Annotated in this window: 50 protein-coding genes (1 of these 50 cut by a window edge); 23 read left to right on the top strand and 27 right to left on the bottom strand. The window is 65.3% G+C overall.

Going from position 1 to position 55,908, the window contains the following annotated elements; translation table 11 throughout:
• Nucleotides 1–1,235, top strand: the 3' portion of a protein-coding gene (locus OC450_RS09755; protein ID WP_262047766.1) for a Y-family DNA polymerase. It extends 418 nt beyond the left edge of the window; the window shows 1,235 of its 1,653 coding nt (coding positions 419–1,653); its start codon lies beyond the left edge, outside the window; its stop codon occupies nt 1,233–1,235.
• Nucleotides 1,232–4,675 (top strand): error-prone DNA polymerase, encoded by a 3,444-nt coding sequence (locus OC450_RS09750; RefSeq protein ID WP_262047765.1) that lies wholly within the window; start codon nt 1,232–1,234, stop codon nt 4,673–4,675. The genes OC450_RS09755 and OC450_RS09750 overlap by 4 nt, the downstream gene beginning before the upstream one ends.
• A gap of 137 nt (nt 4,676–4,812) precedes the next feature.
• Here the strand turns inward: OC450_RS09750 and OC450_RS09745 are convergent, their stop codons facing one another.
• A complete protein-coding gene (locus tag OC450_RS09745) occupies nt 4,813–5,583 on the bottom strand; it encodes an SDR family NAD(P)-dependent oxidoreductase (RefSeq protein WP_211382871.1) in 771 nt (256 codons plus the stop codon).
• Nucleotides 5,584–5,678: 95 nt separating this feature from the next.
• Nucleotides 5,679–5,966, bottom strand: coding sequence for a hypothetical protein (locus OC450_RS09740; RefSeq protein ID WP_008136644.1), 288 nt, complete (start codon nt 5,964–5,966; stop codon nt 5,679–5,681).
• Between the two features lie 119 nt (nt 5,967–6,085).
• Between OC450_RS09740 and OC450_RS09735 the strand changes: the two genes are divergently transcribed.
• The 3 genes from OC450_RS09735 (at nt 6,086) to OC450_RS09725 (ending at nt 12,052) form a co-directional block, all read left to right on the top strand.
• Nucleotides 6,086–7,486, top strand: coding sequence for a CoA transferase (locus OC450_RS09735; protein WP_211382872.1), 1,401 nt, complete (start codon nt 6,086–6,088; stop codon nt 7,484–7,486).
• 167 nt (nt 7,487–7,653) lie between these two features.
• Entirely contained in the window at nt 7,654–8,898 is a 1,245-nt protein-coding gene (locus OC450_RS09730; RefSeq protein ID WP_211382873.1) for an efflux RND transporter periplasmic adaptor subunit, read from the top strand.
• 37 nt (nt 8,899–8,935) lie between these two features.
• On the top strand, nt 8,936–12,052 hold the full coding sequence (locus OC450_RS09725) for an efflux RND transporter permease subunit (protein ID WP_262047764.1): 3,117 nt from the start codon (nt 8,936–8,938) through the stop codon (nt 12,050–12,052).
• Nucleotides 12,053–12,061: 9 nt separating this feature from the next.
• Here the strand turns inward: OC450_RS09725 and OC450_RS09720 are convergent, their stop codons facing one another.
• The 4 genes from OC450_RS09720 to OC450_RS09705 form a co-directional block, all read right to left on the bottom strand.
• Nucleotides 12,062–12,685 carry a LysE family translocator gene (locus OC450_RS09720; RefSeq protein WP_211382875.1) on the bottom strand — a complete coding sequence of 208 codons (624 nt, stop codon included), beginning with the start codon at nt 12,683–12,685 and terminating at the stop codon, nt 12,062–12,064.
• 201 nt (nt 12,686–12,886) lie between these two features.
• Nucleotides 12,887–13,798: an amidohydrolase family protein gene (locus OC450_RS09715; protein WP_262047763.1), complete on the bottom strand. Its 912-nt coding sequence runs from the start codon at nt 13,796–13,798 to the stop codon at nt 12,887–12,889.
• A gap of 39 nt (nt 13,799–13,837) precedes the next feature.
• Nucleotides 13,838–14,395, bottom strand: a complete 558-nt coding sequence (locus tag OC450_RS09710; RefSeq protein ID WP_262047762.1) for a hypothetical protein — start codon at nt 14,393–14,395, stop codon at nt 13,838–13,840.
• Nucleotides 14,396–14,420: 25 nt separating this feature from the next.
• A complete protein-coding gene (locus OC450_RS09705; protein WP_211382878.1) occupies nt 14,421–15,818 on the bottom strand; it encodes a TolC family outer membrane protein in 1,398 nt (465 codons plus the stop codon).
• 239 nt (nt 15,819–16,057) lie between these two features.
• Here OC450_RS09705 and OC450_RS09700 point away from each other — a divergent pair, with 239 nt between their 5' ends.
• Entirely contained in the window at nt 16,058–17,917 is a 1,860-nt protein-coding gene (locus tag OC450_RS09700) for an acetyl-CoA hydrolase/transferase C-terminal domain-containing protein (RefSeq protein WP_262047829.1), read from the top strand.
• A 101-nt stretch (nt 17,918–18,018) separates the two neighbouring features.
• Here OC450_RS09700 and OC450_RS09695 read toward each other — a convergent pair whose 3' ends face one another.
• Entirely contained in the window at nt 18,019–18,798 is a 780-nt protein-coding gene (locus OC450_RS09695) for an enoyl-CoA hydratase (RefSeq protein ID WP_262047761.1), read from the bottom strand.
• Between the two features lie 122 nt (nt 18,799–18,920).
• On the bottom strand, nt 18,921–19,586 hold the full coding sequence (locus OC450_RS09690) for a hypothetical protein (protein WP_262047760.1): 666 nt from the start codon (nt 19,584–19,586) through the stop codon (nt 18,921–18,923).
• A gap of 290 nt (nt 19,587–19,876) precedes the next feature.
• Here OC450_RS09690 and OC450_RS09685 point away from each other — a divergent pair, with 290 nt between their 5' ends.
• A complete protein-coding gene (locus OC450_RS09685) occupies nt 19,877–20,422 on the top strand; it encodes a sigma-70 family RNA polymerase sigma factor (protein WP_211382881.1) in 546 nt (181 codons plus the stop codon).
• Between the two features lie 2 nt (nt 20,423–20,424).
• Nucleotides 20,425–21,063 carry a DUF1109 domain-containing protein gene (locus OC450_RS09680; protein ID WP_262047759.1) on the top strand — a complete coding sequence of 213 codons (639 nt, stop codon included), beginning with the start codon at nt 20,425–20,427 and terminating at the stop codon, nt 21,061–21,063.
• Between the two features lie 118 nt (nt 21,064–21,181).
• Here the strand turns inward: OC450_RS09680 and OC450_RS09675 are convergent, their stop codons facing one another.
• Both OC450_RS09675 and OC450_RS09670 read right to left on the bottom strand, forming a co-directional pair.
• Nucleotides 21,182–22,285: a DUF2336 domain-containing protein gene (locus OC450_RS09675; RefSeq protein WP_211382883.1), complete on the bottom strand. Its 1,104-nt coding sequence runs from the start codon at nt 22,283–22,285 to the stop codon at nt 21,182–21,184.
• 63 nt (nt 22,286–22,348) lie between these two features.
• Nucleotides 22,349–23,506 carry a GGDEF domain-containing protein gene (locus tag OC450_RS09670; RefSeq protein ID WP_211382884.1) on the bottom strand — a complete coding sequence of 386 codons (1,158 nt, stop codon included), beginning with the start codon at nt 23,504–23,506 and terminating at the stop codon, nt 22,349–22,351.
• Nucleotides 23,507–23,942: 436 nt separating this feature from the next.
• Between OC450_RS09670 and OC450_RS09665 the strand changes: the two genes are divergently transcribed.
• From OC450_RS09665 to OC450_RS09650, 4 genes are all read left to right on the top strand, one after another.
• Nucleotides 23,943–24,512, top strand: a complete 570-nt coding sequence (locus OC450_RS09665; RefSeq protein ID WP_256806361.1) for a sigma-70 family RNA polymerase sigma factor — start codon at nt 23,943–23,945, stop codon at nt 24,510–24,512.
• Nucleotides 24,509–25,201, top strand: coding sequence for a hypothetical protein (locus OC450_RS09660; protein WP_262047758.1), 693 nt, complete (start codon nt 24,509–24,511; stop codon nt 25,199–25,201). Before OC450_RS09665 ends, OC450_RS09660 begins: the two co-directional genes overlap by 4 nt.
• A gap of 15 nt (nt 25,202–25,216) precedes the next feature.
• A complete protein-coding gene (locus OC450_RS09655; protein ID WP_262047757.1) occupies nt 25,217–26,905 on the top strand; it encodes a S8 family serine peptidase in 1,689 nt (562 codons plus the stop codon).
• A 510-nt stretch (nt 26,906–27,415) separates the two neighbouring features.
• A complete protein-coding gene (locus OC450_RS09650) occupies nt 27,416–28,003 on the top strand; it encodes a TIGR03809 family protein (protein WP_410050508.1) in 588 nt (195 codons plus the stop codon).
• 25 nt (nt 28,004–28,028) lie between these two features.
• Here the strand turns inward: OC450_RS09650 and OC450_RS09645 are convergent, their stop codons facing one another.
• The 11 genes from OC450_RS09645 to OC450_RS09595 form a co-directional block, all read right to left on the bottom strand.
• Entirely contained in the window at nt 28,029–29,399 is a 1,371-nt protein-coding gene (locus OC450_RS09645) for a TIGR03808 family TAT-translocated repetitive protein (protein ID WP_262047755.1), read from the bottom strand.
• A gap of 93 nt (nt 29,400–29,492) precedes the next feature.
• Nucleotides 29,493–30,146: a pyroglutamyl-peptidase I gene (locus OC450_RS09640; RefSeq protein WP_211382890.1), complete on the bottom strand. Its 654-nt coding sequence runs from the start codon at nt 30,144–30,146 to the stop codon at nt 29,493–29,495.
• Nucleotides 30,143–31,132, bottom strand: coding sequence for a methylmalonyl Co-A mutase-associated GTPase MeaB (gene meaB, locus OC450_RS09635; RefSeq protein WP_211382891.1), 990 nt, complete (start codon nt 31,130–31,132; stop codon nt 30,143–30,145). The genes OC450_RS09640 and meaB overlap by 4 nt, the downstream gene beginning before the upstream one ends.
• Before the next feature lie 85 nt (nt 31,133–31,217).
• Nucleotides 31,218–33,374, bottom strand: a complete 2,157-nt coding sequence (gene scpA, locus OC450_RS09630; protein WP_256806575.1) for a methylmalonyl-CoA mutase — start codon at nt 33,372–33,374, stop codon at nt 31,218–31,220.
• Nucleotides 33,375–33,397: 23 nt separating this feature from the next.
• Nucleotides 33,398–33,862 carry a GFA family protein gene (locus OC450_RS09625; RefSeq protein ID WP_262047754.1) on the bottom strand — a complete coding sequence of 155 codons (465 nt, stop codon included), beginning with the start codon at nt 33,860–33,862 and terminating at the stop codon, nt 33,398–33,400.
• Nucleotides 33,859–35,730, bottom strand: coding sequence for a methylmalonyl-CoA mutase subunit beta (locus OC450_RS09620; RefSeq protein ID WP_262047753.1), 1,872 nt, complete (start codon nt 35,728–35,730; stop codon nt 33,859–33,861). Before OC450_RS09620 ends, OC450_RS09625 begins: the two co-directional genes overlap by 4 nt.
• Before the next feature lie 81 nt (nt 35,731–35,811).
• Nucleotides 35,812–36,303 (bottom strand): 2-amino-4-hydroxy-6-hydroxymethyldihydropteridine diphosphokinase, encoded by a 492-nt coding sequence (gene folK, locus OC450_RS09615; protein WP_211382894.1) that lies wholly within the window; start codon nt 36,301–36,303, stop codon nt 35,812–35,814.
• A gap of 1 nt (nt 36,304) precedes the next feature.
• Entirely contained in the window at nt 36,305–36,673 is a 369-nt protein-coding gene (gene folB / locus OC450_RS09610; protein ID WP_262047752.1) for a dihydroneopterin aldolase, read from the bottom strand.
• Nucleotides 36,670–37,530, bottom strand: a complete 861-nt coding sequence (gene folP, locus OC450_RS09605; RefSeq protein WP_211382896.1) for a dihydropteroate synthase — start codon at nt 37,528–37,530, stop codon at nt 36,670–36,672. Before folP ends, folB begins: the two co-directional genes overlap by 4 nt.
• Before the next feature lie 231 nt (nt 37,531–37,761).
• Nucleotides 37,762–38,169, bottom strand: coding sequence for a DUF4332 domain-containing protein (locus tag OC450_RS09600; protein WP_211382897.1), 408 nt, complete (start codon nt 38,167–38,169; stop codon nt 37,762–37,764).
• A 26-nt stretch (nt 38,170–38,195) separates the two neighbouring features.
• Entirely contained in the window at nt 38,196–38,561 is a 366-nt protein-coding gene (locus tag OC450_RS09595; RefSeq protein ID WP_211382898.1) for a DUF2267 domain-containing protein, read from the bottom strand.
• Nucleotides 38,562–38,909: 348 nt separating this feature from the next.
• Between OC450_RS09595 and OC450_RS09590 the strand changes: the two genes are divergently transcribed.
• From OC450_RS09590 to OC450_RS09580, 3 genes are all read left to right on the top strand, one after another.
• On the top strand, nt 38,910–40,532 hold the full coding sequence (locus OC450_RS09590; protein WP_262047751.1) for a DUF853 domain-containing protein: 1,623 nt from the start codon (nt 38,910–38,912) through the stop codon (nt 40,530–40,532).
• Between the two features lie 133 nt (nt 40,533–40,665).
• The gene (locus OC450_RS09585; protein ID WP_211382900.1) at nt 40,666–42,024 is read left to right on the top strand and encodes a glycosyltransferase family 87 protein; all 1,359 of its coding nucleotides are present in this window, start codon (nt 40,666–40,668) and stop codon (nt 42,022–42,024) included.
• A gap of 38 nt (nt 42,025–42,062) precedes the next feature.
• Nucleotides 42,063–43,457, top strand: coding sequence for a M20/M25/M40 family metallo-hydrolase (locus tag OC450_RS09580; protein ID WP_262047750.1), 1,395 nt, complete (start codon nt 42,063–42,065; stop codon nt 43,455–43,457).
• A gap of 183 nt (nt 43,458–43,640) precedes the next feature.
• On the opposite strand, the gene OC450_RS09575 is transcribed toward OC450_RS09580, so the two are convergent.
• Both OC450_RS09575 and OC450_RS09570 read right to left on the bottom strand, forming a co-directional pair.
• Entirely contained in the window at nt 43,641–44,420 is a 780-nt protein-coding gene (locus OC450_RS09575; protein WP_211382902.1) for a class II aldolase/adducin family protein, read from the bottom strand.
• Between the two features lie 127 nt (nt 44,421–44,547).
• The gene (locus OC450_RS09570; RefSeq protein ID WP_211382903.1) at nt 44,548–46,197 is read right to left on the bottom strand and encodes a glycosyltransferase family 39 protein; all 1,650 of its coding nucleotides are present in this window, start codon (nt 46,195–46,197) and stop codon (nt 44,548–44,550) included.
• A 313-nt stretch (nt 46,198–46,510) separates the two neighbouring features.
• Here OC450_RS09570 and OC450_RS09565 point away from each other — a divergent pair, with 313 nt between their 5' ends.
• Both OC450_RS09565 and OC450_RS09560 read left to right on the top strand, forming a co-directional pair.
• Nucleotides 46,511–47,377, top strand: a complete 867-nt coding sequence (locus OC450_RS09565; RefSeq protein ID WP_262047749.1) for a DUF308 domain-containing protein — start codon at nt 46,511–46,513, stop codon at nt 47,375–47,377.
• Between the two features lie 163 nt (nt 47,378–47,540).
• On the top strand, nt 47,541–47,957 hold the full coding sequence (locus OC450_RS09560) for a MucR family transcriptional regulator (protein ID WP_262047748.1): 417 nt from the start codon (nt 47,541–47,543) through the stop codon (nt 47,955–47,957).
• Nucleotides 47,958–47,961: 4 nt separating this feature from the next.
• Here the strand turns inward: OC450_RS09560 and OC450_RS09555 are convergent, their stop codons facing one another.
• Together OC450_RS09555 and OC450_RS09550 are read right to left on the bottom strand one after the other, a co-directional pair.
• The gene (locus OC450_RS09555) at nt 47,962–48,390 is read right to left on the bottom strand and encodes a SufE family protein (RefSeq protein WP_211382906.1); all 429 of its coding nucleotides are present in this window, start codon (nt 48,388–48,390) and stop codon (nt 47,962–47,964) included.
• Between the two features lie 69 nt (nt 48,391–48,459).
• Nucleotides 48,460–48,885, bottom strand: a complete 426-nt coding sequence (locus tag OC450_RS09550) for a DUF5330 domain-containing protein (RefSeq protein WP_211382907.1) — start codon at nt 48,883–48,885, stop codon at nt 48,460–48,462.
• 406 nt (nt 48,886–49,291) lie between these two features.
• Between OC450_RS09550 and OC450_RS09545 the strand changes: the two genes are divergently transcribed.
• The 4 genes from OC450_RS09545 (at nt 49,292) to OC450_RS09530 (ending at nt 52,620) form a co-directional block, all read left to right on the top strand.
• The gene (locus tag OC450_RS09545; RefSeq protein ID WP_262047747.1) at nt 49,292–51,160 is read left to right on the top strand and encodes a PAS domain-containing sensor histidine kinase; all 1,869 of its coding nucleotides are present in this window, start codon (nt 49,292–49,294) and stop codon (nt 51,158–51,160) included.
• Entirely contained in the window at nt 51,153–51,851 is a 699-nt protein-coding gene (locus tag OC450_RS09540; RefSeq protein ID WP_262047746.1) for a peptidoglycan-binding domain-containing protein, read from the top strand. The genes OC450_RS09545 and OC450_RS09540 overlap by 8 nt, the downstream gene beginning before the upstream one ends.
• Before the next feature lie 158 nt (nt 51,852–52,009).
• Nucleotides 52,010–52,222: a hypothetical protein gene (locus OC450_RS09535; protein WP_211382910.1), complete on the top strand. Its 213-nt coding sequence runs from the start codon at nt 52,010–52,012 to the stop codon at nt 52,220–52,222.
• 53 nt (nt 52,223–52,275) lie between these two features.
• On the top strand, nt 52,276–52,620 hold the full coding sequence (locus tag OC450_RS09530) for a DUF1491 family protein (protein ID WP_211382911.1): 345 nt from the start codon (nt 52,276–52,278) through the stop codon (nt 52,618–52,620).
• Here OC450_RS09530 and OC450_RS09525 read toward each other — a convergent pair whose 3' ends face one another.
• Nucleotides 52,621–53,598 carry a DUF2336 domain-containing protein gene (locus tag OC450_RS09525; protein WP_211382912.1) on the bottom strand — a complete coding sequence of 326 codons (978 nt, stop codon included), beginning with the start codon at nt 53,596–53,598 and terminating at the stop codon, nt 52,621–52,623.
• Between the two features lie 253 nt (nt 53,599–53,851).
• Between OC450_RS09525 and OC450_RS09520 the strand changes: the two genes are divergently transcribed.
• Complete coding sequence (locus OC450_RS09520; protein WP_211382913.1) at nt 53,852–54,040, top strand: hypothetical protein; 189 nt, start codon at nt 53,852–53,854, stop codon at nt 54,038–54,040.
• Between the two features lie 14 nt (nt 54,041–54,054).
• Complete coding sequence (locus OC450_RS09515; protein WP_211382914.1) at nt 54,055–54,816, top strand: hypothetical protein; 762 nt, start codon at nt 54,055–54,057, stop codon at nt 54,814–54,816.
• 35 nt (nt 54,817–54,851) lie between these two features.
• On the opposite strand, the gene OC450_RS09510 is transcribed toward OC450_RS09515, so the two are convergent.
• Nucleotides 54,852–55,880 carry a dienelactone hydrolase family protein gene (locus OC450_RS09510; RefSeq protein ID WP_262047745.1) on the bottom strand — a complete coding sequence of 343 codons (1,029 nt, stop codon included), beginning with the start codon at nt 55,878–55,880 and terminating at the stop codon, nt 54,852–54,854.
• Nucleotides 55,881–55,908: the final 28 nt, after the last annotated feature.

Raw genomic sequence — 55,908 nt, 5'->3', positions numbered from 1 at the left:
TTACCGGCTGCGCGCATCTGTTCGGCGGAGAAGCGGCACTGCTGCAGACGCTGGTCCGCGCGCTCGGCCGACAAGGCTTTGCCGTCAGTGCGGCAATTGCAGGCACCTCGGTCTGCGCGCGTACGCTGACGCGCCAGACCACGGGCACCATCGTTGCCGATGGCGGGGAGGCGGCGGCGATCAGCCGGTTTCCGGTGTCGGCGCTCGGCGCGGGCGAGGCCATCACCACGGGCTTGCGCCGCGCCGGCCTGAAGACCATCGGCGATGTCGCTTCCCGCGAACCACATGAAATCACGGCGCGGTTCGGCGCACGGTTCTCCACGCTGCTCGCGCATGCGCTGGGGCAGGGCGATGCGCCGATCAACCCGCGAAAACCGCTGCCCGACTACATCGTGGAAAAACGCTTCGCCGAGCCGATCGCAACCGACACCATGATCGCGATGACGCTGTCGCGGCTCGCCGACACGCTGATCGCGTCGATGGAGAAGCAGGGCAAGGGCGCGCGCCGGCTGGAAGCCGCCTTCTTCCGCACCGACGGCGCGGTGCGTGCGATCATGGTCGAGACCGGGAGGCCGGTGACGCAAGGCAAAGTCATCGATCGTCTGTTCCGCGAGCGCCTCGATGCGCTCGCCGATCCCCTGGATCCCGGCTTCGGCTTCGACATGGTGCGGCTGTCGGCGAGCCGGACCGAGATCGTGGTGCAGGAGCAGCGCGATCTCGACGCCCACGTCCACGACAATGACGAGCTCTCCGCATTGATCGACCGCATTGCCGCGCGCATCGGCGGAAAGCGCGTCGTCGTGCATCTGCCGCAGGACACCCATATTCCCGAATGTGCGGTGCTGGCCGCGCCGGCGCAGCATCATCTCGCTGCCGCCATGCAGGCCGAATGGCCCGCGCGCACCGAGAGTGAGCCGCCATTGCGTCCCTTGCGGTTGTTCGACAGGCCCGAACCGGTCGCGGTGCCGTTCGCGACCGTGCCCGACGGGCCGCCGCATCAATTCACCTGGCGGCGCGTGCAGCATGCCGTGGTACGGGTGGAAGGGCCCGAGCGCATCGCGATGGAATGGTGGCGGCAGGACGGCAGGCAGCTGACGCGGGATTATTTCCGCATCGAGGATACCGAGGGCCTGCGCTTCTGGATCTTTCGCGATGGTCTCTACGAGGGGGAGTGTTTTGACGACGACGGCAAGCCTGTTCCTCCCGGCTGGTATGTGCACGGTCTCTTCGCATGAATGCGCCCGCTTATGCCGAGATCGGCATCACCACCAATTTCTCCTTCCTGCGCGGCGGCTCGGATCCGCGCGCCTATGTGCATCAGGCAAGCAAGCTCGGCATTCCCGTGATCGGCATCGCCGATCACAACACGCTGGCCGGCGTGGTGCGGGCCTACAAGGAGCTCGACAATGACAAGGTGCGACACAAGCCCAAGCTGCTGATCGGCACGCGCATCGTCTTCATCGACGGCACGCCCGACATTTTTGTCTATCCGCGCGACCGCGCCGCCTATGGCCGGCTGTGCCAGCTTCTCACCAGAGGCAAGCGCGGCGATGACATCACGCGGATCGAAAAGGGCGAATGCCATCTCAGGTTTGCTGACCTTCTCGAGTTCTCGGAAGGCCAGCTCCTGATCCTGACGCTGCCGCACCGTTTCGATGCGGCGCAGGCGCAGGACATTCTCGCCAAGCTGAAGACAAGTCGCGCCGGGGGCGTGTGGCTGGCGGTGAGCCTGATCTACCGCGGCGACGACCGGCGCCGCCTGGTGCGGCTCGATGATCTCGCCGCAAAAGCAAAAGTGCCGCTGCTCGCGACCAACGAGGTGCTTTATCACGATCCCGGCCGCCGTCCGCTTCAGGACGTGCTGACCTGCATCCGGGAAAAGACCACGATCGGGGCGGTCGGACGCCAGCTTGAGGCCAATGCCGAGCGCTTTCTGAAGACGCCCAGGGAGATGTCCCGGCTGTTCCGCGACTTCCCCGAAGCGGTCGCGGAGACCATGCGCTTTGCGGACAGGATCGAGTTCACACTCGACCAGCTCAAGTACCAGTATCCGGACGAGCCGGTGCCGCCGGGCAAGACCGCGCAAGGGCATCTGGAGGATTTGACCTGGGCGGGCGTGCAGACATATTTCGGCGGAAAGATCGATGAGAAGCTTCGCGCGACGCTGAAGAAAGAGCTCGCGCTGATCGCCGAGCTGAAATACGCGCATTATTTCCTCACCGTGCACGACATCGTGCACTATGCGCGCAGCCAGAATATTTTGTGCCAGGGGCGGGGATCGGCGGCGAACTCGGCCGTGTGCTACGTGCTCGGCATCACCTCGGTCGATCCGACCAAGGTCGATCTGCTGTTCGAGCGCTTCATCTCCAAGGAGCGGCTGGAGCCGCCGGACATCGACGTCGATTTCGAGCATTCACGGCGCGAGGAGGTGATGCAATATGTCTATCGCCGCTACGGCCGCCACCGCGCCGCGATCATCGCGACCGTCATTCATTATCGCCCGCGCAGCGCCATCCGCGACGTCGGCAAGGCGCTGGGCTTGACCGAGGACGTCACCGCCGCACTCGCCGACACCGTGTGGGGAAGCTGGGGCAAGGGCCTCAACGACATGCAGGTCAGGCAGGCCGGGCTCGATCCGAAAAATCCGATGATCAACCTCGCAGTCGAGCTTGCGACCGAACTGATCGAATTCCCGCGTCATCTGTCCCAGCATGTCGGCGGCTATGTGCTCACGCAAGACCGGCTCGACACCTATGTGCCGATCGGCAACGCCGCGATGGACGAGCGTACCTTCATCGAATGGGACAAGGACGACGTCGACGCGCTCAGCATGATGAAGGTCGACGTGCTGGCGCTCGGAATGCTGACCTGCATCAGGAAATGCTTTGATCTGATCGACCGGCACAAGGGTGAGCGCTGGGTGCTGGCGAGCGTCCCGCAGGACGATCCAAAAGTCTACGACATGCTGTGCCTCGGGGAATCGCTCGGCGTGTTCCAGGTCGAAAGCCGCGCACAGATGAACATGCTGCCGCGGCTGAAGCCGCGGACCTTCTACGATCTCGTCATCGAAGTCGCGATCGTGCGTCCCGGTCCGATCCAGGGCGACATGGTGCATCCGTACTTGCGGCGGCGGAACGGTCAGGAGGAGGTTCGTTATCCCTCGCCATCGCCCGAGCATGGTCCAGCGGACGAGCTCTACAAGGTGCTACACAAGACCAAGGGCGTGCCTCTGTTCCAGGAGCAGGCGATGCGTATCGCGATCGAGGCGGCAAAATTCACCTCCGAGGAAGCCAACGGCCTGCGTCGCTCGATGGCGACATTCCGCAATGTCGGCACCATCGGCCAATACGAAGAGAAGCTGATCGGCAACATGGTCGCGCGCGGTTACGATCCCAACTTCGCCAGAAGCTGTTTCGACCAGATCAAGGGTTTCGGCTCCTACGGTTTTCCCGAGAGCCATGCCGCGAGCTTCGCACAGCTCGTTTACATCTCCTCATGGCTGAAGCATCATCATCCCGACGCCTTCTGCTGCGGCCTGCTGAACTCGCAGCCGATGGGCTTCTACGCCCCGGCGCAGATCGTCGGCGATGCGCGCAAGAACGGCGTCGAGGTGCGCGACATCGACGTGTCCTACAGTTTCGCGCAGAACACGCTGGAGGAGGGACGCGGCAAATATTGCGCCGTGCGCCTCGGTTTCCGCCAGATCGACGGGTTTCACTGGCTCGATGAGGATGAGGAGAGGCTGAAACGCTCTCAACTGTCATTCCGGAGTGCGCAACTTGTCCGCCGAAGCTCGGAGAGCGAAGGCGGAAGCGCGAGCCATGACGGGATTGTGCTCCCTCTCCCGGGGGAGGTGAAGGAAGACTGGGCCGCCCGCATCGTCGCCGCCCGCAATCGCCGGCCGTTCACCTCGCTGGAAGACTTCGCCCGCGACACCGGCCTGCCCAAGCGTGCGCTGATTCTGCTCGCCGATGCCGATGCCTTCCGCTCGCTCGGGCTCGATCGCCGCGAGGCGCTGTGGCAGGTGCGGCGGTTGCCCGACGACGTACCGCTGCCGCTGTTCGAGGCCGCCACCGCGCGCGAGCAGCCGGACGAGCACGCCAAACCCTTGCCGGTGATGCCGCGGGCCGAGCAGGTGGTCGCGGACTACCAGACCATCCGGCTATCGCTGAAGGGGCATCCGATGGAATTTTTGCGCGGGATGCTTTCGCGCGAGCGGGTGGTGGCCTGCAAGGAGATCAGGCACGAGAACGAGCGGCGACGCGTCCGCTGCGCCGGCGTCGTGCTGGTGCGGCAGCGGCCGGGCAGCGCCAGCGGCGTCGTGTTCATGACGCTGGAGGACGAAACCGGCATCGCCAATGTCGTGGTGTGGCCCAAGATCATGGAGCAGTACCGCAAGGAAGTGATGGGCGCGCGCCTCATCCTGGTCGAGGGCTATATCCAGAGCAGCCCCGAAAAGGTGACGCACCTGATCGCGCAGCGCATGGTCGACCGCTCGCACGATCTGGTCAGCCTCGCCAACGATGCACTCAGCCGCAGGCATCCAGTGCCGGCAGGCGCCGATCTCATCGAACCGCTCAACGACGACCGCCGCGACCACGCGGATACCCCCGCGCAAAAAATCCGCCACCCCCGCAACGTCCGCATCCTGCCGCCGTCGCGCGATTTTCATTGAGGTGCTTCCCTCTAACGAAGCTGCCGTAGGGTGGGCAAAGGCGCGTAAGCGCCGTGCCCACGTTCTAGGTTCTTTCGCGAAAGCGGTGGGCACGCTTCGCCACCCTACAAGTTCTTCGGTGATGATGCTCCGCTTCCCTAAAAATTCACCCGGTTCGAGATCGCCCCATCCACGACGAGATTCGATCCCGTCGTGAACCCCGACACCGGGCTTGCCAGAAACACCGCTGCGCTCGCGATCTCCTGAGGCGTCGCCATGCGGCCTGTCGGATTGCGCTTCATCGCATCATTGTAACGCTCGGGCATGTTCTGCTCGATCATGTTCCAGACGCCGCCCTTGAAATAGACCGTGCCGGGCGACACCACGTTGACGCGGATCTTCTTCTTGGCATATTGCCGCGCCAGCCCCTTGGCCATGTGGATCAGTGCCGCCTTGATCGGGCCGTAGGAGCTGGCGAGATCGGCCTGCGCCGCCGAAATCGATGAAATGATGACGAAGGCGGCATCGCCGCTCGTCTCGCCGCCGGCCTCGAGGAACGGCCGCGCGGCGTCGAACGCGTGCACGGCACCGAGCACGTCGAGCCGAAAATTCTGCTCCCACGATGCGGCATCATGGCCTTGTGCCATCGCGCCCGCGTTGGAGAACAGCATGTCGATGCCGCCGAGTTCGCGTGCAGCGCCCTCGATCCAGGATTTCAGCGCCGCGCCGTCGGTGACATCGACCGGGCCGCCGGTCGCGCGGATGCCGCTGGACTTCAGTTCAGCGACGGTAGCCGCGACCTGGTCGGCGTTGCGCGCACACACCGCGACATTGGCGCCTTCACCGGCCAGCGTTGCCGCAATCGCCCGCCCGATGCCGCGCGTGCCGCCGAGTACGACGGCATTCTTGCCTTTGAGACCGAGATCCATTGTTTGGTTTTCCTTGTTGATCGTGCGGAACTTAGTTGTTTGAGCGAGGATGTCGAATTCATTCTCGGTGTCATACCCCGCGAAAGCGGCCCACCTCACTCCGGCGCCGCGCCCACCGGCGGGCCGCCGGGCGGGCGGTGCAGGAAGGTCAGCGAGGCGTAGGCGCCGGCCCAGGAGCCGATCGCCGCGAAAGCGACATAGAACGCGTTTTCGGTGTAGCTGATCACCGCGTAGGAAGAGAGCAGGTACCAGACCGCGCTCCAGTTCGCCGCCGGCACCCGCTTGCGCGCGATCACGGCCGAGGTGAACATGACATAGACCGCGTCGGTGGCCGCCGTTGCGATGAACACGGCGCCTGCGGTGAGGGGATCGATGGCGGCCATTGCATTCCTTTGTGTGCTGATGGAAGGTCTCGAAAAAACTACAGCATGATCCCGAAAGCGCGCAGCGGTTTTCCGGAAGATCATGCTCAAACAATAACCTGAAAGAGAGAGAAGCGGTCATGCAAAGCCCCGCCGGCATTCTCAGCGACATCTGGACCTCCGCTGGCGGCGATGCGGCCGCGCTCGAACGCGTGAAGCTGACGGGCGAAGAGCCGCAAATCCCGTCCTCGTTTCGCGTCGCCGTCGCCGGACAAACCACGATCGCCGCCTCGGGCCTCGCTGCCGCCGAGATCTGGAGGCTGCGCAGCGGCGAGGCGCAGGATGTCTCGGTCGACATGCGCCACGCCGTCGTCGAATGCCGCTCCGAGCGCTATTTGCGTGTCGACGACAAGCCGCCGCCGCCGGCCTGGGACGCCATCGCCGGCGTCTACAGGACCGGCGACAACCGCTTCGTCCGCTGTCATACCAATTTCCCGCATCACCGCGACGCCGTCTGCAACGTGCTCGGTTGCGAGCCCGAGCGCGAGAAAGTGCAGGCTGCGCTGATGCAATGGAAGGGTGAGGATTTCGAGACTGCGGCCTATGCCGCGGGCGGAGTCGTCGCCCTGATGCGGTCCTACGACGAATGGTCCGAGCTGCCGCAGGCCCGCGTGCTCGCCGAATTGCCGCTCATCTCGATCGAGAAGATCGGCGAGGCTGCGCCAAAGCGGTGGTCCAAAGGCGATCGTCCGCTCTCAGGCCTGCGCGTGCTCGATCTCTCCCGCGTCATCGCAGGGCCGGTCGCCGGCCGCACGCTCGCCGCGCACGGCGCCGATGTGCTGCTGATTTCAGGGCCGGAGCTGCCCGCTATACCCTGGCTCACCATTGACACCGGCCGCGGCAAGCTCACCACCTTCATCGCGTTGAAGAGTGAGGCCGGCCGGGCGCAGATGCGCGAGTTGTTGAAGGACGCCGACATCTTATCGCAAGGCTATCGCCCGCGCGCGCTGGCCGCTCTCGGCTTCGCGCCGGAGGACGCAGCGAAGATCAATCCCGGCATCGTCTATGTGACGCTGTCGGCCTATGGCCATGCCGGCCCCTGGGCGGAGCGGCGCGGCTTCGACTCGCTGGTGCAGACCACGACCGGCTTCAACCGTGCCGAAGGGCAGGCCGCCGGGATCGACGGGCCGAAGGAATTGCCGGCGCAGATGCTCGACCATGCCACCGGTTATCTGATGGCGTTCGGCGCGATGATGGCCAAGGCGCGCCAGGCCCGCGAAGGCGGCAGCTGGCACGTTCGCGTGTCGCTGGCGCAGACCGGACGCTGGCTGTGGAATCTCGGACGACTCGAAGGTGGCCTGAACACCCCGGATATTACGGGTGAGGCTGTACATGCTGCATTCATCGAGAGCATGCCATCTGGCTTCGGCACGTTGAAGGCAGTGCGCCATTCAGCGCTGCTGTCGAAGACGCCGGCGCAATGGAGTCGTCCGGCAATGCCGCTCGGCAGTCATCCGGCGCAGTGGCCGGCGAGAAGCTGACGTGAAGCTAACGCGAAGCTGACATGAAGCTGACGTGTCGCAAAATTTTAACGCAAACCGAAAGGCGCCCGGCGTTTTTTAGGTTGTTTGAAATCGCAATTCGGCACTATTAGCGCGACCGATGAGGCAGGCAGCCGCCGGTATCATCGCAGATTAGACCGGGCCCCATGGTAGTTGAAAATACCAAACGATTGCAGGTGCTTACAAAACAGCGGGTGATCACGTCCGTAGTTTTACTAGCGCTTGCGGGTGCCGGGGCCTACGGCTTCCTCTATGCGGGAGCCAAGGACAAGAGCCACTCCGAGATATCCAGCCAGTCGCGCAGGAGTGCGCAGAACTTCACGCCGACGCCGTCGGAATGGGCGACGCTGACGATCGAGCCGGTCAAGGCCAAGACCTTCCGGGCCGAATATGTCACCGAAGGCAAGGTCGCGGTCGATGAGGACCGCTCGACGCCGGTGTTCTCGCCCTATGCAGGCCGGGTGACCAGGCTGCTCGCCAAGCCGGGCGAGACGCTGAAGCAAGGTCAACCGCTGTTCACGATCGAGGCCGCCGACACCGTGCAGGCCCAGAACGATTTCATCGCGGCGATGACCTCGCAGAACAAGGCGAAGTCCGCGATCGATCTTGCCGACATCCAGTTCAAACGCGCCAAGGACCTCTATGAGGGCCACGCCATTCCGCTGAAGGACTACCAGCAGGCGGAAGCGACCCAGGTTCAGGCGCAGAACGACATGCGCTCCTCGGCGACGTCGCTGGAAGCCGCGCGCAACAAGCTGCGCATCCTCGGTTTCACCGACGAGACCATCAAGGCCTTCCAGGACAAGGGCGCCATCAATCCGGAAGTCACGATCTATTCGCCGATCGCGGGTACGGTCGTGCAGCGCAAGATCGGCCCGGGCCAGTACGTCAACTCCGGCGCCAGCGATCCGGTCTTCGTGATCGGCGATCTCTCCACCGTCTGGCTCACCGCCTTCGTGCGCGAGAGCGATGCGGCCGCGGTCTGTCTCGGACAGGACATCACCGTCAACGTGATGGCGCTTCCGGGCCGCCCGCTGACGGCTAAAATCAACTACGTGGCCACGGCGATCGATCCCGCCACTCGCCGCCTCCTGGTGCGCGCCACCATCGACAACAAGGACGGCCTGCTCAAGCCCGAGATGTTTGCCAACGTCACGATCTATTCGGCTGGCGACCGCGCCGCGCCGGCCGTGCCGAAGCAGGCGTTGATCTATGAAGCCGACAAGGTCCGACTCTGGGTTGCGCGCGAGGACAAGTCGGTCGAACTGCGCGAGATCAAGATCGGCCTCATCAACGGCAACCTCGTCGAGGTCACCAGCAATCTGAAGCCCGGCGAGCAGATCGTCACCAAAGGCAGCCTGTTCATCGACCGCGCGGCGTCCGGCAGCTGATCGACGACCCAAGAAACAAGACAAGCTGAAGCCCCGCATGGATCGTCTCGTCGCCCTTGCCGTCAACCGGCGCTTCCTGATGGTTGGCATGTTCGTCGTCGTGCTGATCGGCGGCCTGATCGCTTTCAACCAGCTCAACATCGAGGCCTACCCGGATCCGACCCCGCCGATGGTCGACATCGTGACGCAGAGTCCGGGCCTGTCGGCGGAAGAGATCGAGCGCTACATCACGATTCCGATCGAGACCCAGGTTGCAGGTCTGAAGAACCTGACGACAATTCGCACCATCTCCCTCTACGGCCTCTCCGACGTCAAACTGCAATTCTCCTTCGCCTATACCTATGACGAGGCATTGCAGCAGGTCTTGAACCGTCTGGCGCAGCTCGCGCCGCTGCCCGGCAACGTGCAGCCGCAGATTTCGCCGCTCAGCCCGATCGGCGAAATCTTCCGCTATCGCCTCGTCGGCCCGCCGAACTACAGCGTGCTCGACCTCAAGACCATCCAGGACTGGATCCTCCAGCGTCGCTTCCGCGCGGTGCCGGGCGTGATCGACGTCACCGGATGGGGCGGCAAGAGCAAGACCTACGAACTCCAGGTCGACAACAACAAGCTGGTCGCCAACGGCCTGACGTTGCCGCAATTGCTCCAGGCGGTCGGCAATGCGAACGTCAATGTCGGCGGCAACACCGTCAATATAGGCCAGCAATCGGCCGTGGTGCGCGGCGTCGGCCTGATACGTTCGATCGACGACCTCGCCAACACCATGGTCTCGCAGACCAACGGCAATCCGGTGCTGGTCAAGGACGTCGCCACCGTCACCGTCGGCCAGAAGCCGCGACTCGGCATCGCCGGCCTCGACGAGTCCGACGACATGGTGCAGGGCATCGTCCTGATGCGCCGTGGCGAGAAGAGCTCGCCGACCATCAAGCGCGTCCACCAACTCGTTCAGACCATCAACAATTCCAGCATCCTGCCGCCCGGCGTGCGCATCGAGCGCATCTACGACCGCGGAGACCTGATTGAGCTCACCACCCACACCGTGTTGCACAACATGGTGGTGGGCATTCTCTTGATCGTGCTGTTGCAGTGGATTTTCCTCGGTGACCTCCGCAGCGCGCTGATCGTCGGCGCGACGATTCCGTTCGCGCTGTTCTTCGCGGTGATCATCCTGGTGCTGCGCGGGGAATCGGCGAACCTGCTGTCGGTCGGCGCCATCGATTTCGGCCTGATCGTGGACGCCACCGTCATCATGGTGGAGGCGATCTTCCGGCGCCTGACGCAGACCACGCCGATGTCGGAATCCGAGCAGATGTCGTCCGAGACGCTGTTCGGCATGAAGAGCCATGCCATCCTCAGCGCGGCGGCCGACGTCTCGCGCTCGATCTTCTTCGCCGCGGCGATCATCATCGCGGCCTTCCTGCCGCTGTTCACGCTCTCCGGCGTCGAGGGCAACATCTTCGGACCGATGGCGCGGACCTATGCCTACGCGCTCGCCGGCGGGCTGCTAGCGACCTTCACCGTCACCCCGGCGCTGTCCGCGATCATCCTGCCGGCGCATGTCGAGGAGACCGAGACCAGGGTGATGCTGATCCTGCACCGGCTCTACATGCCGCTGTTGAATTGGGCCGTCGCCAACCGCGGCATCGTGCTCGGCGGCGCGGTCGGCCTCGTGCTGATGACGGTTGCGCTCAGCCGGCTGCTCGGCCTCGAATTCCTGCCGAAGCTGGAGGAAGGCAATCTCTGGATACGTGCCACGCTGCCGCCGACCATCTCGCTCCAGGAAGGCAATTCCTACGTCAACGAGATGCGCAAGGTGATTCGCGCGCGGCCCGAAGTTGAATCCGTGGTGTCGCAGCACGGCCGACCCGATGACGGTACCGACGCCGCCGGCTTCTTCAACGCCGAGTTCTTCGCGCCGCTCAAGCCCGTCAGCCAATGGCCCGGCACCCGCGACAAGGAGGAGCTGACCGCGCAGCTGCTCAAGCAACTCGACGATCGTTTCCCCGGCGTCGAGTTCAACTTCTCGCAATATCTCCAGGACAACGTCTCCGAAGCCGTCTCCGGCGTGAAGGGCGAGAACTCGATCAAGCTGTTCGGCAGCGATCTCCAGGCGCTGACCGAAACTGCCAACAAGATCAAGTCGGTGCTGGCCACCGTGCAGGGGGTCACCGATCTTGCGGTGTTCACCTCGCTCGGGCAGCCGACCATCCAGATCGACATCGACCGTGCCAAGGCCGCCCGCTATGGCCTCGCGCCGGGCGACATCAACGCCACCATCAAGGTCGCGATCGGCGGCGACACCGCCGGCGACATCTACGAGGCGGGAAGCGATCGCCATTTCCCGATCATCGTTCGCCTCGCGCCAGAATTCCGCAGGAGTGCCGAGGCGATCCAGAATCTGCGAATCGGCGCGCCCGGACCCAACGGCACCGTCACGCAGATCCCTCTCAGCGAGGTCGCCTCCATCAGCCTGGTCTCGGGTGCGGCCTACATCTATCGCGAGCAGCAGGAACGCTATCTGCCGATCAAGTTCTCGGTGCGTGAGCGCGACCTCGGCAGCGCGATCCGTGAGGCGCAGGAGAAGATCGCCGATCAGGTGCAGCTGCCGCCCGGCGCGCACATGGACTGGGTCGGCGAATTCGGCAATCTCCAGGACGCGATCCGGCGGCTGTCGATCGTGGTGCCGATCTCGCTCGCGCTGATCGGCGTCCTGCTCTGGTTCAATTTCGGCTCGATGACCGATACGCTGCTCGCCATGAGCGTGATCCCGATGGCGATCTTCGGCGGCGTGCTCGGTCTCCTGATCACCGGCACCGCTTTCAGCGTTTCCGCGGCGATCGGCTTCATCGCGCTGTTCGGCATCGCCGTGATGGACGGCATCATCATCCTGTCGCAGTTCAACCAGCTGATCGAAGAGGGCATGGACCGCGTGAACGCGGTGATACGCACCGGCGAACTGCAGCTTCGGCCGGTGCTGATGACCTGCGTCGTCGCCGGCATCGGGCTCTTGCCGGCGGCGTTGTCGGAGGGCATCGGCTCGCAGGTGCAGAAGCCGCTCGCGGTGGTCGTGGTGACCGGCATGATGCTGGCCCCGATCGTGATTCTGGTGACGTTGCCGGTGCTGATCTCCTTTTTCTCGCGCCGCGCGCGCTGAACGCGCCTGTCACAACATCCGCTGCGCGATCCGTACCAGCATCGTGGCGCCGAGTCCGAGCAGCATCAGGCTCGCGAACCGGCTGCTCAACGACAGCATCCGCGGCGTCAGCCGTGACCGCGCGGTTGCGACCATCGTGCTGAGCATCATCCACCAGATCGCCGAGCCGACGAAGACGCCCGCGACCAGCGGCGGGGCAACAGATGGTGTCGAGAACGCATGCAGCGCCGCCAGGAACAGGATGACGGTCAGCGGATTGGTCAGCCCGAGAGCGACGGCGCTGAAATAGGCGCGCGTCAGGCGTACGTTGGCGATCCGGCCTTCCTGAAGCACGAAGGAGCTGCGATGGGTCCGGATCGCGAACCACAGCAGCGTAAGCGCCGAGACGATGCCGAAGCCGGCGGCATTGGCCTCGACCCAGGGCTGCGCAAGCGCGCCGAGTCCCAAGACCGCAAGGACGCTGTAGGTGAGATGCACGGTCGCCGCACCGAAGCCGGTTGCGAGGCCAGTGGCCATGCCCGATGCCAGTGTGCGCTGAATGCAGAGCATCCCCATGGGTCCGATGGGAGCGGCGACGGTGAAACCAATTCCAATGCCGGAGAAAAGCGCGGCAAGATAATGCGATAAGGGCATGCATCCGCACGAATAAATGAAATCTGTGCGTGTGCGTACCGGCGAATGAGAATCCTTGCCTCAACCGAAAGGGTGAAAAGCGAAAGGAAACACGAACACGTTCGTGTGAGTCCGGCACCGTCGTGCTTTCGCGACAACAGTTCGACGACTCGGCATAGAATTGCGTCGCACTTCGTTGAACCTAATCGCGCCTGTCGCGACTCAGAACCCGTAGAGACGTGCCGGATTGTCGACCAGGATCTTCTTGCGTACATCAGCATCCGGCGCCCACACCGGAAGCTGATTGAGCAGGCGGCCGTCGTCGATCTGGTAGAGCGGCGCGATGTCGGTTGCCTTGCGTCCCTCGACACGGCTCGAATCCGGATGCGGCCAGTCCGTGCCCCAGACGATGCGGTCCGCATTCGCCGCGATCAGTGCGCGCGCATAGGGCACCATGTCCTGATAATCGGGTGCGAGCTTCGACGAGCGGTAGGCGCCGGAGATCTTCACATAGGCCTTGCCGGATTTGACGAGTTCGACCAGGTCCGCAAATCCCGGCTGCTCCAGCCCATGCGGAGCCTCAAGGCCGCCGAAATGGTCGAACACGATGGGCACCGGTGCGGCCAGCACAAGCTCCTTGATCGCCGAGATCATCGGCAGCGTGGTATAGAGTTGCACGTGCCAGCCGCGCGCCTTCATGCGCTCGGAAGCCGCCGTGAAGCGGGCGCGGCCGGCATTGGGATCGCTGACGCCGCCGGTCGCGAGATTGATGCGGATGCCGCGGAAGCCATCCGCCTGCATCGCATCGAGCTGCGCCTCCGTGGTGTTGTCGTCGATCACGGCCACCCCGCGCGCGTTCGCGCCGCGCGCCTTCATGCCGAACAGCGACGAGGAATTGTCGGTGCCGTAGACGCTCGGCGTCACGATCACCACGCGCTCGACATGCAGCGCCTTGTGAAGCGCCGCCATTTCTTCAGGGCTCGCCGGCTCCGGCGTGTAGACGCGCCCGGCGAAGAAGGGAAATTTTTCGACGTCGCCATGGATGTGGGTGTGACAGTCGCAGGCATGCGCCGGAACGTCGAAATTGACCGGCGTCGCGGGCTGCGCCGCGCGGGGGTGGGCTTTGCTGGACATGGCTACTCCGGCGGCAAGGGAGGCCGGCACGGTATCACATCAGCCCGGCAGCCGCCCCACTTCGCTGCATAGCTGCTCGACGAGGTCCGCAAGCGGGCGTGAGCCGTCAACGCGCACCATCGGGCAGGGCAGGCTCGCGAGCCACGCTTCATCCTTTGCAAGACTGCGGCCTTCGCGATCCCCGGCTTCGTAGTGCGATGCCCATTCGACAAAACAGTCAGTCTCGTCGTGGCGCCATCCGCCCGGTGCGACGGCGTCAGCGCCGAAATGGGCGGCCTCGCGGGCGCGCAATCGCGTCAACCGGATTTCGCGCGGCGTGCTCACGAAGACGACCAGATCGAAAAGCGGAACGAGCTCCTCGCCCCAGCCGGTGACGGTTCCGCTCAGCACCCAATCGAGACGCGGCAGAAACATCTCGCGCATCAGGCGCAGGCGCTCGGCGGCGGGGCGCGTCGTCTGGTAAGGGGGCGCGGTCGGCAGCCAGAAATAATCATCGCTGTCGTGATGCGGCAGCGCAAGCCGGCCGGCGATCGCGCGACCGACCGTCGTCACGCCGGAGCCTGAAGCTCCCATCAGATGGATTCGGCGGCTCTTCATCGGCACCAAGCCAGACGATGTGATACTACTGCCCAGACGGCGTGCGCAGGCCGTGCCAGGCGTCGCGGACCTGCTGGTAGTGCACTTCGGGCAGGTAGTCCGGCGTGTTCAGGCTCAAGGTCTTGACGTCGAGATGGCCGACGGCGCTGAGCAGCGTGTAGGAGGCGATGATGCGGTCGCGCAGCGCGCCGATCAGGCGGGCCTTTGCCTGGATCAAATCGGCCTGCGAGTTCAGCACGTCGACCGTCGTGCGCTGTCCGCCGGCGGCTTCGCGCTGCACGCCCTGGAGCGCGACGGTTGCCGCCTTGACCTCGGACTCCGAGGCCGAGACCGCGATCTTGGCGCCTTCATTGGCGACCCAGGCGCTGACCGCGGCCGTGCGCGCCTGGTTGCGCACCTGGTCGAGCACGAGCCGGCTCTGCGCCGTGATCTCCTTGGCCTGCCGGGTCTGCGCGGCAGCCTGTCCGCCATCGTAGATCGGCGCGGTGACGTTGGCGACGATCGAGGCCTGGTCTTCGGCGAAGGTGCCGAGCGTCGGGTCGTTGTTGCGGCTCTTGCTGGCGCTGCCCTGGATGCTGGCGCTCGGCAGCAGCGCGCCTTCGGCGACGCGGATGTTGGTGGAGGCGACGTCGACGTCGAAGCCCGCCGCCATCACCGCCGGATGCTGGCGGATCGCCATCGTCAGCGCGTCTTCACGGCTTTTCGGCAGATAGCGATCGACGACTTCGGCGGCCCGAAGCTGCGACGGCGCATTGCCGATCACCTGCGCGTACATCGCCTGGCTCACCGCCAGCGCGACTTCCGCGGCGTTGAGATCGGCAAGCCCACGGTTGAGCCGCGCCTCGGCCTGCGCGCTGTCGGTCGGCGTGACATCGCCGGCGTTGAGGCGGCGCTGAGTGACCGAGAGCGTTTCGCGCAGGAAGGCGACGTTGGAGCGCTGCGCCTCGACGAGCGACTGGTTGGCGAGCACGTTGGTGTAGGCGGTCACCGCATCGAGCAGCACGCCCTGGCCGACATTGCGCAGCGCCTCGCGGCCCGACTGCACCTGGAGTTCGGCGGCGCGCACGTTGTTGGCGGTGCGGAACCCATTGAACAGCGTCTGCGTCACCGTGACGCCGATGATCCACGGCTTCAAATTGGCGGTCTGGATGGTGTTGTCGGGCAGCAGATTGCGCACCGATTGCAGGCCGGCGCTGAGGCTCGCCACGATCTGCGGCCGATAGCCGGCGAGCGCCTGCGGCACGTTCTCGTCGGTGGCACGCTGCCGCGCACGCTCGGCATTGAGCTGTGGATTGGTCTGGTAGGCCTTGGCCAGCGCCTCCGGCAGGGCCTCCGCCCATGCGGCGGAGGGCAAGGCGCAACAGAGCGCCAGCGTGGTCCATGTTGCCAGCACAGGAGCCACGCCCGATCGATGCCGCGTCATCACGCGACCAGCTCTGGTGGCACGCCCAATCATATGATCCCGCAAAACCCCGGCTGTCCGCCCCCGCCGACGGTGGCCTCTTAACTGTTTATCCAGCGCGGGTCCCGCAGGCAAACTGCCGCGGGGAAAACCCCCATGTATTCCGTGCTTGTTGCAGGTGCGTCACACACCAATTTCCTCCCGGATGCGCTATAGGGATTCCGTCAGGTGCCCGTAATGTGGTCCGGATCCCACGGATGATGCCGAAACTCTTCTCCGACCCCGATGCGCTCGCGGAGGAGATCGTTCGCGATGTCGGAACCGATCTGGTGGTCGGCCTGCCGCTCGGCCTCGGCAAGGCCTGTCATGTGGTCAACGCCCTCTATGCGCGGGCCTGCGCGGATCCTGACATCAAGCTGACACTGCTCTCGGCGCTGACCTTGGAAAAGCCGAGACCGAAGGGACTGATCGAGCACCGCTTCATCGCGCCCGTGATCGACCGGCTCCTCGGCGGCTATCCCGATCTGGCCTATGCCGACGCGCTGCGCGAGGGGCGGCTGCCGCCCAACATCAAGGTCGCCGAATTTTTCTTTCTCGCAGGGCGCTGGCTGCACGTGCCGGCCGCGCAGCAGAACTACATCTCCGCCAATTACACGCACGCGGCGAGCTATTTGCTGGCGCGCGGACTCAACGTGGTAACGCAACTGGTGGCCAAGCGCGTCGTTGATGGCGTTCCGCGCTACAGCCTGTCCTGCAACACCGATACGACGCTGGATGTGCTGCGTGAGCGCCGCGCCGGGCGTGCGTCGTTCAAGCTGGTTGCGCAGGTGAACTCCGAACTGCCGTTCATGCCGGGTGCGGGTGATCTGGCGGCCGATGAATTCAGTGCGGTGCTGGATAGCGCCGCGACGGACTTTCCGCTCTTTGCGCCGCCGTCGGAGCCGATCTCCAACACCAAATTCGCGATCGGGCTGAATGCGGCATCACTGGTGCGCGACGGCGGCACGCTCCAAATCGGCATCGGGCAGATCGGCGACGCGCTGGCGCAGGGCCTGATCCTGCGCCATCGCGACAGCGGCGCGTTTCGTAGCGTCATGGCCCGGCTGTCACCCGCGCGACCGGCCGTCGCGCAGGAATCCGGCGCCTTCGCCGCGGGCCTCTACGGTGTCAGCGAAATGTTGACCGAGGCCTTCATCGGCCTGATCGAGGCCGACATTCTCAAGCGCTCCGTCGATGGTGTGGTGCTGCACGGCGCTTTTTTCCTCGGTCCAAAATCGTTCTATCGCGCGCTGCGCGAGATGCCGCCGGACCGGATCGCTTGCATTCAGATGATGCCGGTGTCGTTCACCAACGAGCTCTACGGCGAAGAGGAGCGGAAGCGCCGCGCCCGCGTCGATGCGCGCTTCATCAACAACGCCATGATGGCGACGCTTCTCGGCGCGGCCGTCTCCGACGGCCTGGACGACGGGCAGGTGGTGAGCGGCGTCGGCGGGCAGTACAATTTCGTGGCGCAGGCCTTTGCGCTCGAGGGCGCGCGGTCGGTCCTGACGCTCGAGGCGACGCGACATGCCGGCCGCGGGCTCAAATCCAACATTCTCTGGCGCTACGGGCACGAGACCATTCCGCGCCATCTGCGCGACGTCTTCGTCACGGAATATGGCGTCGCCGATCTCAGAGGAAAGTCCGATGCCGATGTGATTGCCGGCATGCTGGCGATCGCGGATTCGCGCTTCCAGGACGAACTGATGCGGGTCGCGAAGGAAGCCGGCAAACTGCCGCGGGACTACGAGATCCCGGCGGCTCATCGCGACAACCATCCCGAGCGGATCGCGGCTGCGCTCAAGCCCGCGCGCGACGCCGGCCTGCTGCCGCCATTTCCGTTCGGCTGCGATTTCACCGAGGTGGAACAGCGCCTCATTCCGGCACTGGAGATCCTGCAAGGCGCGCAACGTTCACCGCGGGCGCTCGCAGGCTTGCTCTGGCAGGGGCTGATCCGAAAAACGGATGCGGCCGACGAGGCATGTCTCGCACGCTTCGGTCTCGATCGCCCCAAAACCTGGCCGGAGCGCGGCTACCGCGCGCTGGTCAGCGCGGCCCTCGCGCAGAGCCGCAACGCCTAAAGCGCGATGAGATTGGGATAAATCGTCATCGCGCTTTAGGTTCTTGTTTGAGCATGATCCGGAAAACCGCTTCGCACTTTTCCGGATCATGCTCCAGCCGCTTATCGGTTCTTGTTCACCGGCTTGCGCTTCTCGATGAACGCCGCCATGCCCTCTGAACGATCTTCCAGCGCGAAGGTCGAGTGGAACAGGTTGCGCTCGACGCTCATGCCCTCGGCGAGCGTGGTCTCGAAGGCACGGTTGACCGCTTCCTTGGCCATCGCAGCCGCGGGGCGCGACATCGCGGCGATCTTGTCGGCTGCCGCCATCACCTCGTCCATCAGCTTGTCAGCGGGCACGATGCGGCTGACGAGGCCTGAGCGCTCGGCTTCCGCCGCGTCCATCATGCGGCCGGTGAGGCAGAGGTCCATCGCCTTGGACTTGCCGATCGCGCGGGTCAGGCGCTGGGTGCCGCCGATGCCGGGAATGGTGCCGAGCGTGATCTCGGGCTGCCCGAACTTGGCGGTGTCGGCGGCGATGATGAAATCGCACATCATGGCGAGCTCGCAGCCGCCGCCGAGCGCATAGCCGGCGACCGCGGCGATCGTCGGCTTGCGGCAGCGCGCGAGGCGGTCGCCGCCGATCGCGGCAAAGTCCTCGGTGAACATGTCGATGAAGCCCTTCGGCTGCATCTCCTTGATGTCGGCGCCGGCGGCGAAAGCCTTCTCGCTGCCGGTCACGACGATGCAACCGATGGCGTTATCGGCTTCGAGATCGTCGACCGCCGCGGCAATCTCGCGGAAGACGCCGAAAGAGAGAGCATTGAGCAGCTTCGGCCGGTTCAGCTTGATGATGCCGACCGCCCCTTTGCTTTCGACGATGATGTGTTCGAACGTGCTCATGCTCCACCCGCGCTTCTGATTGGGCCGGCAATGTGCCCTTTGGCGCGGTGGGCTTCAAGAGGGCCGGAACGCCCGCGAGGTGCGCGTTCCGGAACTCCCTTGGGCCAGGATCAGGTCGCAGATCAGGCCATGAACATGCGCGCGGCGGAGGCCAGCGTCAGCAGCGTGCCGACGCCGATGAAGATCTTGCCGATCAGTGAGCTCTGGTCCCAGGCCGAGCTCTGCTGGCTGCTCGCCATCACCGGAGCCGGCCGCGGTTGCGCGTCGGTTGCGGCAATCACCGCCTTCTGGGCCGCGGGAGTGTCCTGTTGCACGGCGCGGTCGATGTCGTTGAGCTGATCGGGTGCGACGACCTGACTCTCGGCATTCGGCTCGGCGGTATTATCGGCCGCTGCCTGGACGTTGTCGTTGGCGCGGCCCGTCATCGCGGAGGCGGCAGTCGCAGTCGGCGTATCCGTAGCGGCGAGCTGCGCATTGGCGTTGGCGATTTCCGGCGGCATCTGGCCTGAGGGCGGCACGTCGCGATCGTCGGGCTTCGCCTCGTCGGCCTTTGCCGCGGCCTCCTTCTTGTCGGCCTTGTCATCGGATTTCTGCGCCGTCTTGGTGCTGTCGCGGTGGCGCGACGTGTGGCGCCCCTGCTTGCCCGGCCTGACCGCGTCGGCCTGTTTGCCCGCGCTGTCCGCTTTGTTGCTTGCGGCTGAACCCGGTGCCGCCTGTACGACGCCCCCGAACAGCAAGAAAAGCCCGGCAAGAAGGGTCAATACCGCGCGCCCGCTGGCTTTCATCATGTTGACGATCTCCCCAATTCCGCCCGTCCCGGCAGCGAACAGAGACCCTGAGGCGTGACGACAGCGGGGCAAAAAATGGGAATCTTCTGGCTGGACCGGGCAAAAACGCGGCAAGCGGCTCCCTTTCCGGCCGGCCGCCGGGTGCGGACGGAACCGATCGGTGTTATGAGCCGTCCGAGATCCTGACGGCCGTCTCGGTCCTGAGGCACAGCAGAGATCACGACTTCGTGATCGAGCGGTGCCTGCGTAACAAATTGAAAGAGCGGCCGAATTGCATGGTGAGGGCGCGCGTGCGCGGACGTGAGGACGAATGGACCGGCCTGATGCGGTCGGCCATGGCTGGCGATGACGCGGCCTATCATCGCCTGTTGAGGGCGGTCACGCCGGTGCTGCGCGCAGCCGCAAGACGCGGCCTGGCGCGGGCAGGCCAGCCGCCCGACCAGGCTGAGGATATCGTGCAGGAGATTCTGTTGGCGGTGCATCTGAAGCGGCACACCTGGGACAGCGAAGCCCCGTTCGCGCCCTGGCTGTTTGCGATCGGCCGCAACAAGCTGATCGACGCGCTGCGGCGCCGGGGCAGGCGGATCTTCGTCAACATCGACGATTTCGCCGAGACCCTGCCGGGCGAGGCGCCGGAGCAGACCGCTTCAGCCGGCGAGGTCGCGGCGCAGCTGAGCGCGCTGCCGCAGCGCCAGCGTGACGTGTTGCAGTCGATCGCGGTCGAGGCCGCCTCGATCAAGGATACGGCGGCGAAATATTCGATGAGCGAAGGTGCGGTGCGGGTCGCGCTGCATCGCGGACTTGCGGCGCTGACAGCCAAACTGCGAGACCAATAGTCATGGATACCGATCAACTCATTCGCTCGCTCTCGGCCGACAACGCCCATCGCGCACCGCGCGTCGGCGCGGTGCTGACCATGGCCCTGCTGGTCGCCGCGCCCCTGTCGATCCTGATCTTCGCGACGTTCCTCGGCGTTCGGCCGGACGTGATGAGCGCGATGCACAATCCGTTCTTCGACATGAAGTTCGCCGTGACGCTGTCGCTCGCCATCCCAGCGATCATCGTCAGCCTGCATATGTCGCGGCCCGAAGCGCTGCTGCGTGGCTGGGGCTGGCTGCTGCTGCTGCCGGTCGGGCTGCTCGCGGTTGCGATCGGCAGTGAGGCGATGATGGCGCCGGCCATGCCGATGACGATGCGCTTGATGGGCAAGAACTCCAGGGTGTGCCTGTCAGCGATCCCAGCGATGTCGCTACCGCTGCTTGCGGGGGCGCTGTTCGGCCTGCGCCACGGCGCGCCATCGCGTCCCGCGCTTGCCGGCGCGCTCGCCGGTCTGGTGTCGGCCGGTCTGGCCGCGACGCTGTACGCCTCTCACTGCACCGACGATTCGCCGCTGTTCGTCGCGACCTGGTACATGATCGCGACCGCATTGGTGACGGCAGTGGGAGCGCTCGTGGGCTCGAAAGTCCTGCGGTACTGAAGGCGTTCCGCGCAAATAGTCGTCGCGTCGCATCGCCGCGACTCCCGGGTTTCGCTTAGCCCCATCGCGCTCCGGCCGTTGCCGCCTGACGTCTGCGTCCGCGGCAGCCCTCTGGTCTTCAGGCCGCCGGCGTTGCGCCCTGCTGCATGCGGTGGAAGCGCAGCACCTGTTGTGCGGTCGATGAGCGCAGCGCCTCGTAGGTATCGCGCATCGTCAGCATGTCGGTCTGCGAGCCGCCTGAAAGCTTCTCGCGCATGGCAATGATTGCGCGCACGCTCGGCCACGACATGCCCGCGACCTTGGCGAGGATCATCACGCCCTCGGTGCGGCTCTCGATCATCATGTTCTCGGCGGTATCGACCGTGACACCCGCGAGCGCCGCGAGCCCCGCATTGGCCTCGTCGAACTTGCCCTGCTCTGCGAAGGCGGCGACCTGGAGCTCGTTGAGGCGGCCGTCGTCGTGGAGCGATTTCACCAGCGCGCGCGCCATCTCGGTCTGCCTGGTCATGGCCGCGGTGCGGACCCGCTGGGCCGCTTCCTGGACCACGCTCGACACCTCGTCCGCGAGCTCCGGATGCGCGGCCTCGAGCTTCCTGCGCACGCTCAAGGACGCCTTCGCGACCAGCTTGAGGTAGTGGTGTCGCGGCAGGTCGCGTCGCAGGCCGATGCAGGTGGCGAGGTCGTCGTCGCGCTCGGCCCGCGTGACGAGGTCGGTGAAACTTCCCTCGGACAGCTGCGCGCCGGGATTGCTGACGGTCGATTGCACGACGTCCTCGTTGCCGCGCGTCACCAGCACGTCGGTGAGTGCTTCCGACAGCACCCGCCGCAGCGAGATCGCCTTGAGATGGGCCTGGCCCCTGGTGCGCGCGATCTCGATCAGGGTCGCCTCGTCAAGCCGCTCCGATTTCGACAGCACGGGGCCGGAGACCTCGATCACCTCGTCGAGCGCGAGCGTGCGGATGATCTTCGGCGGCGCAGCCGCGATCGGTGCGAGACGGTCGGCAAGCAGCGCCCTGGCCGAAACCTCGATCTGCTCGATCAGGCATTGGAACACGTCGTCGAACACGCTGACGTGGTCTTCGGAATAGTCCACCGCGTTGCCCACGAAGAGATCGGTGACCCGGCGCAGCGCCTCGACCCGGCGCGCGACGGTGCCGTGGGAGAGCGTGGCCTGCAATTCCTCGAGCAGATTCTCGGCTGTCTTTACGGATTTGGTTTTCATTGCCCTGTCCTGGAGCGTTCGGCCCGACGGCGGCTTATGCCGTGCCGGGAGAAAATGGATTGATCAACTCGTTGCAATGCGGTTGCGCCCTTGTGCCTTGGCGGAATAGAGCGCGCTGTCGGCGCGCGCGAGAAACGTGTCGGCAGTATCAGCGTCGCGCAGCGTCACGACGCCTGCGGAAATGGTCACGCGCATGCCCGGGGAGAATGCGCTCCAGTCGAGATCGGCAACGATGCCACGCAGCCGATCGAGCATGCGCGACGCCGCCTCGCCGTCCGTGCCCGGCAGCAGCAGCAGGAATTCCTCTCCGCCGTAGCGGCCGAAGCTGTCGGCCGGGCGAATGTTGGCGAAAAAGGTGATCGCGAAGGTGCGCAGCACCTCGTCGCCGACGGGATGGCCGTGGGCGTCGTTGATGCGCTTGAACCAGTCGAGATCGATCAGTGCGATCGCGCAAGGCGTCGATGCCCGCCTTGATTTTTCGATCTCGGCGTCGAGAAGCCGCATGATGCAGCGGCGGTTGTAGGAGCCGGTGAGCTCGTCGAGCTCCGCCAATTCCTCGATGCGCTGATAGGCGGCCTTCAGTTCGATGCTGCGCTGGTACAGGATCTTGCGCAGCGTGGCGCCGAACAGGCCGAGGAAGGCGCACTGGCCGATCACCAGCACGAAGCACAGCATCGAGGCGGTTCGCTGCAGACGCGTTGCAACGGGCATGCCGATCGGCAGGTCGGAGGCGAGGAAGACGGTGGCGAGGCCGGCGGTCGCGATCGCCCAGGTCAGCATCGCCTGCGCCGAGGTCATGCGCAGCGTACCGAAGGCGAAGATCAGGAACAGCACGCTGATGAAGGCGACGCCGACGGTCGGCACCGACAGCAGAAACACGAATTGCAGCGCCATATGCGCCGAAATCTGGAACACGGTCAGATAGTGGTCGGTGAATCTGTCGCCGACGCCGGCTTCCGACAGCACGGCGAAGGTGCCGATGATCAGTAGCCCGCCGAACCAGAACAGCGAAGCAACGTCGATCGAGATCGCACCGTCAAAAGCGTAGACCAGCAGGACGGAGGCGCCGAGCGAATAGCTCGCCACCTGGCCGATATACATCTGGCGGCGCTGCCGGATCCGGCGCGCCAGCACTTCGGGCGCCGCCGCCTCGGGCGTGAGGACGAGATCCGCGACCTCAGCGGCATTCCTCTCCGGAAAGGACGTCGCGGCCGTGTTCATGGTCCCGCCAATGGTCGATCTCAGCCCAAAAATCTACGTGGCAAGCCTTTAGGTTTGGTATCCTTCGAAACCGAATCCGCACTGTGCAGCGCGGGACGGGGACGCCTGTGCCGGCAAAGGAATTTGCCGGCGATTAGGCATTGTGTGCGGTGCAGTCGAGCCAAAGCGGGGCTTGGCGAGACATACATCGTGCAGGGCTGCTATGGTTCCATGCTCGTCGGGCCGTCTGCGCTGGACGGCATTGCGCAGGAAAGTGCTCCATTACTATGTTACCGTTCTTGAGCGAGGCGACCGGCCGCCGGGGGTGGCAAAAGGAAAAATCCCGTATGTGGGGTAGATCACACAGGCCCCCGTATGACTGCGGTAGATTGAAGAATTTACCTTCTCCCGTCGAACCGTCTGCCGCATCGACCCGACCAACCTTGCGAGACGGCCTTTGAGCGTGACCCAGGCGGCTTCGGACGAGGTCCTGATCGCCAGGATCGCTCAAGGCGACCGGCTCGCCATGCAGGTGCTGTACGGGCGGCACCATGTCAGGGTGTATCGGTTCGGCCTCCGGCTCGTGCGGGACGAGCAGGCGGCGGAAGACCTCATCAGCGAGGTGTTTCTCGACGTCTGGCGTCAAGCCGGCAAGTTCGAGGGCCGGTCCGCCGTTTCCACCTGGCTGCTGGCAATCACCCGATTCAAGGCCCTGTCTGCGCTTCGGCGCAGGAAGGACGTTGGGTTGGACGACGAAGCCGCGAACGCGATCGAGGATACGTCCGACGATCCGGAAACGGTGGTGCAGAAGAAGGATACCAGTGAAGCGTTGCGGGAGTGTCTGACGGGCCTCTCGCCTGACCATCGGGAAATCGTCGATCTCGTCTACTACCACGAGAAGTCCGTGGAAGAGGTGGCCGAAATCGTTGGCATTCCGGAGAACACTGTGAAGACGCGCTTGTTCTATGCGCGCAAGAAATTGGCCGAACTGCTGAAGGCAGCCGGCATTGAGCGAGGCTGGCCATGATGGCGTTGAGCAAGAAGATGCTGGAGCAAGAGCCCAGTGAGATCGAACTGCTGCTGCCCTGGCATGCCGCCGGCACGCTGAACGCGCGTGACGCGCGCCGTGTCGAGGAAGCGCTGGCGAATGATCCGGCGCTCGCCAGGCAATATGCCGCGATCCGCGGCGAGTACGAAGAGACCATTCATCTGAACGAGAGCCTGGGCGCCCCTTCGGCGCGCGCGATGCAGAAGCTGTTCGCCGCGATCGACGCGGAGCCGGCGCGACCGGTCGGTTCGCTGCCGCTCTCGGCGCGCATTGCGACCTTCTTCTCGAGCCTGTCGCCGCGCACGCTGGCCTGGTCGGCGAGCGTCGGTGCCATCGCGCTGCTGCTGCAGGCCGGCATCATCGGCGCCGTTCTGATGAAGACCCAGCCCGCGACCTTCCAGACCGCCTCGCTCTCGACCAGCGCGCCGCTCACGCGCGAGCTGGGGGCAGCCGCGCCGGCGCGGGCGTTGGTGCGCTTCACGCCCGAGGCGCGTGTCGCCGACATCACAGCGCTGCTCGACAGCTACCAGGCGTCGATTATCGGGGATGCCAAGGGTGGCATGTTCCGTCTCCAGTTCGACAAGGCGATGGGTCAGGACGAGCTTGCCTCGCTGCTCGGCAAAATGTCGCGCGAGAAGTTCGTCAATCTGGCCGTCGCGGCGCCGTAAGGCGCCGCTGCACCGATGATGCGCAAGTCCGAAAGCCAACTGCGCGCCGGGGCCTTCGCGTCCTCGGTCGGAGCCGCGCTGCTGCTCGCCGCCTGTCTCGGCGTCGAGGTCGCGCAGGCGCAGGCGATCATGCGCACGCCCACGATCAGCGTCCCCACGCGCACGCCGACCATCTCTCCCAGTATCGCCGCGCGGGCCGTCGCTGTCGCCCCTGGACCGCGGGCTATCCCCGCGATCCCGCATACCACCAGCATAGGCCGAATGGGGGCACCGGTGCTGCCCTATGCGCGCTATTCGCCGAACCTCTATCCGTCCTGCTCCGCGCCTTATCGCGACGGCGACGGCGAGTGCCTTGGCCAGCCGAATGCCGGTGGTGACGGCACTGGCAAATCCGGCAAGAAGAGCGCCGGCAAGGGGAGGGGCAACACCACGCCGGTCGCCGTGAACCCGCGCACCTTCGCAGGCGAATTCGTCGCCGAGATCGACGGCGCGCTGTCGGTGACCGAGGCCGACGAGCTTGCGCGACGCCACGGTTTGACGCGCGTCTTCTCCGAGAATTTCCCGCTGATCGGGGCCACGTTCGGACTGTTCCGCATCACCGACGGCCGGCCCGCCGAGACGGTGCGGCGCGAATTCGCTGCCGAGGGCGGCGTGCGGTCGGTCCAGCCGAACTTCCGCTACGTGCTGCAGGACCAGAAATCGTCGGTGCCGACCGAGGGAGATCCCGCGCAATATGCGCTGGCCAAGCTACGCCTGCCACAGGCGCATGCGCTGGCGCACGGCGCAAATGTGACGGTTGCCGTGATCGACTCCGGAATCGACGCCAATCACCCCGAGCTTGCGCATTCCATCGCCGACAATTTCGATGCGCTCGGCAGCACCGAGGGCCCGCACGTTCACGGCACCGGCATCGCCGGCGCCATCGTGGCCCATGCCAAGCTGATGGGCAGCGCGCCCGAGGCGCGCATCATCGCCATCCGCGCCTTCGGCGGCACCAACTCCGGGGCCCAGAGCTCATCCTACATCATCCTGCGCTCGCTGAACTATGCCGCCGAGCATGGCGCGCAGATCGTCAATATGAGCTTTGCCGGTCCGAAGGACGCGGTGATCGAGCGGGCTATCGCGGCGACCGCTGCGCGCGGCCTGGTGCTGATCGCCGCCGCCGGCAATGCCGGCGCGAAGTCGCCGCCGCTTTATCCCGCCGCCAATCCCAACGTGATCGCGGTCAGCGCGACCGACCAGCAGGACAGGCTGTTCACCGCCTCCAACCGGGGCAACTACATCGCGGTCGCGGCGCCTGGCGTCGACATTTTCCTGCCGGCGCCCGACGGCAAATACCAGATGACGTCGGGCACCTCGTTCTCCGCCGCCTATGTCTCCGGCGTCGCGGCGCTGCTGCTCGAGCGCAACTACGCCTTGAAGCCGGAAGCGCTGCGCATCACACTGGCGAAGACCGCGCGCGACCTCGGCTCGCCCGGGCGTGACGATCTCTTCGGCGACGGCGAGGCCGATGCGTTTGCCGCGGTCATGGCCGTTCCGGCCGATAGCGCGACGCCCGTTGCCGCCGCGTCCGGTACAACTAAACGTGAAGATATCGAGAAGCGTCGCGACGAGCCTGGTATCCGCGCAATCGAACAACCCTCGCTGTCGAGCGCAGGCGATAAATCCGCGATTTCTCAGGCGGATAGGCCGGCGGCGCGATAGTGGCTGCGACAAGATTGCGCGCCGCGCGACGGTCGAAAAATCAACCTCCACATTGAACGTTCAGCCTGCTGCCACGACCAAATTATGTGGGAGCGGTCATCCCTCCCCATAAGTCATATCAGGCGCGAGCGCCCATCCACCCCAAGCGCCCATATGGCTCGACCCGTCCGGTTGTCCCCCCGGACGGGTCTTTTCTTTTGGGGGGTCTGATTTCTTGAATCTCTGCGCGCGATCAGCTTCCGGTTGAGAGATTGCGGCTGTGCTGATCGCAGCCGTCGCTCGGGTGCGCCGCAAGTGAGTCATGCTTGTGTGAAGCTTGACTCGCAAATGCCTGAAATCTCCGCACGACTACGGTGTTTTGTGACGAAGGCCGTGTCGTTGCTGGACAAGTCAAAACTTTTCCACAAAATATTCATGTCGCGTCTAAATTGATTCGTCTGCGTTGCGTCGCGTCCGTATTTTCTCCTGACGGGCTGACTTATGACACATCGCCAAGGGGCTGTTCGCGACGTGGCCGACGGCCGCGACATTGCGGCGCGCTGGTGCGCTCTTGCCGAGCAGAGGCTCGAGCATCTTTCCGAGATGTTCGAGACCGGACGCTGGCGCCGCTATCACTCCGAGATCGCATTCCTTGAAAACATCCAGGAAGCCAAGCGCGCCGTCCAGACCTGGCGCGCGCTTGCCACCGGTTCGGACGTCGCCGCGGCGGCTGCGAGCGTGTCGCCCGCATTCGGCTGGTCGCCCGCGACGATGCCCCGCATGTCTCCGCGCGAGCAAGAGGCGCAGGTCATGCAGCCGAAGGCCGTGCACATCGCCCCCGAGACCGCCGTGCCGGTCGCGCTCGATCCCACTCCGAACGTGCTCGCTGAAATCACCGAAGCCCCGATCGCGCCGCATGCCGCGCCCGTTGCAATGGCACCCGTCACCGCACCAATTGTGACGGCGCCGCCCACCGTGCCTGCGGCGATGGCAACGCTTCTGCCGCAGTTCTCGCCGCCGGCAGCCGAAATCGTCGCAGCCCCCGAACGCGTCGTCGAATTCACCCTCAGCCTCGACGGCCTGGAGGCGAAATACCCGCTGCTGAGGAACGCGTTCTAAGGGTTCGGCGGGCGAGAGGCGGCACCTATCGCCGCACCGCATTCCCGCCGACCACCACCTGCGCGAACCGCTGCGCGCCGTCCGCCGACAGATCAGATGTCACGGCGCGCGCATGATCGAGCCCGACCACGGCGCCGCGCGGGGTTTCCGAGATCATGTTGTTGTTGACGAGCGCGGTGCCGGCGCCCGGCACCACGGAGACGCCGACACCGGCTAGCGCCTTGCGGATCACGTTGCCGGTGATGGCGACGTCGCGCAGATACTTGCCCCAGCCGGCGACGATGCCGTAGGACGGCGCGTTCTCGATCACGTTGCCGGTCACCGTCGAATCCGCCTCGATGTAGATGCCGATGCCGGCATCGTCGTCGGGCGCGGTGCCGATCGGCCGCTTCGGGATCAAATTGCGGATGATGTTGCCCTGGACCACGGCGATGCGGCCGCCCTCGTTGAAATTGCAGACGGAGACGCCGACGGCGGCGCCGTCCACCGTATTGTTCGCGATCACGGCGGCTTCGAACGAAAATTCGGAATACAGCGCGACCTCGCGCACGTCGCTGACGCTGTTGCCGGTGATGTGGATGTTGGAGGCCGAATTGCCGCGCACCGCCGAGTAATCGCAGTTCCTGATGCGGTTGCCGCGCACGATCACGTTGCCGGCCCGGAAGGCGTTTATGGCGTTGCCATACTGGCCGGAGCCGCCGGGACCGGCCTTGATGTCCTCGATGCGGTTGTCAATGACCAGCGTCCCGTCATCACCGATCGCGGTGCGCAGGATCTCGATGCCGTTGTCGTTGGTGCCGGTGATGGTGTTGCGCGAGACGCAGAGGCCCCGCGCGTCGAACGAGACCACCGCCGTCACGGCGATGTTGGTGAAAACGTTGCCGGAGATGTCGCCCGAGACCTGCTCGAGCCAGATACCGCTGCCGCCGGAGCCGGTGATCTCGCAATCGGTGATGCGGACGTCGCGCCCACCGAGCACCTGGATCAGGCCGCGTCGCGTCGGCAGCGGAATGCCGCCGCCGTCGAAGGTGATGCCGGTGAGGCCAATCGAGTCCGAACCGTCGCTCTGGATCGCGGAGGCGCCGCCCGTGAAGACGAGTTTTGTGGCACCGCGCACGCCAATCAGCTGCGCGCCATTCGGAAGCCGTAGCAGCCCAGCACGGTAGATTCCGGGCGGGAGCGCCAGTGGCATCTGCGCACGCGCGGCCTCGTCGATCGCGCGCTGGAGTGCGCGGGTCTGGTCCTCGCTGCTGCCGGGTCGCACACCATATTGGGTCGCGTCGCGGCCGAGCAGGGACGTCAGCGGCGCCGCGCGCGCAGCGTCGGCAGGCATGGCCAGCGCGCCGGCGATGCCTGCGGTGGAAGCTCCGATGAGATGACGGCGATTGAGGTCCATGATGCGTCCTCCGGCGGACGCGGGGGGTCCGCAGCGGTTAGGTAGCGCAGGGCGGCAGAGGACGTGGGGATTGTTCGCGGTAGGGTTAAATGTTTACCCCAGTGAAGCACGCCCCTTCCGTGCCAATTGCACCATCTCCATCAGCATTGCTTCGCCGGCATCCACCAGCTCGTCCAGCGTGATCCGAGGTGCGCCCTTGCGCCGCACCGCGCCGCTTCGCGCAAGCAGGGGAATATGGATGAACGCCGCGAGCTGCGGTCCGCCTGCCTTCACCTGCTCGATCGCACGCCAGCTCAGATAGTTGCAGAGATAGGCGCCGGCATCGCGCGAGGCGCGGGCGTCGATGCCGGTGAGGCGCGCCGCGCGCAGCAGCCTTGCCGTGTGCGGGCCGAACGTCATCGCGTCCGCACGGCCGGCGATGCCGCGCTTGCTCGATCGGGTGTTGGCGGCATCGGGCCAGAGCATGGTAACGGCGTTGCGCGCGCGGGTCTCGATGCGCAGGTAAGACGTGCGCGCGGCGAGGCCGAACATCAGCAGCGCATCCGGCTTCTGTTTCGCGAGCACCTCGGGCAATTGCCGGTCGACGGCGCCATAGGTCACCGGGAAGATGTGGCTCGCGATCGCGACATCGTCGAGGGCCGGACGGCGCAGCTGCGTCAGTCGCGCCACCAGCGGCTGGGTTGGATTGTACGGCGCGCCGGGAAACGGCCCGAAGCCGGTGAGGAGAATGCGGAGCTTTTCGCTCATTGCAGCAACTCCAGAATCTGCTCGGCGGCAATCGCCGGCGTGAGATGGCCATCGGCCACTTCAGTCTCGATCTTCCTGACCTTCGTCCGCACCGATGCCTCGCTGCGCAGCCGCGCCAGCATGCGCTGCTCCAGCATCGACCACATCCACTTCACTTGCTGCTCGCGTCGCCGTGCGGCGAATTCGCCGGACGCGTTCATCGCCTTGCGGTGATCCAGGACCTTCTGCCAAAGCTCGGCGATGCCGGTGCCGGCCAGTGCCGAATAGGTGACGACAGGCGGATGCCAGTGTTCGGAGCGGGGGCTGAGGATATGCAGCGCGCCGCGATAGTCGGCGGCGGTGATGTTGGCGCGCTTGAGATTGTCGCCGTCGGCCTTGTTGATAGCGATCATGTCGGCGAGCTCGACCAGGCCCTTCTTGATGCCCTGCAGCTCATCGCCGCCGCCTGGCAGCATCAAGGCGAGGAAGAAATCGGTCATATCGCAGACCGCCGTCTCGGACTGGCCGATGCCGACGGTCTCGACCAGCACGACGTCGAAGCCGGCGGCTTCGCAGAGCAGCATCGCCTCGCGCGTCTTCGCAGCGACGCCGCCGAGCGTGCCCGACGACGGCGAGGGGCGGATGAAGGCGTTGTCGGAGGCGGATAGCCGCGCCATCCGCGTCTTGTCGCCGAGGATCGAGCCGCCGCTGCGCGCCGAGGATGGGTCGACCGCGAGCACCGCGACCTTGTGGCCGTGCTCGATCAGGTGAGTGCCGAGTACATCGATGGTAGTGGACTTGCCGACACCGGGCGAGCCGGTGATGCCGACGCGGACCGCCTTGCCGGTGTCGGGCAGCAGCATCTGCACCAGCTCCCGCGCCAGCGCCTGGTGGTCGCCGCGCCGGCTCTCCACCAGCGTGATCGCCCGGGCAAGGGCCGCGCGACTGCCGGAGCGGAGGTCGCGGGCGAGGGATTTGATGTCCAGCGAAGCTTTCTTCTCAACCATGCCCTGCTTTACAACGCCCCGGCGGAGCAGGCGAGGGCCGCTCGGCTGCTGTCGTGGGCCCGAGTGTTCGGGAATGAGGGTGGCTCTACTCCGCCGCCTCGCTATGCCCGAGCCGGGCGTTCAGCTTGCGGATCAGCTCCTCGGCCGCGTCCGCGATGACCGTGCCTGGCGGGAAGATCGCCTCCGCCCCGGCGGCGTAGAGCGCGTCGTAATCCTGCGGCGGCACCACGCCGCCGACGATGATCATGATGTCGTCGCGGCCCTGCTTCTTCAGCGCGGCCTTCAGCTCCGGCACGGCGGTGAGGTGGGCGGCGGCCAGCGAGGAGACGCCGAGGATGTGGACGTCGTTCTCGACGGCCTGTCGCGCGGCTTCGTCCGCCGTGGCAAACAGCGGCCCGATGTCGACGTCGAAGCCGATATCGGCAAACGCGGACGCAATCACCTTCTGGCCGCGGTCGTGGCCGTCCTGGCCGATCTTGGCCACCAGGATGCGCGGCCGGCGGCCTTCCGCCTCCTCGAAGGTATCGATCAGCGCCTGAACCTTCTCGACCTGGTTGCCCATGGTGGACGCCTCCCGCTTGTAGACGCCGGTGATGGACTTGATCTCGGCACGGTGCCGGCCGAACACCTTCTCCATCGCGTCCGAAATCTCGCCGACGGTCGCCTTCGCCCGCGCGGCGTCGATGGCCAGCGCGAGCAGATTGCCGTTGCCTTCGCCGGCCGAGCGCGTCAGCGCGGCGAGCGCGGCATCGACGTCCTTCTGGCTGCGCTCGGACTTCAGCCGTGTCAGCTTGTCGATCTGGAGCCGGCGGACATTGGTGTTGTCGACCTTGAGGATGTCGATGGGAGCCTCATCCGTCGGCTTGTACTTGTTGACGCCGATCACCGCCTGCTTGCCGGCATCGATCCGGGCCTGGGTCTTGGCCGAGGCCTCCTCGATGCGCAGCTTGGGCACGCCGGCCTCGATGGCCTTGGCCATGCCGCCGAGCTCCTCGACCTCCTGGATATGGCTCCAGGCCTTCGCGGCGAGATCGCGCGTCAGCCGCTCGACATAATACGAGCCGCCCCAGGGATCGATGACGCGGGTGGTACCGCTCTCCTGCTGCAGGAAGAGCTGGGTGTTGCGGGCGATGCGCGCCGAGAAATCGGTCGGCAGCGCGAGCGCTTCGTCGAGCGCATTGGTGTGCAGCGACTGGGTATGGCCTTGCGTCGCCGCCATCGCCTCCACGGTCGTGCGCATCACGTTGTTGAACACGTCCTGCGCGGTCAGCGACCAGCCTGAAGTCTGGCTGTGCGTGCGCAGCGACAGCGAGCGCGGGTCCTTCGGGTTGAACGGCTTCAGCAGCTTGGCCCAGAGCAGGCGCGCGGCGCGCAGCTTGGCGACCTCCATGAAGAAGTTCATGCCGATCGCCCAGAAGAACGACAGCCGCGGCGCGAAGCGGTCGACGTCGAGGCCGGCCGCAAGACCGGCGCGAAGATATTCGACACCGTCGGCCAGCGTATAGGCGAGCTCGAGATCCTGTGTCGCGCCGGCCTCCTGCATATGATAGCCGGAGATCGAGATCGAATTGTATTTCGGCATCTTCTGCGAAGTGTAGGCGAAGATGTCCGAGATGATCCGCATCGAGGGCGCGGGCGGATAGATGTAGGTATTGCGCACCATGAACTCTTTCAGAATGTCGTTCTGAATGGTGCCCGAGAGCTTTTCCGGCGCCACGCCCTGTTCGCCTGCGGCAGCGACGTAGAGCGCGAGGATCGGCAGCACCGCGCCGTTCATGGTCATGGACACGCTCATCTGGTCGAGCGGGATGCCTGCGAACAGCGTGCGCATGTCGTAGATGGAATCGATAGCAACGCCGGCCATGCCGACGTCGCCGCCGACGCGCGGATGATCGCTGTCATAGCCGCGATGGGTGGCGAGATCGAAGGCGACCGAAAGGCCCTTCTGTCCGGCAGCCAGGTTGCGGCGGTAGAACGCGTTGGAATCCTCCGCCGTGGAGAAACCGGCATATTGCCTGACGGTCCAGGGCTGGTTGACATACATGGTCGGGTAGGGGCCGCGCAGATAGGGCGCGATGCCCGGATAGGTGTCGAGGAAATCGAGCCCGGCCAGATCGGCCTCGCCATAGGCTGATTTCACCAGGATGCCCTCGGGTGTCAGCCACGGTTCGGCGCTGCCTGACGGCGCGGCGGTGGCGATGCGCTCGAAGGCGACGTCGGCGAAATTGGGAATGCGGCTCATGGTTTCGACCATATCATAGACGCTCAATCATGATCCGGATGCTGATGGCTGACGATGGTCGCCATCTTCTCCGGCCCGTAATTCTGCTGCGTGGTCTGGCTCGGCAGATTGGAGATTCCCACCACCCAGCCGAGGCGGGATTCCGTTCCATATTGCCGTGTCGGCACCAGCTGGTCGGGTCGGTCGAAGGCGCCGGTCATGATCTCGATCCGATCGCCGTCGATACGGCCGAAGCTGAGAGGCGTGCCGCAGGCGGCGCAATAGCCGCGGTCCGCAATCGTGGAGGAGCGGAAGAACGACGGCTTTCCCTTGGTCCAGGCGAAATCCGCCCGGTTGATGTCGGCGAAGGAGGCGAACGGCGCACCGCTCGCCTTCTGGCACATCCGGCAGTGGCAGATCGAGACCCGGTTCGGCGTGGCCGTGACCGCGAAGCGCACTGCGCCGCATTGGCAGCCGCCGGTGAAGACTGGTTTGCCCACTTCGGTCATGCCTGCTCCATACGTCGATAAGCGTCTTGCAACGTGGCAAGCGCATCGCCGCCGGCGAAAACGAAGCCCGTGACGCCGGCCGCACGGAGCGCCGCCTCGGCATCAGTCGGGCGGCCTGCCAGATAGATATGTCGCCCGCCTGCGGTTTGCAGGGCCTTCGCCGCGGCTTCGGCGTGTTCCGCATAGACCTTGTCGCTGGAACAAAGGCAGGCGAGCTCGGCGCCGGAGGCCTTGAAGGCGGCAGCCAGCTCGGCCGGATCGGCAAAGCCCTCGCTGTCAACGGCCTCGATCCCACCGGATTCGAACAAGCTCTTGGCAAAGGTCGCGCGCGCCGTGAAGTCGGCGGGCGTACCGAGATTGGCCAAAAACACTTTTGGTCGTGCCCCGCGCGCCTTCAGCGCGGCATCGGATTTGTCGCGCAGCGCCTCGAACGGTTCCGCAAGCCGGATCGGCGGCAGCGCATCGAAATTGTATTTCTGCTCGCCGTAGGGGGCGAGCGCAACCGGCGTCGCCTTCAGCACCGTGGTCTCGCGCTCATGCAGGTTCGGAAACTCGCTGGCACCGGTCAACACGTCGCGGCGCTTTGCAATGTTGGCGTCACGCGCTTTTCGCGCGGCCGCGACCCTGCTCTGGAACACGCCCTGCTGAAGCGCGGCGAAGGCGCCGCCGGCTTTCTCGCTGTCCTGGAACAGCGCCCAGGCCGCCTCGCACAGCTGCGCGGTCAGCGTCTCGATGCCGCCTGCGCCGGCCGCGGGATCGCTGACCCTGGCAAGGTTGCTTTCTTCCAGCAGCAGGGCTTGCGTGTTGCGCGCCACGCGACGCGCGAATGGATCCGGCAACCCCAGCGCCAGCGTATGCGGCAGCACGGTGATCGCGTTGGCACCGGCGAGCCCCGCTGCGAACGTCGCAATGGTCGCGCGCAGCATGTTCACGTAAGGGTCGCGCTGCGTCAGCATGCGCCAGGCCGTATCGGCGGCAATGAACAGCGGCTTCGGTGTCAATCCGCATGCCGTTTCGATGCGTGCCCACAACAGCCGCAACGCGCGGAATTTTGCCATGGTCAGGAACTGGTCGGCATCGGCAGAGAGACGCGCATAAACCATTCCCTGCGCGGCTTCCAGCGGAACGCCGGCGCCTTCGATCGCGCGCAAATAAGCGACGCCGCAGGCGAGCACGAAGGCAAGCTCCTGTACCTCGGAGCCGCCGGCATCGTGGATCACGCGTCCGTCGGCAGACGCGAACGGCCCCTTGAAGCCGAGCGCGGCGAGGCCCTTGATGCCGCCGGTGACGGCAGGAACGATCTCGTCCCAGGTATAGGGGCTGTGGCCCCACACCGCGCCGGCGGCGAGCGGATCGAGCCCGAAGCGGATGTCGCAGGCGGCAGGATCGATGCCGTTGCTCTTCACATATTCCGCGACATGGATCGCCGCCATCTGCGATTGCGGACCGATCTGGAGCTCGATGCCGATGCCGGCGTCGAGATGAATGTCCTTCAAGACCTTTGCGACCGCATCGGCCGAAGGTTCCAGGCCGAAACCGTAAGCGCCGTTGCCTCCGGCGAACACCAGCGCGAGCCCGGTTGCGCCGTTCTCGAGATCGGTCAGCGCCTGCTTATTCGCCAGCATCGCATCGGGATGGTCGATCCGCTGCATGATCTGCCAGGGCGCGGCCGGCGGCCGTCCCACCACGGGCGCAACGCCCTTGGCGCGCGGATAGAGCGGATCGATCCTGAGGCCGTCATAGGTCTTGCCGACCAGCTTCTCGAACGGCGCGCCCTTCAGCACGCCATCGACCAGCTTGCGCCAGTCTTCGACGGTCGCCCTGGGAAAATCCGCCGCCAGAGGCAGTTCGTCAGTCACGGAGGTCATGCGGCGAGGGGCTCCCGAAAATCTTGTTATTCGCAGGCGAAATTGCCACGGCCGGCCGTCCCTGCAAACGGTTGTTTTTGGTTAACCGGTATCCGGAAGCCGCTCAATGCCTTGCGTCGAGACGCTGGCGAGCCCGTCACGCACGCGAATGCCTGCGATCACGCGGTCGGGTGCAATCTCGGCCAGCGGCACCAGCACGAAGGCGCGCTCGAACAGGCGCGGATGCGGCAGGGTCAGGTCGGGCTTGTGCAGGCTGACATCGTCATAGGCGATCATGTCCAGATCGAGCGTGCGCGGGCCCCAGCGCCGCTCCTTGTCCCGCGTGCGGCCGAATTTCTGCTCGACCTTCTGCATCACGAACAGCAGTGCGTGCGGATCGAGGCCGGTGTCGATTTCGATGCAGGCGTTGATGAAGGGAGCCTGGTCCTCGTCGCCCCAGGGCGGGGTCGCATAGTCCGATGAGCGCGCGATCAGCGCGGCCTGCGCCATGCCGCAGACATGGGCGATCGCCTTCCCGAACGTCGCGCGGACGTCGCCGACATTGCCGCCGAGCGCAATGAGGACGCTCGCCATGTCAGGGGTGCCGCGAGCGCGTCAGAATGATGCCGACGTCGTCGAAGATCGCCGCGATCGGCGCATGCGGCTTGTGCACGGTGATCTTCACGGCTCGGATACGCGGGAAGTGCGACAGGATGGCATCCGCGACCGCGCCGGCGGCGCGCTCCAAAAGCTTGTAATTGGTGTTCTTGAACGCCGCGGTCGTGGTCGCCACGACTTCGGCGTAGGACACCGTGTCGGCGAGGCGGTCGGAGCGCGAAGGCTCCGACAGGTCGGTATGGAGTTCGAGGTCGATGACGAAACGCTGTCCGACTTCGGTTTCGTGATCCATCACGCCGTGGCGGGCATGGATCGACAGGCCGGTCACGAAGATCGTATCGGTCATTGCTTGCTCTCGATTGCGTTTGCGACCCGCAGGGCCTGCAGGGTCTCGGCGACGTCATGGGTCCGGATGATCTTTGCGCCGCGCCGGGCGGCGATCAGATGCGCGGCGATCGAGCCGGCGAGCCGCTCTTTCGGCTCCGACGGCGAGGCCGAGGCGATGAAACGCTTGCGCGAGGCGCCGACCAGGACCGGCAGGCCGAACATTTCGAGTTCGCGCAGCCGCGCCAGCGCAATCATGCTCTGCTCGGCCGTCTTGCCGAAGCCGATGCCGGGGTCGAGCACGATCTTGTCACGGGCGATGCCGGCTTGTGCCGCGATCTCCAGCGAGCGCTGAAAGAACGCCTTCATGTCCGCGATGATGTCGATGGCGGGATCGACGCTGTCGCGGTTGTGCATGACGATGACGGGGACGCCCCTCGCGGCCACCAGCGGCGCCATGGCGGCGTCGCGTTGCAGGCCCCAGACGTCGTTGGCGATCACGGCACCCTGGTCGAGCGCAAAGGCCACGACTTCGGCCTTCATGCTGTCGATCGACACGGGAACGCCGAGCGCCACGACGCCTGACAGCACCGGCTTCAGCCGGGCAAGCTCGTCGGCAACCGTGACGGCCTTGGCACCCGTGTAGGGCCGGGTGGACTCGGCGCCGATATCGATGATGTCGACCCCGGCCTCGATCATCGCGCGCGCCCGCGAGAGCGCCTGCTCTGGTGCGACGAATTCGCCGCCGTCGGAGAAGGAATCAGGGGTGACGTTGAGCACACCCATCACTGCCGGGATCGGCCGCTCCAGCAGCGTCCGCAGCAAATCATGCCCGACTGAACCGGCCGCCGGGACGGATGGGGAGGGCGAGGCATTCATGCGGCTCGCTTTAGCTGCCGGGGAGGGGGAGTCAAGACGGGATTGGCGGCAACGCGCGCTGCTGTTTCACCGTCATACTGGAGTGGCCGCTTCTTCAGCGGCCCTCGAAGGGCGACCGCCCGGCTCTCGCAGCGTGGCCGTGCATCCTTCGAGGTTCGTCGTCAGACGCGTTGCGTCCCACGACGAGTAGCTCAGGATGACGGGGAGAGAATGGCGCGGATGGAAAGCAGGCTAATACGAAATCTTCGGCGGCAGCTTCTTTGCCTTGGCGATGATGTCGCCGACCGACTTCTCTGAAGGCAGGATGCGGAGGAGCTTTTTCTTCTCGTTGGCATCCCGCATGCTCTGGGCGAGCCTCGCCGGATTTCGATAGGCGAGCTCGCGCACGGTGGTAACGCCGGCGGCGCGGACCAGGCCGACCTTGGCCCTGCCCATGCCGGGGATACGCATGTAGTCGGAGACGTTGGCCCATTCCAGCAGCAACTGCTCGCTGATGCCGGTCTTGGCGGAGAGCGCTTTGCGGCCCTTCACGGTCGAGGCCGCCTCGAGCAGCGCGTCGGTGGTGCGGATACCTTGCGCCTTCAACTTGTTGGCGGCAAAGGTCGACAGGCCCTCAATCTCGGAGATCGGATATGTCATGATGCTCGATATGAAATGCGCAGGCTTCAGGCGAACTGGCTGAGGCCCGGGGTCCCCGCGATGATCTTGCCCATCTGATCCGCTCCGATTTTGTCTCGGCCGAAGCGAAAAAGTTCACGGGCGACGTTCTGAATCTCGGACATACCGAGGCCCAGGCCCATCAGACGTGTCCCGACCGCCATCAGGCCGCCGCCCATCAGCCGCGACAGCCCGCCGCCGCTGCCGGACGCCTCGATTGCGCCCTCCGCACCGGGGATATGATCGATCAGAGCCTTGACGATGTCGGAAGGACCCTCGTTGCGGAGGAAGCCCAGGATAATGCCGACGGTCTTTTCAGCGACAGCACTATCTATGCTGGCGTTTGTCGCCAGCCGCCCGATCAGCTCGTCCATATGGCCTGCCCCTCAGCCGGTTCACATGCCGGAGTATTGCTTTCAAAATGATCTTGAGCCGGTGTGATGTGAAATACAAGCGATGAACGCCACCAACGTTCCGATTCGTTCTCGAACGCGCGAGAAGTGTTGCAGCGATGCAAGAGCGGAGATCGAATCGGCAAAAAAATGCCGCGGTGCGAATGCGTCATTCCTACTTTCGGCTGATGTCGCTCATTGGTTTCCGGCAATGTCGCATGCCGAGGCCGCGTTGAATGGTTTCAATCGGCGCGCGACATGCGTTAAACTACGGAACTGGTGCATTTGAGTTTCGATCAGCGAAACGCGTCAGACAGATCAGAGAGAATAATGACCGCACAGGACAGCAAGCTCGGCGACACCGACGACAAGATCTTCGTCGGCAAGGGAGACGAGCAGGCATGGCTGACGCTGGCGCTCGCCAATCGCCACGGCCTCGTCACAGGTGCAACCGGAACCGGCAAGACGGTGTCGCTGCAAGTCATGGCGGAAGGATTTGCGCGCGCCGGTGTTCCGGTCTTCGCTGCCGACATCAAGGGCGACCTCTCCGGCATCTCCGAGGTCGGCGTGCCCACGGATTTCATCGTCAAGCGCGCTACCGGGATGGGACTGACGTTCGAGCCCGACCAGTTCTCGACGGTGTTCTGGGACGTGTTCGGCGAGCAGGGCCATCCGGTACGGGCGACCGTCACGGAAATGGGACCGCTTCTGCTCGCGCGCATGCTCGATCTGAACGACGTGCAGGAGGGCGTGCTCAACGTCGCCTTCCGCGTCGCCGACGACAACGGCCTTGTCCTGGTCGACATGAAGGATCTGCGCGCGCTGCTCGATGCCATCGTGCCCGACAGCGGCAAGAAGGGGCCGGACGCGGCCGATGATCCGCTTGCCGACATCCGGAAGGCGGCCCAGGGCTTTGGCAATGTCACCAAGGCCACCGTCGGCACCATCCAGCGCCAGCTCCTGGTGCTGGAGAACCAGGGCGGCACCAAATTCTTCGGCGAGCCTGCGCTGACGCTGAAGGACTTCATGAAGACCGATCGCGACGGCCGCGGCATGGTCAACATCCTCGTCGCCGACAAGCTGCTGCAGAGCCCACGGCTCTACGCGACATTCCTGCTCTGGATGCTGTCGGAGCTGTTCGAGGAGCTGCCCGAGGCCGGCGACCTGCCCAAGCCGAAGCTCGTGTTCTTTTTCGACGAGGCGCATCTGCTGTTCAACGACGCGCCGAAGGCGCTGATGGACAAGATCGAGCAGGTGGTCCGCTTGATCCGTTCCAAGGGCGTCGGCGTCTATTTCGTTACGCAAAACCCGATCGACGTCCCCGACCGCGTGCTCGGGCAACTCGGCAACCGGGTGCAGCACGCGCTGCGCGCCTTCACCCCGCGCGACCAGAAGGCGGTCGCCGCCGCAGCACAGACCTTCAGGCCCAACCCGAAGCTCGATACCACCAAGGTGATCATGGAGCTCGGCAAGGGCGAAGCACTGGTGTCCTTCCTCGAAGGCAACGGCACGCCGGCGATGGTCGAGCGGGTGATGATCCGACCGCCATCGGCCCGGATCGGACCGATCACGCCGGAAGAGCGCAAGGCGATCATGGATGCGAGCCCGGTGAAGGGCAAATACGACACCACCGTTGATGAAGAGTCCGCCTATGAGATGATCCAGAAGCGCATTGCCGGGACGGCTGCGATTGCCGATGGCGGTCCGGCTGGTGGTGGCGGCGGCATCCTCGGCCAGATCGGCTCGATGGTCGGCACCATCTTCGGCACCAACGTCAAGCGCGGTCGCCTGTCGACGGGCCAGGTCATCGCGCGCGACGTGACGCGATCGGTGACGAACCAGGTGATCGGGGGGATGGCCGCCAATCTCGGCAAGTCGGTCGCCGGCCAGATTGGTGGCTCGATCGGCCGCACCCTGGTCCGTGGCGCGCTCGGCGGCTTGCTGCGTCGATAGGCAGAAAGCCCCGTTCGAGGCAATCTGTCCGCAAACCCGGCCCTCGTGCGCGACCGGTACAAATTAGGGTGAACAGGACTCTCCAAGCGTCCGTCGGTCTGCTAGGTGCTATGGTCCCTGACTGGACCGCACCGTGACCTCAACCGAATCTTTCGCCGAACCCCTCGCATTCAGAACCCTGTCGCTGCGTGCGCCGCTCGACCTGCTCTTCCTGCTCTGCTGCTTCGTCCTGACCGCCGATGTCCTCGGTCCCGAGATATTCGGCCACGGCAAGACCAAGGATTACGGGCTGTGGTACTGGGCCGGGCAGCAGGTGTTGCAGGGCGGGCCGCTTTATCCCGGCGACATCGGTGCGTATTTCGAATTCATCTATCCACCGCTGCCGGCGATCCTGCTGGCGATCCCGAGCTGGTTCGGCAAGATCGCGCTCTACAGCGTGCTGTCGATCCTCAATATCGTGGCGTGGTGGTACACCGGGATGCTCTCAAATGCCATGACCGCTTCGGGCCGCAGGCCGGCCCCCTGGCTGGAGGCGCTGCCCGCCATCGTCACCGTGACCTTCGTGTTCGACATGTTCGATCTTGGCCAGCCGAACCTCGTGCTGCTGGCGATGATGCTCTACGGCTTCTGGAGCTTGCAGCATCAGCGCTCCTGGCTCGCGGGTTTCATGTTCGCGCTCGCGACCGCCATTAAGGTGTTTCCGATTGCGGTTCTGCCCTACCTGGTCTGGCGTCGGAAGTGGGCCGCCGTCGCCGCTACGGTCGCCTTCACCGGCATCCTTCTCTATGTCGTGCCGGCGCCGATCCGTGGCTTCGAGCGCAACGCCGCCGAGCTCGAGACCTGGTATAACGCCATGGTCGGCTCGAGCTCGGAAAAGGGTTTTGGCCAGCGCGACGAGCAGAACTGGTCGTGGGTGAACCAGTCCCTCATTGCGGTCACGCATCGCCTGGTCCGGCCGATCAACTACAATCAGGAGGATCCCAACAAGCCGCCGCGCACGATGAATGTCATCGACGTCGACTACAGGACGGCGAACTGGATCGTGCTGGCGCTGTCGGCGCTGCTCGGGCTCGGCTTCGTCGCGGTCATGCCCCGGCAAGCACGGCGAACGGCGCGTTCCGACGCCGAGGAGCTGGGCATCCTGTTCTGCCTGATGACGGTGGCATCGCCCCTGGCGCGGCAATACTACTTCATGTGGCTGTTCTTCCCGATGACGGTGCTGATGCATCGTGCCGCTTTCGACGAGCGGGCGAACGTGCGGCTTGGAACCTGGCTCGCTTTGGGCGCGGCCGGCGCCCTCATGCTGCTGTCGCTGCCGTGGTTTCCCAACGTCACCCAGGCCTGGGGCAATAACCTCGCCGCCACGGCCATCCTCGCAGGTTGCCTCGCATGGCACATCCGCCATCCCCCGGTTGCGGCTGGCTCCGAGCCTGCGGTAGCGGTAAAAGCCAGACTTCTTGAAGAGCCAAGACTTCTTGAAAAGACATCCTGAGCTCCCGATTTTTGGGACCCGAACGTAGGGAATCGACCATGGCCAATGCGCAGCTTCAATCCGTGCTCGACCACATCGACAAGGATTTTGATAACAGCCTGGAGCGGCTGTTCTCGCTGTTGCGGATCAAGTCGATCTCCGCGGATCCGGCCTTCGCCGCCGATTGCAAGGCGGCGGCCGAACATCTTGCCAAGGACATCGCCAGCCTCGGTGTCGCCACGGAAGTGAGGCCCACGGCCGGCCATCCCGCCATCGTCGGCATGACCAGGGCGGGCGGGCGGCCGCATGTGATCTTCTACGGCCATTACGACGTGCAGCCGGTCGATCCGCTCGATCTCTGGCACCGTCCGCCGTTCGAGCCCGTGGTCACCGACCACGCCGACGGCCGCAAGATCATCGTTGCGCGCGGCGCCGAGGACGACAAGGGCCAGGTGATGACCTTCGTCGAGGCCTGCCGCGCGTGGAAGAAGGTGACCGGCTCGCTGCCGATCGACGTCACCTTCCTGATCGAAGGCGAGGAGGAGGTCGGCTCGAAGAATTTCGTGCCCTTCATCGAGGCCAACAAGGACGAGTTCAAGGCCGACTATGTGCTGGTCTGCGACACCGGCATGTGGGACCGCAACACGCCGGCGATCACGACCTCGCTGCGCGGTCTGCTCTACGAGGAGCTGAAGATCACGGCCGCCAATCGCGATCTGCATTCCGGCGTGTTCGGTGGCAGCGCGATGAACCCGATCCGGGTGCTGACCAAGATCCTCGGCGGCCTGTTCGACGACGACAACCGCATCACCATCCCCGGCTTCTACGACGGGGTGAAGGATCTGCCGCCCGACATCCTGGAGCAGTGGAAGAAGCTCAACCTGACGCCCGAGATGTTCCTCAAGCCGATCGGCCTGTCGATCCCGGCCGGCGAGAAGGGACGGCTGCTGATCGAGCAGGCCTCCTCGCGCCCGACCTGCGACGTCAACGGCATCTGGGGCGGCTATATCGGCGAGGGCTCCAAGACGGTGATCCCGTCGCATGCCTCGGCAAAGGTCTCGTTCCGCCTGGTCGAGGGGCAGGACCCCCAGAGGATCCGCAAGGCCTTCCGCGACTACGTGACGGCGCGGCTTCCGGGCGACTGCAAGGTCGAGTTCGGCGACCATTCCGCCGCGCCGGCGGTCGCGCTCGACTGGAACATGAAGCCGCTCGCAGCGGCCAGCAAGGCGCTGACGGAGGAATGGGGCAAGGAGACCGTGCTGATGGGCTCGGGCGCCTCGATCCCGATCGTCGCCGACTTCAAGCGTACGCTTGGGCTCGACTCGCTGCTGGTCGGCTTCGGATTGGATGACGACAACATCCACTCGCCCAACGAGAAGTACGACCTCCGCAGCTTCCAGAAAGGCATCCGCTCCTGGGCCCGCATCCTGGCTGCGCTGGCGGAGGTGAAGTAGGGCTTCGGCATCAACGCCGTCATCAGGCAAGATCATTTTGCGATGGATGCGGGGGTCGAGCCCGCGCATGACGAGCCAAGGAGGCCGCCCCAAAATAAAAACGCCGCCCGGAATTGGGCGGCGTTTCATTCCAAAAGGCGTAGAGGTTCGTTGGCAGCTACCCTACACCGAATCCCGAAAATCTCAAGACCGATAGCCCGGCAGTTCGCGGTCGAGCTTGCGCAGCAGCGGCGGCCACACGAGGTTCGTCGCGCGCAGCTCGGCACGGTCGCGGTTGGCGAGCAGCTCGGTGTTCTTGTCGATCGCGACATCGTCCACCGGATAGACCGGCGTGCCCAGCGCGCGCGTGCGCACCTGCATCGAGCAGGCGCGCTCGAGGTGGTACATGCGCTCGAAGGCGGAGGCGACCGAGCGGCCGACCGTCAGCGTGCCGTGATTGCGCAGCAGCATGTGGTTGTGGTCGCCGAGATCCTTCTGCAGCCGCGGCCGCTCGTCATGGTCGAGCGCGATGCCTTCATAGTCGTGATAGGCGAGGTCGTGGGTGACGAGCTGGGCCGTCTGGTTCAGCGGCAGCAGCCCTTCGGCGCTGCTCGACACCGCGGTGCCGTCGAGGGTGTGGAGATGCAGCACGCAGATTGCGTCCTCGCGCACCTCGTGGATCGCCGAATGGATGGTGAAGCCGGCCGGATTGATGCTGTACTCGCTCTCGGAGAGCTGGTTGCCGTGCAGATCGACCTTGACGAGGCTGGAGGCCGTGATCTCGTCGAACATCAGCCCGTAGGGGTTGATGAGGAAGTGATGATCGGGGCCGGGGACGCGCGCGGAAATGTGGGTATCGACCAGATCGTCCCAGCCGTAGAGCGCGACGAGGCGGTAGCAGGCGGCGAGATTGACCCGTTGCTGCCACTCGGCCTCCGTCATGTTCGACGGCACTTCCTTCAGGCGCGCTTCCGCTGGCGACATGGCTGGTCTCTCCGAACATCGTTGTTGCGGGGCGGCAGCGTAGTCGCGGTTGGGGGCGGCGGCAAGGCGCCGAAAGCGCGGCAGTCCAGCGTAGCCCGCATGGAGCCAGCGGGTCCGGGGAAGAATATTACGGTGCCGGGATCGAGAGCAGGCTGGAAATGCTGCGGCCGCGGATGTCGTAGACGCGCGCGAACACCACGTCGTCGCGCTTGATCTCGACCATGACCGGTGCGGTGAGGCCCTTGCAGTAGAACTCGCCGAGCGTCATCGCGAAATCGGCCGCGTTGGAATCCCAACCGATGGTGAAGTCGGGCCCGAGTGCGACTTGCGCGGGGCGCTGCGGACCGCACACCGCGACCTTCCACTTGCGATTGCCCGGCGGCACTTCCTGCCGCTCGACGATCTGCTCGCGCAGCTCGTCCGAAGCCTGCTTCAGCGCCAGGCCCCAATAGTCCAGCATGAAGCGCTCGTCGGCGCCGCGCACGGTGCCGGCGATGTGGTTGAAGTGGGTGTATTGATAGGGGTGCAGCCGGATCATCTCGGCGAGCGACAGCGCGAGGCCGAAGCAGAAGGTCGCGAGCACGACCGGCTGCCAGGTGCGGTGGTTGACGCGCAGGCGCTCCATGACCCAGCCGAAGGCGACGCCGCCGAGCACTGCCATCGGCGGGATCACGAACACGAAATGGCGGATGCCGTTGTAGAGCGCCGGCCGCTTCACCATCGCAATGGCGAGCGGCAGCGTCGCCGCCAGCGTCAGCATCAGCAGGATGGTCTTGCGGCGCGCTGCAACCTCGCGGCGCGGCAGCATGGCGAAAGTGCTGACCGCGGCGCCGGCCATCAGCACCAGCATCACCTCGGGCAGCTGGAGCGCGAACAGCGTCGGCAGATAGGACCAGGGCATGTCGGGCACGGACACGATCGCGCCGTCGAACATCTCCTTCCAGGGCTTCTCGAAGAAGTGCGAGAAGTAGGTCAGCGCCTCGAACGGATTGCCCGGCTCCATGATCGACCACGGCCAGATCAGGCCCATCACGAGGTAGCCGAACACGAGGCCGGGCAGCAGCACGTAGACGACATGGGCGAAGCGGCGGGCCGCCTCGCGAACGCCTTCGGTGCGCAGTTCCTCCAGGAACAGCGGGAGGAAGCCGACCATGGCGTAGACCAGCGCGAGCCCGCCGAGGATGCGGCAGCCGAGCGACAGGCCCGAGCCGAAGCCGACGATCAGGATCGTGCGCGGCGAAGGCTGCGGATATTCCTCGGCGAGGCGGACGAGGCCCAGCATCAGGATGATCATGGCCACCGCGAAGGGCGCATCCTTCGGATTCATGAACATGTGGCCGTAGAAGATCGGGCAGAGCGCGAGCAGCAGGAGCGAGGCAAGACCCGCAAGCGGGCCGCCGACACGGCGGCCGAGCCGCCACGTCACCGCAAGCCCGATCACGCCGACGACCGCGCCGAGCAGACGGCGCGTCTCGAACAGCTCGAGCGGAATCACCTTGTGCAGGAGGGCTGCGACCATGTCGAAGCCGCCGCCGTACATATAAAGGTTGGCGAAGGAGAGCGCCGCGGTGTCCCTGAAGCCGGAACCGAACATGCGCAGCAGCAGGTCGGCATATTCAGCGTGGGTGTAGTCGTCCCAGCCGAGCCCGTAGTCGCGGAAGGTCAAGCCTGCAATGACGGCGACCGCGGCCAGCACCAGCATGGCAAGATCGTCGCAAGTCCGTTCAACCGACCGCCGCAGGGGCGTATCGATCGCCGAAGTCGTGATGGATGTCATGGCTATTGGTGACCCGGAATCCCCTGTTGGCCCTGCTGGCGCGCGCGGGCCTGCTCCCCGAAATCCCTATAGCGCAGTTCCATTACCAAGTAATTGGGCATTATAGCTAAATTCCTGATGCGACGCAGCAAAACCAGAAACTTGAGAGCGAGCCTAGACGTAGCGGGCCGTAGCTGAAGGGAATGTGAATAAGTCCCTGATTTCCTTCTCATTAGGAACGCAGGCCCGAATTCGCCGTTGGCGTGGAGCGCCGTATGACGGTATCGTGGCGTGACGGGTGTCGCGTGTGGATGCGCGGCCGGGGGTGAGTTCGATGACCGTGGCTCTGTTGATCGCTGGGATTTTCGCCATTTTGGCGGGCCTCCTTGCGATCCTGTTTGGCTTTACCGTCAGGGAATTCAGTCTCGGCAGCACTCTCATAATCTCCGGCACCATCGGGGTCTGCTCCGGGATGTTACTGGCCGGTCTCTATGTCGTGGTCGCGGAACTGAAGGGCATCGCCCGCCGGCTCGCTGGATCAGCCGCAGCGTCCGAGGTTCGAGTGAGGCCCGTGCTGCCCGGTCTCGGGATGCCTGGAGCGCCCGCGCCCGAAGCGGGGAGCGCAGCCAGGATCGAGCCGGCGCCGCCACCGCCGGCCGGAGGCCCGCCACCGTGGCAGAACGAAGCGTCCGCGCGCGAGCGTCCGCGCGTCGAGCCGCCGCCGGAACCGGAGGTTCCAGCGCTGCCCGAAACTCCTGAACCACCGCGCCGGCGCAACTTGCTGTTCGCCTCGACCTCCCGCAAGGAGCGCGAGCGTGCGGAGGCGAAGGCCGGCGAGGCCTCGCCGCCGCATGCAGAGCCGTCAGCGGCGCCTGGCGTACCGGATGTTCCGCCTGCGAGCTTTGACGACGCCTGGCCGAAGCCGGACCGGACGCGCGCACCGGAACCGCCGGCCGCCGGGCGTCGCCCGCCGCCGCGTTCGCCGTCGACCTTCGTGGAAGCTGCCCCGCCGCCGCCGCCCCCACCCGACCCGGCACCAGCGGCCGAGCAGGCGCCCGTGACCGTGCTCAAATCCGGCATTGTCGATGGCATGGCTTATTCGCTGTATTCCGACGGCTCGATCGAAGCGCAGATGCCGGAGGGCATGATGCGCTTCGCATCGATCGACGAGCTGCGCGCCCATCTCGACCAGCGGTCCTGAGACTGAGGCGCACAAGTTGAGGCGCACAAGTAAAGCGTCGGCGTTTCCTCAGTAATCAGCTCATTCTCGTCAGTCGTCGTATTTTGGCCCAACGTATTGTTGACACGGAATACTTCGGCGTCGTCAATCCATGAGAATGCAAGGTTAGGGAAAGGTCGGGCCCATGTCGGATGCCGGGGCTAAGAATTTCATCGAGCTGACGGCGAGCATCGTGTCGGCCTATCTCAGCAACAATCCGACGCCGTCCGGCGAGATACCGAACCTGATCAGCCAGGTGCATGGCGCCCTGGTGCGGGTTTCGTCAGGCCGCACCGAGACGGCGCCGCTCGAGCCGGCAAAGCCGGCGGTTTCGTTGAAGAAGTCGATCGCGCCCGATTATCTGGTCTGTCTGGAAGACGGCAAGCGCTTCAAGTCGCTGAAGCGCCATCTGCGCACCCAGTACAACATGACACCGGAGCAATACCGCGAGAAATGGGGCCTGCCGGCCGACTATCCCATGGTCGCGCCGAACTATGCAGTGGCGCGCTCGCAGCTTGCGAAGCAGATGGGACTGGGGCAGCAGCAGCGGAAGCGGAAGTAACTTCTCACGATGCGTCCGCGAGCGCCTCTTTTGCGTCGGTCTTGATGCGCTCGACCATCGAGCGCAGTCCGTTGGACCGCTGCGGCGTCAGGTGATCGCGGAAGCCGAATTCGTCGAACACGGCAAGGGCGTCCGTCGCGAGAATCTCCTGCGGCGTGCGGCCCGAATAGAGCGCGAGCACGATCGCGACCAGCCCGCGCACGATATGCGCGTCGCTGTCGCCGAGATACTTCAGGATCGGCGCACCATTGCTGCGGTCGACATGCTTGGCGAGCCAGACCTGGCTGACGCAGCCATTCACCTTGTTCTTGGCCGAATGCTCGGCCTCGGGCATCGGTTCCAGGGCGCGGCCAAGCTCGATGACGTACCGGTAGCGGTCGTCCCACTCGTCCAGAATCTCGAAATTATCCCTGATTTCATCGATCGTCGTCATGCTGGCCCGTGTGTTCCCGTTCAGGCCAATATAGGGACGCAAGGCGCCGAAATCGATAGGGTTTGGGCGCTAATTCGCCTCTGCAGGCGCCGGGCCGCGCCATTCCAGCGCGAGATCGTCCTGGGACAGGGTGTCGTGCGGCGCCTCGCCTGCAGCAAGGTCGCCTTCGCCGGCCAGCGCGATCGAGCCGGTGTGGTCGGGCGCCTTCTTGTCGGTCTTCTCGAGCTGCTCTTTCTTGTCGTTGATGATCTGGTAGATTTTCTTCGCGCCGTCCTGCGCGCGCTGGCCGATGATGGTCGCGGCCTGTCCGCCGACCTCGCAGGCCGCCGGCTGGCGCTTGCAGAACTGGGTCATGTCGGAGACGGCCGCGGTCGCAGCCTGCACCGCGTCGGCAGCGCCGATCTGCGGCAGCTTGTCCGATTCGGGCGTCTTGTCCCGCGGCAGGAGCACCAGCACCAGCCCGAGCCAGAATGTGATGCGAAGCAGAAAGCGCATCTTATCGACCTGTATGTTAGATCCCCCGCGGCGATCTCCGCGGATGTCGGACCTAGCAACTCTCGATAAATCCCAACTGATTGCCTTCCGCTTAATTCGCGGAAAATTTACGCAAAAATCTTTCCAAGTCCCGTTCTCGTGAATTTTCGATTGACGCCCTGTGCCCGTGATTCCGCCGGCTCGCATATCCACCAATTCGAAACCATGCGGGGGAAGGTGAAACCCTGTGTTCACCATCCCCGCTGAAGACGTGTTCAAATCGCCTAAAAATCTCCGCGATGACACCGTGTCCAGCCGCGCGCCGCATTGCCTTAGCACTCGTTTAAGGTCGCTCTGACACGGTGGCTCAACGATAAGGAGGCGTTCCGGCGCGTCTTCTCGACGAGTGAGCCGAAGCGCGAGACCCGTGACAGTTTTGAGTATCATCCGCGATTGTCTCGATGCGCTGCTGCATCCTTCCGCGCGTTACGATGCGCTGACGCGAGCGCGCCATCGTGCCTTCATGGCGCCGCGGCTGCTTGGCAGCCTGGCCGCCTTTGCCGCATTCCCGGTCTATCTCGCCATGCGCGGCGCGCCGAGCGCGATCGAGGTGGCCGCCTTCGCCTGGCTGATCGCGCCAATCCTGTTGTCCTGGTTCCTGTCGCGCACCGGCCGCTATGAAGGCGCGCATGTGCTGTCGTCGCTAGCGCTCGCTGGCCTGATCATGGCGGTTGCGATTAGCACCGGCGGCATCGAATCATTCGCAGCGATCTGGCTGGTCGTGGTCCCGCTCGAAGCTGCGCTGTCGGCCTCGCGCCGCGTCGCGGCCTTCGCCTCGCTGCTCGCGCTGTCCTGTGCTGGGATACTGATCCTCGTCGGCCATCTCGGCTGGCTGCCGGCCGGCGACACCAGCGCCGCGGAACGTGGCGCGCTGATGGCGTTCGGCGTCGCTTCGGCGACGCTCTATTCCGCAGCCCTTGCCTTCGGCGCGGAATCGCTCGCGCGCACCAGCGTTGCGCTGCTGTCGCGTGAAGAAGAGCGCTATCGCCTCCTGGCGCGCAACATGAGCGACGTCATCTCGCGGCATCAGCGCAACGGCGCGGTGCAGTTCATCTCGCCGGCGGTGGAGGCGATGCTCGGCATGCCCGCCACCCAGCTGCTCGGCCACGGTCTGTTCGACCGCGTCCATGTCGCCGACCGTCCGGCGTATCTCACGGCGCTGTCCGATGCCGCACGCGGCGACGTGCGCAGCGTCGAATTCCGGTTGCGCCGGGAGCCCGTCGGCTCGGAGCGTGGCCAGGTCGATTTCATCTGGGTCGAGATGCGCTGCCGCCCGCTCGATCAGGATATGGGCCGGGATGTCACGTGCGAGGCCGAAGTGGTCGGCGTGATGCGCGACGTCACCGATCGCAAGCTTTCCGAGCAGGCGCTCGATCAGGCGCGCAGCGCTGCGGAGGCGGCGGATGCCGCCAAGACGCGCTTCCTCGCCACCATGAGCCATGAGCTGCGGACACCGCTCAACGCCATCATCGGCTTCTCCGAGATGATCGCGCAGGAGCAGACCTTGATGCTGGGTGCGGCCCAGCGCAAGGAATACGCCCAGCTGATCAACGATTCCGGCCAGCATCTGCTCTCGGTCGTCAACGGCATCCTCGACATGTCCAAGATGGAATCGGGCAATTTCGAGATCGCGTCCGAGCCGTTCGCGCCGCGCGCATCGCTGTTGCATTGCTGCAATCTGCTGGCGCTGAAGGCGCGGGAGAACGGCGTCGATCTCGTCACGGACGCGCCGCAGGACCTGCCGGTCATGACCGGAGATCCGCGCGCGTTCAAGCAGATCGTGCTCAACCTCGTCGCCAACGCCATCAAGTTCACCGAGCGCGGCGGCCAGGTCTCCGTGACAGCCGCGGTGACCGGATCGCAGCTCACGTTGCGCATCAGCGACACCGGCGTCGGGATCGCACCCGACGATCTCAAGCGCATCGGCGCGCCGTTCTTCCAGGCCGGCAAGACCTATCAGCGACGGCATGAAGGAACCGGCCTCGGACTTTCGATCGTCAAGAGCCTCGTGGCGTTGCATCTCGGCGAATTGACGGTACAAAGCAGGCTCGGCGAGGGCACTGCCGTCACCGTCAAGCTGCCGCTCGTCTACACGCCGCCGCACGCCAAACCTGCCGATAGAATGCCGGCTGAGAGCAAGATCGCGACCTTGACGCCGGTGCTGCGTCATGAGCCTCACGACAAACTTCAAGACCAAACTCACGACCAACCTGCTCCGGTGAAGAAAAGTGCCTAAGAAGTCTGCCAAGGACGAAGCTGCTCCGCGCCGCCGAGGCGCCAAGGCCGCGGTCATCGATGTCGAGACCGAGCGCAACCTCGTGATGCGCGTGCTGCTGCACAGCCCCAAGGACACGCTGGCCGGCCTCGTCGCCGTCGCCGCCATTGGCGCGATCGTCGCCAATGCGCTGTTCCTGCAGACCGGCCGGCATCCCGCGCCGATGTTCGGCACCGTGATCAATCTTCCAGCGCCCTCGTCCGTGTCGCTGTCGAACCCGTTGCCGCGTCCGCGCCCCGTCGGCGCCGATACCTCGCCGCTCGAGCCGAAAGCGACGGAGTTTCGCGTCGAGCCCAAGCCTGCCGAACGGGCCGCCGAGAAGCCGGTCGAGGCAACCGCATCGGGGCCGCGCTCGGGCAGCGATCCGATGACCAGTCTGGTCAAGGCAACGACCTCGACGCCGCTCTCCGCGATGCGGCCGCCGGCGCCGATTCCGGTGCAGCAGAGCCCCGCCGCGAGGCGTATCGCCGGCGTGCAGCGTGCGCTGTCCGAATACGGCTATGGAAATCTGAAGGTCACGGGCGCGATGAGCGGCGAGACCCAGTCCGCGATCCAGAAATTCGAGCGCGAACACAGGATGCAGGTGACCGGCCAGGTGTCCGACCGCCTGTTGCGCGAGCTCGGCGCCGCGATCGGCCATCCCGTCGAATAGCGGTACTTCAACTGTCATTGATGCGCATCAATTCTGCGCCTCGCGCGCCGGCAAAAGAAGCCGGGTCCATGCTGGTGTGATTTGCCCGGGATCAATGACGGCCGGCGGCTTCGGCCACGATGATCTCTCGTCTTCATCATCGAGGAGGAGAGGTTGTCATGTTCAAGGTCTCGATTCTGGTCTGGATCATGCTTGGAACCACGCTGGCTGGTATCAGCCTGATCGTGGTGCTGATGGTCCCGAGCTTCGCCAGCGACGCCATCAGGAACATCCCGTACGCGGTCGCCGTGGGCTTTGCGCTCGCGATGCCGTTGTCATACCTCGTCGCACGCCAGATCGGCGGTGGACAGCAGCGCGCGCGCAAGGCATGAGAAGCCCGCGCTGAGACTGGCGCGGCGCTTCATGCTGGCCTATCGTCGGACTCATGCGGTTGAAATCGAACATATGGGTCGCAGCCTATCTGCGCCGGTGCCAGACCGAGGGCGTGTACGGCGCGGTGCGTCGTCGCGGGGCCGAGGAGGCGGGAGCGGTGTTCGTGAAGGTGTCGCTGCTCGACGGCAATGCGATGCTCTATGTGCCGGCGCCGCAGACCGTCTATGACGACGGCCGGCCGGTCGACCGCTTCTTCGTGCCGGTTGCGCAGCAGCCGCTGCCTGAGCCCGCGGTCGAGGAACGGCTGACCAAGGAAATACGCTTCGATTCGGATGTCTGGATCGTCGAGACCGAGGACCGCGCCGGGCGACACTTTCTCGAGCTCGCGAAGACCTGATTACCGATCCGACGATCCGCCTGTGCCGGTGCGCACCGCCGGGCTCGAGCCGGGCTGCACGCCGGGCCGCGTCTGGCTCGCGCCCGCGCGCGCGCGCTGGCGCTCGCTGTCATGCAGCGACGGCTGGTACTTTGCCCGCGTGACGGCGAGCGTCGAGCCGCGCCAGGCCGCCAGCATCACCAGCGCCGAGCGATCGCCGAGGCGATCGTAGAGCCGTGACAGCCGGTACACCGCTTCGACCGACATGCCGATCTCCGGCTTGAAGAACAGCAGAATGCGCTGGAAGTTCGGGCTCGGCATGTCGAGAGCGCGCGCGGCGATCGCCAGCGCTTCGCCGCCGGCATCGTCCACGATCTGGGCGGCGACGCGCGAGGGCAGGATCAGGCTGTCGCCGAGTTCGAAGGTGAAATTCTCGACGTCGCCCGCGATCGCCGCCATCTCCAGGATCTGGATCGCGCGCTTGGCGCGCACGGTCGGAATTCGCGGCGCGGCCTTCAGCGGCGTCTGCGCCAGATTGTGCAGGATCAGCGCGCGCTGGGACGCATCGGCGCGGAAGAACATGTCGTGGATTTCGGCGGCGTCACTCGGCTGCATCGCCATGTTCGAGGCCATGCGCTGCTCGGCCTCGGTCGGCGTGCGGACCGGGGAGGGCGCCGGCGGGGCAGCCGGGGTCTCGCGCGCGAGCGGAACCCTGCGGCCTTCCTGGGCTGCGACCAGCCCAAGCTTCTGCAGGATCGGGACGGGCGTCTGAGGATAGATCGCGAGCCGTGCCTTGACGGCCGCGCGTGTCGCATCGTCGACCTGGTCGATCAATCGCGTGGCGAGTTCGACGAATTGCCGCTGTTCGTCCTCGCTGTGGACGCGCGTCTGGACATACAGGTCGGTCAGCACGCGCAGCAGCGTCGGGCGAACATCGACGCCTTCGCGACGGGAGAGGGACATCAGCCCGTCGAATCCGGGAAACAGCGACTTGGTCATTGAGAGATACGCGACCTGGAAAAGATGCTCGCCGCCAGTCTATCGCAGGCTCCTTTAAAGGCTCGTTAAGGAAAACGAGGCGTGAAGCCGGCCCTGCAATTGAAGCCGTTCTCGTGCCGCAACGGGACGGCGGGGCCGGCCCGTGCGGTTACGGTTCCGCCGGCGCGTTTACACCCCGTTAACCATGAACTGATCTTAATGATCCCATGTTGCAGAAGCGCGCTCGGTCGCGCGGCAATTGAAGAGAGCTGACATGGGGACCATCATCGAATTTCCGGCCGGTCGCCGGGTGGGCTCGTCGGGGGACGTGGCTCCGCGCGCGGACATGGGAACGATCTTGATCCTCCCGGTGATCCGCATCGAGCGCGAGAGCGACGAAACCAGCGGCGATCGCGGACCGGAGCAGGGCACAGCGCCGGGGCGTCGTCGCCGTCGCCGCTAGCCTCCGGCTTTGCAATGCCGGAAGACCTTCGCCAGATCCGCGCCGTCGCAACGGCCATCCTGCTCGCAGCTTTGGGCGCGATGCTCGCCGCCTGCAGCGGCGGTGATTTCGGCCGCACCCGCGAGAGCATGCGCAGCGACGACATGCATCGCTGGCTGGGGGCCGAGGTCACCGGCAGCGTCGGCCTGAGGCCGTCCCAATTCCAGCTCACCGACGCCGAGCGCCAGCTTCGCGACCTCGCCTATCCCATGATCGAGCCGCCGCTGTCGCGCCCGGCCTGGAAGAGCGTGTTCGGCGACTACAAGGCGCTGCCGTCACCCTGGCAGCAGAAGATCGTGTTCGACCGCACCATGTACGGACGCACGCTGATCGACGAGCCGCACCGCTCGCATTCCTCGCGCTATGCGCAGCTGATCGAGGACGTGCGCAACGACATCACCCGCTTCGAGCCGTTCTTCGCCTCCGCGATCCACGTCATCGATCTCGACAAGAAGCGCAATGCCAGCATGGCGCGCGTCTCCGAGCTCTCGCCGAGGGAGAGGGAGGATGCGGTCGCGCGCATGCAGGAGAATTCGCTGATCATCCAGTGGGTCCAGCAATGCCTCGAGCAGCGCGTCGCGTCCTATCGCTGGGCGCTGGAACGCCTGGTGATCCAGGCGCCCGACGGCATGGCCGCCGATGCCGACCGCCTGATCGGCGAACTCGCCGCCCAGACCGCCAACCCGCCGGTCGCGGCGCAGCCGCCCTACGGCCGCGCGGTCGTCGTGAAGGGCTGATCGGGGCGCGTCCGCCGGGGCGGAGGTCCGGCGCGCTACCGCTTTGGCATGGTCCGGTCCAGGAATTCAAAAAGCCGGCGCCGGGAGTCTTCGGTCAGATCTTGTCGGAACCGATATTCGACGCGATGGCCGCGGACGTCGATCTTGCTCGTTCCGTCCAGCCGTTGGCAATCCCAGCAATGCGTCGCGTCGGGATAGAGGTGCCACTCCGCGGGCACACCGCTTCCCTTGATCGCTTCCAGCTTGTCGATACAGTCCGATGCGGGCGTCTCGGTGTCGGCGCCCCCCATCAGGACGAGAAGCGGATTCGAAATATCCGTATTGACCAGGTCGAACGGCGGCCGTCCCTTCGGCGTGATGCGGAAGCAGCCGGGATAGACACTTGCAACCGCCGCAAACCCCGAGTCGATTTTCAACGCGCTGACGTAGTGCGGGCTCGCGGCCAGCAAACTTACCATGGCTCCCCAGGAGAAGCCGGCGAGAGCGATGCGCTTCTTGTCGACGTAGGACTGCTGGCGGAGACGTTCCGCGGCTTGCAGCGCATCCCTAACGCCCCGGAAAAAATTCACGCCGTTTCTTGGACCGAAACAGACGCTCTGGACGTTCCGTGGCCCGAGGCTGTCGACCAGCAGGACAACGTAGCCGTGTGAAATTGCCGCGCGGGCCCACGCAGCGACCGGCCCGTGCAGTCCACTACACTGGTGCATGAGAACGATGGCCGGGAACGGGCCTGGTCCGGTTGGCTTCAGCAGCGCCATCCGAGGCGATGCGAGTTGTTCGACGGATTCGGCGGTGTCTGGAAAGGCCAGATCCGGTGCGATTGTCGCTCCGCGATAGATGGTCTCGGCCTCCCAGACCGCGGGCTGCCACGCGGGACCGTCCTGACCGTCCTGGGCGCTGACCCCGCCGGCGCACCAGCCCGCAACCAATCCTGCAACCAGCCCGATCCGCCTGCGCCAGTTCAGCCAGCCCGCGCGCCTTGGGAACTCGCTTTTGCTGCGACCGCTAACCCTTTTGAGCATATCCCCGGACCGCACTGATTGGCGCTTGTTCTCCACATCCATGAGGATAGGATTATTTCGTTGTATCAGG

It is taken from the genome of Bradyrhizobium sp. Bra78 (genome assembly GCF_024519855.1).
GTDB lineage: Bacteria > Pseudomonadota > Alphaproteobacteria > Rhizobiales > Xanthobacteraceae > Bradyrhizobium > Bradyrhizobium japonicum_G.
Note: the sequence above shows the minus strand (reverse complement) of the source record. Positions and strands in the feature narration are given on the sequence as shown.

What these genes read in the sequence shown, in the direction of transcription:
- OC450_RS09750 (WP_262047765.1), top strand. Translation starts at nt 1,232, where the DNA reads ATGAATGCGCCCGCTTATGCCGAGATCGGCATCACCACCAATTTCTCC.
- OC450_RS09745 (WP_211382871.1), bottom strand. Translation starts at nt 5,583, where the DNA reads ATGGATCTCGGTCTCAAAGGCAAGAATGCCGTCGTACTCGGCGGCACG.
- OC450_RS09740 (WP_008136644.1), bottom strand. Translation starts at nt 5,966, where the DNA reads ATGGCCGCCATCGATCCCCTCACCGCAGGCGCCGTGTTCATCGCAACG.
- OC450_RS09735 (WP_211382872.1), top strand. Translation starts at nt 6,086, where the DNA reads ATGCAAAGCCCCGCCGGCATTCTCAGCGACATCTGGACCTCCGCTGGC.
- OC450_RS09730 (WP_211382873.1), top strand. Translation starts at nt 7,654, where the DNA reads ATGGTAGTTGAAAATACCAAACGATTGCAGGTGCTTACAAAACAGCGG.
- OC450_RS09725 (WP_262047764.1), top strand. Translation starts at nt 8,936, where the DNA reads ATGGATCGTCTCGTCGCCCTTGCCGTCAACCGGCGCTTCCTGATGGTT.
- OC450_RS09720 (WP_211382875.1), bottom strand. Translation starts at nt 12,685, where the DNA reads ATGCCCTTATCGCATTATCTTGCCGCGCTTTTCTCCGGCATTGGAATT.
- OC450_RS09715 (WP_262047763.1), bottom strand. Translation starts at nt 13,798, where the DNA reads ATGTCCAGCAAAGCCCACCCCCGCGCGGCGCAGCCCGCGACGCCGGTC.
- OC450_RS09710 (WP_262047762.1), bottom strand. Translation starts at nt 14,395, where the DNA reads ATGAAGAGCCGCCGAATCCATCTGATGGGAGCTTCAGGCTCCGGCGTG.
- OC450_RS09705 (WP_211382878.1), bottom strand. Translation starts at nt 15,818, where the DNA reads ATGACGCGGCATCGATCGGGCGTGGCTCCTGTGCTGGCAACATGGACC.
- OC450_RS09700 (WP_262047829.1), top strand. Translation starts at nt 16,058, where the DNA reads ATGCCGAAACTCTTCTCCGACCCCGATGCGCTCGCGGAGGAGATCGTT.
- OC450_RS09695 (WP_262047761.1), bottom strand. Translation starts at nt 18,798, where the DNA reads ATGAGCACGTTCGAACACATCATCGTCGAAAGCAAAGGGGCGGTCGGC.
- OC450_RS09690 (WP_262047760.1), bottom strand. Translation starts at nt 19,586, where the DNA reads ATGATGAAAGCCAGCGGGCGCGCGGTATTGACCCTTCTTGCCGGGCTT.
- OC450_RS09680 (WP_262047759.1), top strand. Translation starts at nt 20,425, where the DNA reads ATGGATACCGATCAACTCATTCGCTCGCTCTCGGCCGACAACGCCCAT.
- OC450_RS09675 (WP_211382883.1), bottom strand. Translation starts at nt 22,285, where the DNA reads ATGAAAACCAAATCCGTAAAGACAGCCGAGAATCTGCTCGAGGAATTG.
- OC450_RS09670 (WP_211382884.1), bottom strand. Translation starts at nt 23,506, where the DNA reads ATGAACACGGCCGCGACGTCCTTTCCGGAGAGGAATGCCGCTGAGGTC.
- OC450_RS09660 (WP_262047758.1), top strand. Translation starts at nt 24,509, where the DNA reads ATGATGGCGTTGAGCAAGAAGATGCTGGAGCAAGAGCCCAGTGAGATC.
- OC450_RS09655 (WP_262047757.1), top strand. Translation starts at nt 25,217, where the DNA reads ATGATGCGCAAGTCCGAAAGCCAACTGCGCGCCGGGGCCTTCGCGTCC.
- OC450_RS09645 (WP_262047755.1), bottom strand. Translation starts at nt 29,399, where the DNA reads ATGGACCTCAATCGCCGTCATCTCATCGGAGCTTCCACCGCAGGCATC.
- OC450_RS09640 (WP_211382890.1), bottom strand. Translation starts at nt 30,146, where the DNA reads ATGAGCGAAAAGCTCCGCATTCTCCTCACCGGCTTCGGGCCGTTTCCC.
- meaB (WP_211382891.1), bottom strand. Translation starts at nt 31,132, where the DNA reads ATGGTTGAGAAGAAAGCTTCGCTGGACATCAAATCCCTCGCCCGCGAC.
- scpA (WP_256806575.1), bottom strand. Translation starts at nt 33,374, where the DNA reads ATGAGCCGCATTCCCAATTTCGCCGACGTCGCCTTCGAGCGCATCGCC.
- OC450_RS09625 (WP_262047754.1), bottom strand. Translation starts at nt 33,862, where the DNA reads ATGACCGAAGTGGGCAAACCAGTCTTCACCGGCGGCTGCCAATGCGGC.
- OC450_RS09620 (WP_262047753.1), bottom strand. Translation starts at nt 35,730, where the DNA reads ATGACCTCCGTGACTGACGAACTGCCTCTGGCGGCGGATTTTCCCAGG.
- folK (WP_211382894.1), bottom strand. Translation starts at nt 36,303, where the DNA reads ATGGCGAGCGTCCTCATTGCGCTCGGCGGCAATGTCGGCGACGTCCGC.
- folB (WP_262047752.1), bottom strand. Translation starts at nt 36,673, where the DNA reads ATGACCGATACGATCTTCGTGACCGGCCTGTCGATCCATGCCCGCCAC.
- folP (WP_211382896.1), bottom strand. Translation starts at nt 37,530, where the DNA reads ATGAATGCCTCGCCCTCCCCATCCGTCCCGGCGGCCGGTTCAGTCGGG.
- OC450_RS09600 (WP_211382897.1), bottom strand. Translation starts at nt 38,169, where the DNA reads ATGACATATCCGATCTCCGAGATTGAGGGCCTGTCGACCTTTGCCGCC.
- OC450_RS09595 (WP_211382898.1), bottom strand. Translation starts at nt 38,561, where the DNA reads ATGGACGAGCTGATCGGGCGGCTGGCGACAAACGCCAGCATAGATAGT.
- OC450_RS09590 (WP_262047751.1), top strand. Translation starts at nt 38,910, where the DNA reads ATGACCGCACAGGACAGCAAGCTCGGCGACACCGACGACAAGATCTTC.
- OC450_RS09580 (WP_262047750.1), top strand. Translation starts at nt 42,063, where the DNA reads ATGGCCAATGCGCAGCTTCAATCCGTGCTCGACCACATCGACAAGGAT.
- OC450_RS09575 (WP_211382902.1), bottom strand. Translation starts at nt 44,420, where the DNA reads ATGTCGCCAGCGGAAGCGCGCCTGAAGGAAGTGCCGTCGAACATGACG.
- OC450_RS09570 (WP_211382903.1), bottom strand. Translation starts at nt 46,197, where the DNA reads ATGACATCCATCACGACTTCGGCGATCGATACGCCCCTGCGGCGGTCG.
- OC450_RS09565 (WP_262047749.1), top strand. Translation starts at nt 46,511, where the DNA reads ATGACCGTGGCTCTGTTGATCGCTGGGATTTTCGCCATTTTGGCGGGC.
- OC450_RS09560 (WP_262047748.1), top strand. Translation starts at nt 47,541, where the DNA reads ATGTCGGATGCCGGGGCTAAGAATTTCATCGAGCTGACGGCGAGCATC.
- OC450_RS09555 (WP_211382906.1), bottom strand. Translation starts at nt 48,390, where the DNA reads ATGACGACGATCGATGAAATCAGGGATAATTTCGAGATTCTGGACGAG.
- OC450_RS09550 (WP_211382907.1), bottom strand. Translation starts at nt 48,885, where the DNA reads ATGCGCTTTCTGCTTCGCATCACATTCTGGCTCGGGCTGGTGCTGGTG.
- OC450_RS09535 (WP_211382910.1), top strand. Translation starts at nt 52,010, where the DNA reads ATGTTCAAGGTCTCGATTCTGGTCTGGATCATGCTTGGAACCACGCTG.
- OC450_RS09530 (WP_211382911.1), top strand. Translation starts at nt 52,276, where the DNA reads ATGCGGTTGAAATCGAACATATGGGTCGCAGCCTATCTGCGCCGGTGC.
- OC450_RS09525 (WP_211382912.1), bottom strand. Translation starts at nt 53,598, where the DNA reads ATGACCAAGTCGCTGTTTCCCGGATTCGACGGGCTGATGTCCCTCTCC.
- OC450_RS09520 (WP_211382913.1), top strand. Translation starts at nt 53,852, where the DNA reads ATGGGGACCATCATCGAATTTCCGGCCGGTCGCCGGGTGGGCTCGTCG.
- OC450_RS09515 (WP_211382914.1), top strand. Translation starts at nt 54,055, where the DNA reads ATGCCGGAAGACCTTCGCCAGATCCGCGCCGTCGCAACGGCCATCCTG.
- OC450_RS09510 (WP_262047745.1), bottom strand. Translation starts at nt 55,880, where the DNA reads ATGGATGTGGAGAACAAGCGCCAATCAGTGCGGTCCGGGGATATGCTC.